This is a genomic window from Streptomyces sp. NPDC055189 (assembly GCF_053606765.1).
Window position 1 is genome coordinate 1 of record NZ_JBSGSG010000065.1, and the last position, 53,319, is coordinate 53,319.

Genomic DNA, 53,319 nt, shown 5'->3' on the forward strand with positions numbered 1-53,319 from the left:
GTGGTCCCCCGGGGGAACACCGCGCCCTTCCTCTCTTCGTACGTCGCTCAGGACTCGGTCCGGTACATCAGGTCCGTCTCGTGCGTGATGAACCCGAGCCGCTCGTACACGCTCACCGCGGCCTTGTTGTCCGCGTCCACGTACAGCATCGCCGTCGGCAGACCCGCCTGCGCCAGGTGGTTCAGGCCGATGGTCGTCAGGGCCTTGCCGAGGCCGCCGCCCTGCGCGCCCGACCGCACCCCGAGGACGTACACCTCGCCGAGGCCCTCGTCCGCGTGCACCTTGGTCCAGTGGAAGCCGACCAGCTCGCCGTCCTTCTCCGCGAGGAAGAAGCCCGCCGGGTCGAACCACGGCTCGGCCTTGCGGTCGTCCAGGTCGCGCTGGGTGAGGGAGCCCTGCTCGGGGTGGTGGGCGAAGGCGTCGGCGTTCACCGCGAGCCAGGCCGCGTCGTCCTGGCCGGGGACGAAGGCGCGTACGGAAACGCCTTCGGGCAGGACGGGCTCGGGCAGATCCAGGTCGCCCAACGATCGCCGCATCTGGCGCAGTTCGCGGAAGAGAGTGAGCCCGAGCACCTGGGCCAGGTGCCGCGCCGCCGAGTGCCCGCCGTGCGCCCAGATCCGCAGCCGGCGGCCGGACTCGCCGAGCAGCGCGGTGCCGAGCGCCCTGCCGTGCCCGCGACCCCGGTGCGCGGGGTGTACGACGAGCTCGGCGGCGGGAGCCTCGATGGGGTCGGTGTCCTCCAGCTGCGCGTACCCGATGAGCTCGCTGCCCACGGTGAGCAGCAGATGCCGCACCCCGTCCCGCGCCCCGCCGCGCAGCTGCAGCCGTCCCTGCTCGGACACGGCCTGCTGGCCGTCCGTGCGGGCGGCTTCCGTGATGAGCCCGAGCACGGCGTCGGCCTGGTCGGAGGTGAGGGCGGCGACCGTGTCGATCTGCCGCAGGGAGGCGGGAGGCTGCTGCTCGTCAGTCATGGAGTCGAGGGTACGGCGGCGACCGCTCGGGGAGCAGATGACGGTCGTGCTGACGGCTCGCGGGTGAGCACATCACTGACCTACCCCCGGCCCGCAGAGGAGCGCACCACGGCGTGTGCGCTCCTCGCGCCGCCGCCGGTCACCTTCGCTTCCGTACGCCGTAATCGATTTCCCGGCGGGGTCGGCAGTGACCCCGATGGCAACCACCTCGTAACCCGTAACCCCCTGTCGCGCTACGCGCGTTGACCTTAGGCTGCGCACGGAGTTTCACACCCTCAGTCGTCTCATACCTCTCCCAGGGGGACACGTGCCAGCCACACCTCAGCCACGTCGGCCAAGACGCCGCGCCACCCGGGTGCTCGCCGCCGCTGCCGGTCTCGCCACGCTCGGCGCGCTGGTCGCCGCGCTGCCCGCGAACGCGGGGCAGGACCATGCGGGCAAGGCGGGTGCGGCGGGCAAGAAGCGCACCGTCGACGTGCAGCTGCTGTCCTTCAACGACTTCCACGGCAATCTGCAGCCCCCGGCGGGATCGTCCGGCCAGGTCACGGAGGAGCAGCCCGACGGGACCGAGAAGAAGATCGACGCGGGCGGCGCCGAGTACCTCGCCACGTCGCTCCGTACCGCCCGCAAGGGCAACCCCTACAGCGTCACGGCGGCGGCCGGTGACCTCATAGGGGCGAGCCCGCTGCTCTCCGGCCTGTTCCACGACGAGCCGACCGTCGAGGCGATGAACAAGCTCGGCCTCGACGTCACCAGCGTCGGCAACCACGAGTTCGACGAGGGGGCCAAGGAGCTGGCCCGCATGCAGAAGGGTGGCTGTCACCCCAAGGACGGCTGCTTCGAGAAGGGCAAGAAGTTCAAGGGGGCGGACTACCCCTACCTCGCGGCCAACGTGACCGACGAGAAGACGGACAAGCCCGTCCTCAAGCCGTACTGGGTGTGGAAGCACAAGGGCGTCAAGGTCGGCTTCATCGGCGTGACGCTTGAGGGCACGCCCGACATCGTCTCCGCCGACGGCGTCAAGGGGCTCAAGTTCCACGACGAGATCGAGACGGTCAACAAGTACGCGAAGATCCTCGACAAGCAGGGCGTGAAGTCGATCGTCACGCTCATCCACGAGGGCGGCGTCCCCGCGTCGCAGACCTACAACTACAACTGTGACTCGCCGGGCGCGGGCGACGGCATCTCGGGCCCCATCACCACCATCGCCAAGGGCATCACGCCCAAGGTCGACGCCCTGGTCACCGGCCACACGCACAACGCGTACGTCTGCACCATCCCGGACCCCTCGGGCAAGCCCCGCATGGTCACCTCCGCCTCCTCCTTCGGGAAGCTCTACACGGACACGACGCTCACGTACGACCGCAAGACCAAGGACATCGTCCGTACGAGCGTGAAGTCCGCGAACCACGTGGTCAGCCGGGAGCAGGCGAAGGCCCCCGACATGACCTCGCTCATCTCCCGCTGGGACAAGCTGGCCGCGCCGGTCGCCAACAAGCCGGTCGGCTACATCTCCGCCGACATCCCCGGCCGTGGCGCCGGAGTCCCCGAAGCGCCGCTCGGCGACCTGATCGCGGACGCGCAGCTCGCGCACGGCAAGTCGCTCGACCCCGAGACGGATCTGGCGCTGATGAACCCCGGCGGCATCCGCTCCGACCTCGTCTTCAAGGCGAGCGGGAGTGAGGGCGACGGAGTCGTGACGTACGGCGAGGGCTTCACCGTGCAGCCGTTCAGCAACACCGTCAATCTGGTCGATCTGACCGGCGCGCAGCTGATCACCGGGCTCAAGCAGCAGGTCAGCGGGTCGAACGAGGCATCCCCGAAGATTCTGCAGATCTCGGACGGCCTGACGTACACGCTCGACATGACGAAGTCCGGCGCCGATCGTGTCGTGACGGACTCGATCAAGCTCGGCGGTTCGGCGATCGACCCGGCCGCCACGTACCGTGTGGCGATGAACTCCTTCCTGGCGGGCGGCGGCGACGGCTTCGCCGAGCTCGGCAAGGGCGCGAAGCCGCTGGTCGGCGGCGACGACCTGAAGGCGCTCAACGACTACCTGACGGCCAACTCCACGGCGGACAAGCCGATCGCGCCCCCGAAGGCGGACCGGATCACCATCGTGAAGTGACCATCATCGTGAAGTGACCGTCGTGAAGTGAACGACGCGTTAACAGCGCCACAGAGTAAGCGGCTGAAATCGGTCGTTACTGGGCGTAAGGCTTGGGGTGGGGTGTGAACGTATGGTGAAATCAGCTGATGCGTTCCCCCCACCGCATAGCCACGCTTCCGCCCGATCACAACCAGGCTCATCCGTCTGATGGTTGGCACGCCGAATCGGTTCCCCCAGAAGCAACTGCAGAGGCAACCGCAGCGCCGTACGAGGCGGTAGAGACCACCGCCCCGCTCAACCCGTACGACGAACTCGCCGCCCTCGCGACGCCGAACCCGCTGGAGCAGTTCCTCCACGAGACGGACGACGAGGATGAGGCGGGCAAGTCGGACGCCCCCTGGCAGCCGCCGAACCACCGCCGCGGCAACCGCGGCCGAGGCCGCCGCCGTACCCGGTTCGCCGGGCTGCCGCTCGCCGCGAAGGCCGTCGTCGCCCTCGTCGTACTCGCCGCCTTCCTCGCGCTCGGCGACCGCTGGGCCCTGCTCTACGCCGAGCACGAGGCCGCGGACAAGCTCAAGGACTCCATGCACCTGAGCGCGGCTCCCGAGGTCGACATCGAGGGCTTCCCCTTCCTGACCCAGGTCCTCGACAAGCGCGTGGACAAGGTCAAGGTCACCGTCCCGGACGTCGCCGCCGACCGGATCTCGCTCGCCCAGGTCTCCGCCACCGGCACCGACGTGAAGATCACCGGTGACGGGCCCACCGACATCAAGGGCGCCCTCATCAGCGAGATGAACGGCGAGGTGATGCTCTCCTTCGACGACCTCAACCGTGAACTGGGCGCATCGCAGGTCACCTTCAGCGGCCACGGCCACGACCAGGTGCTCGCGCGCGGCACGCTGCCCGTCGCCGGCCACGACCTGAAGCTGCGCGCCGACGCCCGCATCGAGCGCAACGGCGACCGCGGCATCTCCACCGACATCGGCAGGATGAGCCTGCAGATCGGCGACCTGGCCACCTACCGGCCCGGCACCCGCGAGTCCGAGGGCCTGCACCTCAGCAAGAGCTCGGCCGACCGCCTCGCCAAGGAGACGGCCAAGGCGAAGGCGCTGCTCTCCGTGCCGTCGATCGTCAAGCGGCTCGGCGTTTCGGACTCCGTGATCAGCGGCGCCCTGAAGAGCGACACCAAGCTGAACGAACTCGTCGGCTCCCCGCGCTTCATCAACGACGTGATGGGCCTCAACCTCATCGACGTCGCGATGGGCCACCCCGAGCTCCTGAAGAAGCTCGGCCTGGACCCGGCGCTGCTCAAGGGCCTCTCCCAGCTCACCCGCCCCGTACTCGCCGACCGCCTCACGCTCGCCTTCCAGCTGCCGAAGCTGCCGGGTGACGGGCACGTGTGGCTGAAGGACGTGAACGTGCAGAAGGACGGGATCCGGGTGCGGCTCACGGGGACCGGGCTGAGCATCGGCAAGTAGCGGGGTTACGCGGTGGGGTTACGCGGTGGTGGCGGGGGGCGGGGTCGGAGCCCCCGGCAGACGGACCGTCGCCACCGTTCCGCCGCCGTCGTCCTCGGCGGGCCACAGCGCCACCTCGCCGCCCGACTGGTGCACGGTGCGGGCCACGATCGACAGGCCGAGGCCCGATCCGGGGAGACTGCGGGCCGAGGGGGAACGCCAGAACCGGTCGAAGACGTGCGGGAGCTCGTCGGCGGGGATGCCGGGGCCGTGATCGCGTACGGTCAGTGCGCCGTCCTTCAGGGCCACCTCGACCGCGGAGCCGGGTGGCCCGAACTTCACCGCGTTGTCCAGGACGTTCACGATGGCCCGCTCCAGGGCCGCGGGCTCGGCGCGTACGTACCAGGGGGCGAGGTCCGCGGCGAACGTCAGCTCGGGGCCGCGGAGGCGCGCCCGCTCCAGGGCGGTCTCCACCACCTCGTGCAGGGCGATGACCTGCACTTTCCCGCCCATACCGCTGTCCGTACGCGAAAGCTCCTGCAAGTCGCCGATCAGCGAGGCGAGTTCGGTCATCTGTGCCGTGACGGAGGCGAGCAGGGCCTTGCGGTCGTCGGGCGGGATGGCCCGCCCGGTCTCCTCGCTGCGGGCGAGCAGCTCGATGTTCGTACGGAGCGAGGTGAGGGGGGTACGGAGCTCGTGCCCCGCGTCGGCGATGAGCTGCTGCTGGAGGTCGCGGGACGAGGCGAGCGATGCGGTCATGGAGTTGAAGGAGCGGGAGAGCCGGGCGATCTCGTCGTCGCCCTCCGCCGGGATGCGGAGGTCCAGATCCTCGGTACGGGCCACGTGCTCCACGGCCGCGGTGAGCTCATCGACCGGGCGAAGCCCGGTCCGGGCCACCCAGAGACCGGCGGCGCCTGCGCCTAGTACGCCGATGCCGGCCGCCGCGGCGAGCAGCAGCGCGAGCTTGTTCAGGGGGGTATTGACCTCGGAGAGCGGGCGGGACAGGGACACCGTGAGGTCGCCCTGCACCTGGGTCAGGACGCGTACCGACTCGCCGTCGTCGGTTTCGCCGTCGTGCAGGGTCTGCTCCCGCATCCCCTGCGCCACCTGCAGATCAGTTCCCTCCACCACGACGGGTGTGGAGCCGCGTCCCACGCAGCGCGTGCCGTCCAGCTGCACGACCTGCACGAAAACCGTCGTGGTGCCGGGCGCCGTCTTGTCGTTGGGGGAGCTGTGCGTGTCTCGGCAGGGGGAGATTGTGTCCGTGAGGTAGGGACCACCGACGTTGAGGCTGCGCAGGGAGTCGTCCATCTGGTCCCGCAGTTGCGAGCGGGTGAGGAGCCAGCACGACACCGCGACGGCCGCCACCGCCAGGGCCACCGCACACGCCACGAGCAGCGCGAGCCGCGAGCGCAACGGCATCGAACGGTACCGCTGGAAGAACCCGCTCACTCGGCGCCCCCGCCAGCCCCCGGCCGCAGCACATACCCCACACCCCGCACCGTATGAACGAGGCGCGGCTCGCCCCCCGCCTCCGTCTTGCGGCGCAGGTACATGACGTACACGTCGAGGGAGTTGGAGGACGGCTCGAAGTCGAAGCCCCAGACCGCCTTCAGGATCTGCTCCCGCGTGAGCACCTGGCGCGGGTGCGCGAGGAACATCTCAAGGAGGGTGAACTCCGTGCGGGTCAGCTCCACCGTGCGCGCCCCGCGAGTGACCTCACGTGTCGCGAGGTCCATCCGCAGGTCACCGAAGGCGAGCGTGTCGCCTTCCTCGGCCTGCCCCGCGGTGGCCGCGTACGAGCTGCGCCGCAGCAGGGCCCGGATGCGGGCGAAGAGCTCGTCGAGCTCGAACGGCTTGACCAGATAGTCGTCGGCGCCCGCGTCGAGCCCGGTGACCCGGTCACCGACGGTGTCGCGCGCGGTGAGCATCAGGATGGGCGTCAGGGAGCCGGTCGAACGCAGCCTGCGCGCGGCGGTGAGGCCGTCCATGCGGGGCATCTGGATGTCGAGGACGACGAGGTCGGGGCGGTAGGCCGCTGCTTTTTCGAGCGCGTCGGCGCCGTCGACGGCGACCTCCGTGCCGTACCCCTCGAAGGCGAGACTGCGCTGCAGCGCCTCCCGCACCGCGGGTTCGTCGTCGACGATCAGGATGCGCTGCTGCTGCTCGCCTTCGGCGGGGCTCATCGGCTTGTGACTTCCTTGAGTACGGGTCCGGGTACGCGCCCAAGCGCGGGTCGGACGGGGCCGGTATCAGCCTCGCACGCGCGCGCGGGGCTTGCGGCGTGCGGCGGGCCGGGACGCTGTCCGGGCCGTGGCGACCTCGGGGGCACGGGTCGCGGAGGCGCCGTGCAGTTCCCCGGCGACGGAGAGCGGGAGGCCGAGCCCCGCCGGATCGGTGTCGGGCAGGCTGCCCCACCCGATGGTGGCGGCGAGGGCGTGCCGGGCGCGGTTGACGGTGATCAGTGGTCCGGGCATGGCGGCCTCCAGGTGTTCCGGGTTCCGGGAGAGTGGTCGGGGTCAGTCGGTCGAGCCGGCCCGCAGGGTGTCGAGGTCGGCCTTGACCGTGTTTATCGGGATGGAGAAACCGAGGCCGACGCTGCCGGAGGAGCTCGACTGGGCGCTCTGCGAGGAGGAACTGGGCGAGTACATCGCGGAGTTGATGCCGATGATGTTGCCGTTCATGTCGATGAGCGCGCCGCCGGAGTTGCCCGGGTTGAGCGAGGCGTCCGTCTGCAGGGCCTTGTACGTGGTCTTCGACGACCCGGTGTCGCCGTTGAACTGCTCGCCGCCGTACTCGAACGGCCAGCCGCCGCCGCCCTGCTGTTGCTGCTGTCCCTGGTCCTCGTCCGTGGACACGGTGACGTCGCGGTCGAGGGCGGAGATGATGCCGCTGGTGACGGTGCCGGTCAGGCCCTCGGGGGAGCCGATCGCCACGACGTCGTCACCGATCTTGACGTTGTCGGAGTTGCCGAGGCTCGCGGCCTTGAGTCCGGAGGCGTCCTGGAGCTTGATCAGCGCCAGGTCCTTCTTGCTGTCGGTGCCGACGACCTTGGCGTCGTACGACTTCCCGTCGTTCGTCGTCACCTTGACCGACGTGGCGCCGGAGATCACGTGGTTGTTGGTGATGATCTCGCCGTCGCCCGTGATGATCACGCCGGAGCCGGTTGCCTCACCGGAGTCCGACTTCGCGCTGATCTCCACGATGCTCGGGCTGACCGCCTCGGCGACACCGGAGACGGTGCCCTTCTGGCTGGTGGGCACGACGTTCGTGTTGGTGGCGCTGCTCGACGTGCCGTCCTTGCCGGTCAGCTCCTGGAAGGCGTAGGCGGTGCCGCCGCCGACTGCCGCTGCCGCGATGGCTACGGCGGCGAGGAGGGCCAGGGGGCCCCGCGCCCGGCGCCGATGCTTGTGCGGCTCCTCCGGTGCGTAAGCGGGCGGGGGCGGGTACGCGCCCTGCGTACCGCCGTGGTGCACAGGCGCTGACGACTGCTGCTGGGGGTACTCGCCGCTGTTTGTCATGGGATCTAGGCTGCTGGGCGTTCATGAGAGGCGGCTGAGTACGCCCTGAGAACGCCAATAGAAGTGCGTATGCCCCATATAAAGCCGCCGCTTCGCGGCGAATCTTTCCCGCCCACCCACCCGATTACCCCGCATCTGCCCCACTGCTGGGCCCGCCATCGGTGGGTACCGGTGCAATAAGGGTCAGCTGCAGCCGCAGGACTGCCGCACCACAAGGCGCGACGGAAACAGCTTCAACCGTTCCCGGCGCGACCCGGCGACCCGGAGCCCGTCGTCCAGGACAAGATCCACCGCCGCCCGCGCCATCGCGGGTCTGTCCGACGCCACAGTCGTCAGCGGCGGGTCCGTGAGCCCCGCCTCCTTGACGTCGTCGAACCCGGCGACGGCCAACTGCCCCGGCACGTCGATACGAAGCTCCCGCGCGGCCCGCAGCACACCGATCGCCTGGTCATCGGTCGAGCAGAAGACGGCCGTCGGCCGATCGGGGCGGGCAAGGAGCTTCAGCGCCATCTGATACGCGTCGTAGCGGTTGTACGGAGCCTCGAAGAGCCGCCCCTCCACCGACCGTCCGGCCTCCTGCATGGCCCGCCGCCACCCCTCGACGTGGTCGGAGACGGGGTCGCCGACGGTCGGGGTCTCGGCGGTGCCGCCGACACACGCCACGTACTCATGGCCGTGTTCGAGGAGGTGCCGGGTGGCCAGCTGGGCGCCGCCGAGGTCGTCCGTGACGACGGCGACGTCGTCGATCGCCTCGGGCCGCTCGTGAAGGAGCACGACCCGCGCGTCCCACGCGTCGATCTCGGCGGCGGCCTGATCCGTCAGACCGTGGCTGACCAGGATGAGCCCGGAGACGCGCATGCCGAGGAACGCCCGCAGATAGTGGGCCTCGCGCTCGTCCACGTAGTCCGTGTTGCCGACGAGCACCATTTTTCCGCGTTCGGAGGCCGCCTGCTCCACGGCATGCGTCATCTCCGCGAAGAACGGCTGCCGGGCGTCCGGCACGATCATGCCTATGAGGTCGGTCCGCCGCGACGCCATGGCCTGGGCGACCCGGTCGGGCCGGTACCCCAGCTCTTTGATCGCGGCGAGTACACGCTCGCGCGTGGCCGGGGCAACCGGCCTAGGTCCGTTGTTGATGACGTAGCTGACGACGGCGGTGGAAGTACCCGCAAGTCGTGCAACGTCATCCCGAGTCACCTTGGCCACGCGCGGAGTCTACGCGGATGGAACTACCGCTGGGCAGGGCGTACGACAGCTTCCTTCGGCACGATCGCGGCGGGTGCCGTCTCCCGCTTCGGGATCTCCCGGTGCTCGCCCTCGGCCGGCGGAGTAGCCGCCTTCGCCTTCGCCTCGTCGGCCGCACGTTCGACCTTCTCCGGCGTCACGAAGCGATAGCCGACATTCCGGACGGTGCCGATGAGCGACTCGTGCTCGACACCGAGCTTCGCGCGAAGGCGTCGCACGTGTACGTCGACCGTGCGCGTTCCGCCGAAGTAGTCGTAGCCCCAGACCTCCTGCAGCAGCTGGGCCCGCGTGAAGACGCGCCCGGGGTGCTGCGCGAGGTACTTGATGAGCTCGAACTCCTTGAAGGTCAGGTCGAGGACCCGGCCCTTCAGCTTCGCGCTGTACGTCGCCTCGTCCACGGAGAGATCGCCGTTGCGGATCTCCATGGGGGAGTCGTCGGCGGTGATCGACTGCCGGCCCATCGCGAGCCGGAGGCGCGCCTCGACCTCGGCAGGACCTGCCGTGTCGAGAAGTACGTCGTCGATGCCCCAGTCGGCGGTGACGGCCGCGAGGCCGCCCTCCGTGACGACGAGGACCAGCGGACAGCCGGGTCCCGTGGAGCGGAGGAGCTGGCAGAGGCTGCGGACCTGAGGCAGGTCACGGCGGCCGTCGATCAGGATGACGTCGGCACCAGGGGTGTCGACGAGGGCCGGTCCCTCGGCGGGGGCGACCCGCACGTTGTGCAGCAGCAGGCCGAGAGCGGGAAGCACCTCCGTCGACGGCTGAAGGGCATTCGTGAGGAGCAGCAGAGAACTCATCGCCGCTCACCTGCCCGGTTCGTCTTGCGGTAGTGCACGGTTCGCTCGCCCATAACGTCGGTTCCTCCTCGGTCCCTGCGAGGACGTTTACGGCACTGCTTCGTACTGATCCTGCTGTTTCCTGCGGTGGAGGGCCCGCGCCCCGGACCCTCCACGTGCGGTCCTTCGGCTTCGTGGGCGAGTCCGCAATGTGAGACCGCCACGAGCCTCCTGAAAGCACGAAAGGACCCGGGGGCTTCGCTGCCCGGATCCTCTGCCAAGGAGAATAACCCACATGACTTCCGGTTCGGCAGGCCAAGCGGCGGGATCTTCTGTGCCACCGATCACGCGGACTCCGCCCCGCGTTCAACGCCGCGCAACGCTCCGTACACAGGACGGAGTCGCCGTCGAGGCGGCGTACGAGCCCGGTCCCGACCCGGCGTGCGAGCTCGCGATCGTGCTCGCGCACGGCTTCACGGGCGGCGTCGACCGGCCGCACGTACGCCGCGCGGCCGGTGTCTTCGCGCAGCGTGCGGCCGTGATCACGTTCTCTTTTCGGGGGCACGGGGCGTCCGGCGGGCTCTCCACGGTCGGCGACCGCGAGGTGCTCGATCTGGCGGCAGCGGTGGAGTGGGCGCGGTCCTTCGGCCATACGCGCGTGGTGACCGTGGGTTTCTCGATGGGCGGCTCCGTGGTGCTCCGGCACGCGGCCCTTGCCGGTGCCGCGCATGGGGGGCGCACGGAAGCGCGGGTTGACGCGGTGGTCGCCGTAAGCGCTCCTGCCCGTTGGTTCTACCGGGGGACGGCGCCGATGCGGCGGCTGCACTGGGTGGTGACGCGGCCCATGGGGCGTGTGGTGGGCCGGGTCGGCCTGCGCACCCGAATCCACCCGCACGAGTGGGACCCCGTCCCGCTCTCGCCGGTGGAATCGGTCCCGCTGATCGCGCCCACGCCGCTGCTCATCGTGCACGGGGACCGGGACCCGTACTTCCCGGTGGACCACCCCCGGATGCTGGCCGCCGCCGCGGCGGGCGGGGCCGAGCTCTGGCTTGAGGCGGGGATGGGGCACGCGGAGAACGCGGCGGACGACGCACTGCTCGGTCGGATCGCCGAGTGGGCCACGGCATCATGGACGTCGGCAAACGCCGAACGGTCGGCGTCCGTCGAAGGGTCGGCGTCCGTCGAAAGGTCGGCGTCCGCCGAAGGAGAGGAGCTGTGATGGTGAACGGCACCATTCGTTACTGGGCCGCGGCCAAAGCAGCCGCAGGCGTCGCGGAGGAGCCGTACGCTGCGACGACGCTCGCCGAGGCACTCGACGCGGCGCGCGAGCGACACCCCGGTGAGCTGGTCCGTGTACTGCAGCGATGCTCGTTCCTCATCGACGGCGACCCCGTGGGTACCCGCGGGCATGAGACGGTACGGCTGGCCGAGGGCGGCACGGTCGAGGTGCTCCCGCCGTTCGCAGGAGGGTGAGCAGCGATATGAGCGATCCGCGTTATGAGGGGTACGGGTACGGGGACTACGACCCCTACCGGCAGCAATATCCCCCTGAGCAGCAGCAGGCGCAGCAGCCTTACCGGCCCGAGCAGCAGCAGGTGCCGCAGCCGCAGCAGCAGTACGCCCAGCAGCAGTACCAGTACCCGCAGCAGCAGCCCTACCCGCCCGAGCAGCAGCAGGCGCCGCAGCCGCAGCCTCAGCCGCAGCAGCCGTACGCCCAGGACTCCTACACCCAGCAGTGGGAGGGGCAGACCTGGGACACGCAGGTTCAGCCCTCGCCCGTGGTGGACGTGACGGAGACCGCGTATCTGCCCCCGCAGGGGTACGGGGACTCCTACGACGCGTCCCCCGGCCGGCACGCCGAACCCGGCGGCTCCGGCGAGCATGGCCATGCCCAGCCGTCCCCCGCGGGCCGCGCGCCCATGGCCGGTGCGGAAGAACCGGACCCCGCCACCTACGGCCCCGCCACCACCACCGGCAACGCCCGCGTCACCGACGCCCAGCGCGCCCGTGCCGAGGGGCGGTCGCCGATCATAGAGCCGGGGATCCAGCCCGCCGCGCTGACCGCCGTCCTCGGACTGCTGCTCGCCGGGACCGCCGCCGTCGGGCAGTACGCACTCCTCGTACCGCTGATCCTGCTGCAGGCCGTCACCGCCGCCGGATGGTTCCGGCTCAACGGGATGTGGCCCGCACGGCAGGGCATCGCGCTCGCCTTCCTGGGCGGTGTCGTCGCCGACATCGCGCTGCTCGCCACCGGCAAGGAGAACGCGCCCGCCGCGATCCTCGGCACCCTGGGCGTCTGGGTGCTGCTCGTGCTCGTCCTGCAGCTGCGCAGCCGCGCCTCCGCCGACGAGCGGATGGCCGGTCTCATGGCGACCGTCGCCTCGTCCGCCCTCGCGATCATCGCGACCGGGCACCTCGCGGCATCGGACGACGCCGTGACGGTGGGCGGCATCGCCGTCGCGGTCGCCGTGATCGCCCGCGCGCTGCCCCTGCCGACGCCCGCATCCGTCGTCGTCGCGCTGCTCGCGGCCGCCGGCGCCGGAATCGCCGTCGGCGGCATGACGGACTTCGGCAGCAAGGGCGCGCTGCTCGGCCTCGGCGCCGGTGTCTGCGCACTGATCGGCCACCGGGTCGCCAGCTACGACTATCCGTCCCGCTTCGTGCACATGACGGCGGGCGTGGCACTGCCGCTCGCGGCGGCGGCCCCGGCCGTCTACCTCCTGGGACGGGCCATCGGCTGACCGGCGCGCGCTGATCGTCACAGCTGATCGACAGGTCCCCGGCCGGGCGCTCCCGCCGGGGACCTGTCCTTTAGGCTCACGGCAAACGACAGTTGTCGGGGGACAAGGTGGGGGAACACCGGACATGAAGCGCGCCGTACGAATACTTCTGATCCTCGTCGTCATCCTGGGGGGCCTGTTCGTGGCCGCCGACCGTCTGGCGGTCGGCTTCGCGGAGGACGAGGCGGCGGAGAAGCTGCGTACCAGCGAAGGGCTCAGCGAGACGCCCGACGTCTCCATCAAGGGCTTTCCCTTCCTGACCCAGGTCGCGGGGGGCACGCTCGACGACGTCGAGATCGGCATCGAGGACTACGACGCCACCTCCGGCTCCGACAAGATCCGCATCGCCGACCTGAACGCCCGGATGGAGGGCGTCGAGTTCTCCGGCGACTACAGCTCCGCCACCGCCGAGACGGCCACCGGCACGGCCCTGATCTCGTACGCCGAGCTGCTCAAGCAGGCGCAGGGCGAGCCGGTGGAGCTGCCGCTCGGCGCCACCGGCAAGGTGGTCGGGCTCTCGGACGGCGGCGGCAACAAGATCAAGGTCGAGGTCGAGGTCAGCAAGGGCGGCGCGAAGCTGCCGAAGCCGGTGCACGTCATGAGCTCGGTCAGGGTCGAGGGCGACACGATCAAGGTGAACGCCGACGAGATCCCGAAGAAGTTCGAGGTCATGGGCGTGTCCATTCCGCTCCCCGAGGGCATGGTCCGTGACGTGACCGACTTCGAGGAGAAGGTCACCGGGCTGCCGGGCGGCATCAAGATCGACGAGGTGGAGCCGGCCAAGGACGGCGTGGAGATCTCGGTCAAGGGCACGAACGTGAAGCTCGCGGGCTGAGGGCGGCCTCGGAACAGAGGCGTTCCGCAGTACGAGACAAAGCCGTCCGCGCGATGGATGTGGCAGAGGCGAAAACCGCCCCCCGCCCCCGCACGGACGGCTTCGCCGTTCAACCAACCCTTCACCGATCCCACATCGTGGATGATCGCGTCTCATAATCCGACACCCCGGTGACACGGCCGCCCTTGCGTCCTTACGATCGGACGCATGCAGCGACAGGCGGACCTCACGAAGCGGCGGGCAGTAGACCTGTGCCGCGTCGCCGCCATGCTCTGTCGCACCTTCTGAGCGGGAGCTCCGACTCCCGTATCCCCCGGCCCGTTGACCCTCGTCAGGGCCACCCCGTGCCGAGTACGCCGCGCCACCGCGCAATCACTTTTCGTACCCGGCACGTACCCCTCGCACAGCACCAAAGCCCCGCCGCAACTGCCCCGGAGGAGAAGAAGTATGAGCCGCAGCGACGTCCTGGTAGACGCCGACTGGGTCGAGGCCCACATCGACGACCCGAAGGTTGCCATCGTCGAGGTCGACGAAGACACCTCCGCGTACGACAAGAACCACATCAAGAACGCGATCCGCATCGACTGGACCGACGACCTCCAGGACCCGGTCCGCCGCGACTTCGTCGACCAGGAGGGCTTCGAGAAGCTCCTGTCCGGCAAGGGCATCGCGAACGACACCACCGTCGTCCTCTACGGCGGCAACAACAACTGGTTCGCGTCCTACGCCTTCTGGTACTTCAAGCTCTACGGCCACCAGGACGTGAAGCTCCTCGACGGCGGCCGCAAGAAGTGGGAGCTCGACTCCCGCGACCTGGTCGACGGCTCCGAGGTCCCGAGCCGCCCGGCCACCTCGTACAAGGCCAAGCCCCAGGACACCTCGATCCGCGCCTTCCGCGACGACGTCGTCTCCGCGATCGGCGCGCAGAACCTGGTCGACGTGCGCTCGCCCGACGAGTTCAGCGGCAAGCTGCTCGCCCCCGCGCACCTGCCGCAGGAGCAGTCGCAGCGTCCGGGCCACGTCCCGTCCGCGCGCAACATCCCGTGGTCGAAGAACGCCAACGACGACGGCACCTTCAAGTCGGACGACGAGCTCAAGGCCCTCTACGAGGACGAGCAGGTCGACCTGGCCAAGGACACCATCGCCTACTGCCGCATCGGTGAGCGTTCGGCCCTGACCTGGTTCGTCCTGCACGAGCTGCTCGGCCAGACCAACGTCAAGAACTACGACGGCTCCTGGACCGAGTACGGCTCCCTCGTCGGCGTGCCGATCGAGCTCGGCGCCAACAAGTAACCCTCTTCCCGACCCCCGCAGTGACCAGCTAAGGACGAACGCATATGTGTGGAGCGAAGGCCGGCGGACCCGACGCCTCGACGATCAAGCCCGGCGAGACCACCATCCAGGGCCAGGTGACCCGCGACGGCGAGCCCGTCAGCGGCTACGTGCGCCTGCTCGACTCGACCGGCGAGTTCACCGCCGAGGTCCCGACCTCGGCAACCGGCCAGTTCCGCTTCTACGCGGCCGAGGGCACGTGGACCCTGCGCGCCCTGATCCCGGGCGGCACGGCCGACCGCACGGTCGTGGCCCAGACGGGCGGCCTGGCGGAGGTCGCGATCGCCGTCTGACGACTGCGACCGCGGATCACTGACGGCTGAAGGGCCGCACCCCAGGGGGTTGGACGCCACTAATACGGGGTGCGGTCCTTCGGCTATCCGCAGTGGTTGGGGCTAGCGGCGGTGTTTGCCGTCCAGTTCGTCCCACCATTCGTCGGACTTCGCGTCGCCCGACGGGTCGTCCCACCAGCGGTCCTCCGGGCCCCGGCGGTTCGCCACGATGGCTGCCAGGGGCGGGATCACCATCGCCACGACGCACATGCCGACGGCGACGGGAATGGACCAGAGCCGCACGACGCCCCACGCCAGGACGAAGAGGGCGATGCACGTGCCCATCATGGCGAAGTACGCATGGCGTCGTCGCGCGAACATATTTCCAGCGTACGGCTGCGGGCGGGCGCCGTCAGTATCAGTAGACGAGTGCCTGGGTGCCGTCCGTCATCGCTTCCTGCACGAATACCTGCGCGCCCGCGATCCGTACTCCGTCGAGCACGTCCTTCTCGGTGATCTCGCGGCGCGCCGCGCACTGTGTGCAGAGGGTGATCGTGCCCGCGGCCAGGATCGAGTCGATCAGGTCGGGGAGCGGTGCCGCGTGCGGCAGGTCGAACTCCGCCGCGCGGCCCGGCAGCGCGAACCACGCCGACTCGCCGGTCAGCCAGAGGGAGACCTCGACACCGCTGGCCACGGCCACCGCCGCCACCGTGAACGCCTGCGAGCAGCGCTCGGGGGCGTCGGCCCCTGCGGTCACCTTGATCACGAGCTTCTTCGCCATGGCGGCATCGTATGGCCATCCACGCGGTCACTCGTAAGGCCACCTCGCAGCGAGCGGCGGGGCGCGCACGACTACAGTGGGAGCGGCTCTGATACCTGCCCCGATAGCTCACCGAGGAGCACCCCGTGCTTGAGGCCTTCTTCTCCGCCCTGCTGGTTCTGGTCTGCGTCGGCGTTCTCGCCTTCGCCGGACTGTCCGTGAAGAAGCTGTACCAGGGTCAGCGCTGAGCCCCGTACGTCCCGTACGCCACCTAGAGATCGCCTGAGCATCCCATGATCGAGATTCCGTCCGACCTGCACCCCGACCTCGTGCCCCTCGTGTGGCTCCTCGGCAACTGGGCCGGCGCGGGAGTCACCGACTTCCCCGGCGCCGAGAAGGCGAACTTCGGCCAGGAAGTGTCCTTCTCCCACGACGGGCGGGACTTCATCGAGTACCACTCGCACACGTGGGTGCTCGACGCCGAGGGCAACAAGGTCAAGCCGCTGGAGTCCGAGTCGGGCTTCTGGCGCATCGACAAGGACCGCAAGGTCGAGACCGTGATGGTCCGCGACGACGGCGTCGTCGAGGTCTGGTACGGCGAGCTCGCCGACCAGAAGCCGCAGATCGACATCGTCACGGACGCGGTCGCCCGTACGGCGGCCTCTGGCCCGTACACCGGCGGCAAGCGTCTGTACGGGTACGTGAAGGGCGACCTGATGTGGGTCGGCGAGAAGCAGACCCCCGAGGTGCCGCTGCGTCCGTACATGTCGGCGCAGCTGAAGAAGGTCGTATCGCCCGAGGACGTCGCCGAGATGGCGAGGAACCTGGGCGACCTGCCGGACGACGGCATCGCCTTCTTCAAGTAGGCCGTTTCCCCCACTGGCCTAGACTGCCTGTGTGGCGAGCACCGACTTCGACTGGAAGAGCGACCTGCGACAGCGCGGCTACCGGCTGACGCCGCAGCGTCAGCTCGTACTCGAAGCCGTCGACACCCTTGAGCACGCGACCCCCGACGACATCCTCTGCGAAGTGCGGAAGACGGCGTCGGGGGTCAACATTTCCACGGTGTACCGCACCCTTGAGCTCCTGGAGGAGCTCGGTCTGGTCAGCCATGCCCATCTGGGGCACGGTGCGCCGACGTACCACCTCGCGGACCGCCACCACCACATCCACCTGGTGTGCAGGGACTGCACGAACGTCATCGAGGCGGATGTCTCGGTGGCGGCGGACTTCACCGCGAAGCTGCGGGACACGTTCGGCTTCGACACGGATCTGAAGCACTTCGCGATCTTCGGGCGGTGCGAGGACTGCTCCCGCAAGGCCGCCGGGGACAGTAAGGGCAGCGAGGAATAAGAACGCCCGCTACCGGGTCGTAGTGTGGGTGAACATGAAGAGCCCCCTCCTGTCCCTGCCCGGCGCCGTCCCCGCCGAGGGTGTGGACGAAGGCGTCGCCGCCCACTACGGCGATCTGTTCCGTGAGCAGCGCGCGCTCGCGGACGGAAGCGGTTTCGTCGACCTCTCGCACCGCGGCGTCGTCACCGTCTCAGGACCCGACCGGCTGAGCTGGCTGCACCTGCTGCTCACGCAGCACGTGACGGAGCTGCCCGTCGGCCAGGCCACCGAGGCGCTGATCCTCTCCGCGAACGGTCACATCGAGCACGCCCTCTATCTCGTCGACGACGGCGAGACGGTGTGGGCGCACGTCGAGCCCGGCACGCAGGACGCCCTTGTCGCGTACCTGGAGAGCATGAAGTTCTTCAACCGGGTCGAAGTCGCCGACCGTACGGACGAGTTCGCGGTCGTGCATCTGCCGGCCGGTTCGATCGCCCCGGTCCCGGACGGCGTCGTCGTACGCGAGACGGCCCACGGCCGTGACCTGTTCCTGCCGCGTACGTCCCTTGAGGCGTACGCCGAGGAGAACGGCCCGGCGGTCGGCATCCTCGCCTATGAGGCGCTGCGCGTGGAGGAGCACCGGCCGCGGCTCGGCTTCGAGACGGACCACCGCACGATCCCGCACGAGCTGGGCTGGATCGGCACGGCGGTGCATCTGCAGAAGGGCTGCTACCGCGGCCAGGAGACGGTCGCCCGCGTCCAGAACCTGGGCAAGCCCCCGCGCCGCCTGGTCTTCCTCCACCTGGACGGCAGCGAGGTGCACCTGCCGGTTGCCGGTACGGAGCTGCGCCTCGCCTCGGAGGGCGAGGAGGGCCGGAAGCTGGGCTTCATCACCACTGCGGTACGCCACCACGAGCTGGGCCCGATCGCGCTCGCCCTGGTGAAGCGGAACGTGCCGCTGGACGCGGGGCTGCTCGCGGGGTCGGTGGCGGCTTCGCAGGAGGTCGTGGTCGAGCCGTAGCCTTGGCGGCTGGCCTTTGGCGGTGTTCTGGCCGCCGCTTCGCGGCGATTTTTCCCGCCCACCCGCCCGATTACTCCGGGTAATCGGGCGGGCGGGAGACCTCCGCCGCGAAGAGGCGGTTCAGTCTCTGGCCCGTCACATCTCCAGCAGCACGGTGAACGGCCCGTCGTTCGTCAGCGACACCCGCATCTGTGCGCCAAAGCGGCCGCAGGCCACCGTCGCGCCGAGCGACCGCAGTTGGGCGACCACCTCGTCCACCAGGGGCTCCGCCACATCGCCGGGCGCGGCCGCGTTCCAGGTAGGCCTGCGGCCCTTCCTCGCGTCGCCGTACAGCGTGAACTGGCTGATGACCAGCAGGGGCGCGTCGATGTCGGAGCAGGACTTCTCGTCGGCCAGCATCCGAACGGACCACAGCTTGCGGGCCAGTTGGGCCGCTTTCTCCTTGGTGTCCTCGTGGGTCACGCCGACCAGGACGCACAGCCCCTCGCCGGTGATCTCGCCGACCGTCTCGGCACCGTCCTGGCCCTCGACGACGACGCTCGCTCCGTCCACTCTCTGCACCACAGCACGCATATGGCCCATCATGCCTGCTCCGTACGGTCGCGATGGCGCCGGATGCGCCGCCCGTGAGGCTGTCCTGAACCCCCCATCTGGGGCCGATTGGGGGCACTCGCTCACATAGCGGCCACTCGGGGTGGCACCATGCTCACACGCGGTGTACCGCGCCGGTCGAGGGGACGGTAGAGCCACATGAGCACACCAAGTACGGGGCAGCCGCCCGGATCTGTGTCGCTGACCCACATGAGCGCCGCGCGGCGTACGAACGGTACGAACGTGCCGCGTCCGCCCGTGCAGCGCACGGGCAGCACCGGGCTGCTCGCCGAGCAGCCCGAGCGCGACCTGGCCGCGCTGCTCCTGCGGGAGCTGCGGGAGCTGCGCAGGGACGCCCAGCAGAACGAGGCGGACCTGAGCTACGTCCGGCGCCTCCTGCAGGGGCGGATCGACATCCTGCGGGCCGAGGTCGCCCGCCGCAGGGACCCGGCGGCGCCGGGTCCTGAGGGGCCGCTGGTGCTCCGGCTCTCCGAGATCCTCACGGACGGCCCCGCCCGGCACCGCTCGTCGGCCCGCCATGTGACGCTGGGCACGCCGCACAGCGCGGAGTACGGCCTGCTTGCCACGGAGATGCTCGCCGAGGTCGCGCTCTCCGACCTGGACGCCCGTACGGACGACGAGCTGCACACGGCCATGGGGCGCCTCACCCGCTACGAACAGCAGGTTTCCCGGCGCCGCCAGCAGCTGCAGCGTACGGCGGACGATTGCAGCGCGGAGATCGCCCGCAGGTACCGTGAAGGCGAAGCACAAGTGGACGACCTGCTCGCGTGACCCGGTGACCCCGGCCGGCGCGGGGGGCGCTCACGCCACCCCCGCCCCGGAAGGCCGAAGATGACCTCGACGTCCGCCGAGTCCGTGTCCACCCCCGCCATATCCCCGGTCCTCGCCGAGGTCGTACGTTCGGGCTTCGTCGAGGGCCGTCACAGGGGAAGCCTGGTGCTGCTCGCGGCGGACGGCAGCGTGGAGCTGGCCATGGGAGACGTGAGTGCCCCCGTCTTCCCGAGGTCGGCCAACAAGCCGATGCAGGCGGCGGCGGTGCTGCGGGCGGGGCTCGACCTGGCGGGCGAGCGCCTGGCGCTGACGGCGGCGAGCCACTCCGGGGAGATGTTCCACCGGGACCTCGTACAGAAGATGCTGGCCGAGCGCGGCCTGACGGCGGCGGATCTGCAGTGCCCGCCGGACCTCCCGCTGGATGCGGTCGAGGCCGAGTCATATTTGGCAGCGGGTGCCGTTCGTGACCGGGTAACGATGAACTGCTCGGGGAAGCACACGTCGATGCTCGCGGTGTGCGAGCTCAACGGCTGGCCCAAGGACTCCTACCTGGACCCGCAGCACCCCCTCCAGCAGCTGATCCTGCAAGTGGTCGAGGAAGCGGCGGGGGAGCGGGTGGCGGCCGTCGGCACGGACGGCTGCGGGGCGCCCCTGATGGCGATCTCGCTGACGGGCCTGGCCCGCGCCTTCCGTCACTTCGTCCTGGCCCCCGAGGGCTCGGCGGAACGCAGGGTCGCGGACGCGATGCGGGCCCACCCGGAGTACGTGGCCGGCACGCGCAGGCCCGACACGTGGCTGATGCGGGAGATCCCCGGCGCCCTCTCCAAGATGGGCGCGGAGGCGGTCCAGGCGTTCGCGCTGCCGGACGGCCGTGCGCTGGCCTTCAAGGTGGACGACGGCGGGCTGCGGGCGCTGGGCCCGGTCCTCGCGCGGGTGCTGCAGCTGGCGGGCGTGGAGGCGGAGATACTCACCCGCGTCGGGCGCTCGCCGCTGCTCGGCGGCGCTTTTGAGGTGGGGGAGATCCGGGCGGCGTTCTGATCCGTGGTCCCGGGGCTCCGGGGGGCTCGTCCGCACCCCCGGAGCCCCGGAGCGGTAAGGCTGACCGGGCTCCCGGCTCCCCTCCGGATGGGAACCCGGTCAACCAGCTCTGTCAGCCCGACTGGGCCAGGAGCAGGATGAGGATCGCTGCTCCGATTCCGCTGATCTTGGTGCTCTTGGCCTTGATGCCCACCGTCAGCAGGACGAAGGCGACGATGCCCATCGGTCCGTACTTCCACTGGACGAGCTGCTCGAATCCGATGGCGAGGGCGGCGATGGCGATGGCGATGAGCGGCATGACGTTCCCCCTTTCGCGGGCGAGGGCCGGGCCCTCGTCCCCTCAGGTCGGTGGCCGTCCGATGGACAACGGCTGGCGGCCAACCCCTCGGGGTTCCTGCCAGGCTGCCTAAGTTGGCTACCAACTTCACCTGAGTTATCTCCGCAGTGGCTCGATTTATAACCACCTTCCGAGCAACTTCCGAGCAACTCCCCAAAGATGGCGCGAAGTTGTACGGTTTGGTTGTGAGCCCGGAACCTGCGCCCGTGAACGGGATGAAGAGGCCGCACAGGTCTCACCATGAGGTGGCCGACGAGCTGCGCGACCGGATCAGGTCCGGGACGCTGCGGCCGGGTCAACGCATGCCCACGCAGGCCGAGTTGGCGGACGAGTTCGGCGTCGAGCGCGGTGCCATACGTGAGGCGTTGCGCACGCTGCAGGGCGAGAACCTGCTGGCCAATGTGTCCAAGGGGAGCCCTGCCACGGTCGCCGAGACCCCGAAGCAGGGGTTGTCCGGCCCCGTCGGTGTCACGCCGCAGCCCACCATGGTCGGCCTCGCGCCGCGCATCGCCGCCGCGTTCGAGGCTCCGGACGTGGAGATCGACGCCCTCTGCCTCACCTCCGTCTCGCTCACGATGGCGATCGGCGAACCGCTCCGCCAGATTCACGCGGGGCTGCGAAATCCGGCCAAAGTCACCGTCCGGGTGCTGCTGCCGAGCCGCAGCATCGACCTCGCCTTTCCCACGCCGGTGGACAGCGGGGGCGACGAGGGGGGCCACGTGCACCGGCGCTGGCTGGACCAGCGCAACGCGCAGGGGCAGGTCCTTCGCCACAACCTCCTCGCGCTGCGGGGCTCGCACGGCATCGACGTACAGGTCTCGTTCCGTGCGCTGCCGTTCACGCCGCCGGTGAAGTTGTACCTGCTCAACGGCTCCGAGGCGCTCTTCGCGTACTACACGCTCACCAGGCAGAGCGAGGAGATCGACCACGAGTACCTGGAGATGTACGACGCCCAGGGCGCGCAGTCGATGCTCTTCCCCTTCCGGCAGGGCGACGGGCTGCGGGACACGACGTTCGTGGAGCAGTCCCAGCTGTGGTTCGACGCGCTCTGGGACACGATCAGCCAGGACCTGGAGCTGGCCCACGGCTAGACCAGATCCTGGCTGGCTCGGATCCTGGACGGATCAGATCGCGGCCGGATCAGATCGCGGGGCCGGTCATCATCAGCGCGAGAACGACCGCGCCGATGGAGCTGCAGGTGTGGCTCTTCACCCGGATTCCGACGGCCAGCAACAGCAGCCCGATCAGGCCCGTGATCCCGTACTGCCAGTGCGCGAACTGCTCGAAGGTGAGGGCGAGCACGGTCGCGAGGAGGGTGAGGACGTCCATGATGGTTCCCCCTTCTGCCACCTCGGATGAGTTGGCAACCAACTTCACTTAAGTTGTCCCCACTTGGTCACTCGGCATAAACAACTTCACGACAACTGCCCTGAGATGGCATGGAGTTGTATCGTCTTGTCGTGACCCAGGAGAACGTTGCAGTGAATGGCAGCAGAGACGGCAGAAAGCTCACTCCCCAGCACATCGCGGACCAACTCCGCGACCGCATCCGCTCCGGCGACCTCAGGCCCGGCGACCGGCTCCCCACGCAGGCGGTGCTCGCGGAGGAATTCGGCGTGGAGCGGGGGGCGGTGCGCCAGGCGCTGAAGACGCTGCAGGGCGACGGACTGCTGGCCAATGTCAGCAAGGGCAGCCCGCCGCGCATCGCGGCGGAACCACAGGAGCCGACTGCGGCGAGCGCGGAGCCGCAGGCGTCGATGGTCGGCCTCGCGCCACGCCTCGCGTCGGCGTTCTCGCAGCCACGGGTGCGGATAGACGTGGTGTCGTACACGGCGGAGACGCTGATGATCGCGCTGGGGGAGCCGGTGCGTCTCATCCACGAGGGGCGCATCCGCCCCGAATCCATCGACGTACGCATCCTGCTGCCCAGCAGCGACATCACGCTCGCCTTCCCCCAGCCGACCGGGGGCCAGGACGACGGGGGCCGGGTCCACCAGCGCTGGCTGGCGCAGCGCAACGCCCAGGGCCAGGTCCTGCGCCACAATCTGCGGGCCCTGCGCGTCTCGCACGGCATCGACGTCGACGTGTCGTTCCGCGCGCTGCCGTTCACGCCGCCGGTGAAGCTGTACCTCCTGAACGAGCGGGAGGCGCTGCTCGCCTACTACACGATCGAGCGCAGCATGCTGGACTTCGGCAGCGCGGAGATGGAAGCGTTCGACGCGTCCGGACTGAAGTCGCCCCTGTTCTCCTTCGAGAAGGACACGGCCCCGAGGGACACCGCGTTCGTCGAGGAGTCCCAGAAATGGTTCGACGCACTCTGGGCAACCATCGCGACGGAGCTGACACTCTCTTAGTGACTTCTGATACGACGCAGACTGAGCGGATGGCAGAAGAGACCGAAAAACTGCGGCAACTGATCGGTCGGGCCCGCTACGTACTCTTCGACTTCGACGGACCCATCTGCCGGCTGTTCGCCAGGCACTCGGCGGAGCGGATCGCTGCCGATCAGGTGCGGTGGCTGGAGGGGCGGGGGCTGCGGGGGTTGCTGACCACGGAGGAGCGGGCGCAGCCCGACCCCCATGCCGTCCTGCGCGCGGTCGACCGCAGGCAACCCGGCAGCGATCTGGTGGCCAAGCTCGAGGAACGGCTGACCCAGCAGGAGCTGAAAGCAGTGGCCTCCGCGTGGCCCACCCCGTACGCGGACCCGCTGATCATGACGTGGCACGCCACGGGCTCCCGCCTCGCCGTGACCACGAACAACTCACCCCTGGCAGCGACCAGTTACCTGGAAAGCCGTGGCCTGAGCCACTGCTTCGCCCCGCACGTCTACGGCCGCACCCAGGACCTCCACCTCCTCAAGCCACACCCGCACTGCCTCAACCGCGCCCTCGGCGCGATGGGCGCGGACCCCTCGGCGGCCCTGATGATCGGCGACACCCCCACGGACTTCGCGGCGGCCGAGCAGGCAGGAGTGGGCTTCTTGGGCTACGCGCGCAACGAGGAAAAGGCGAAGCGGCTTAAGGATGCGGGGGCGGCTTGCGTGGTGCATTCGCTGGAACCGCTGCTGAAGGTGGTGCGCGGCCGGGTCTGAACCGCCCGGTTCATCTCCTGCTGGAAACATCCCGCGAACCCGTGAGCCGTGAGCCGTGAGCGGCGGTGCAGGTCGGAAGATCGTCGAACGTCACGCCCCCAAGGAGTGGCGCCTACCTCGTTGAGCCCATGACTCGGCTCCTCGCGTCGTTCGCCCCCTCCTGCGCCACTAAGGTGTGCATCACTTTCGCCTTCCTCGCGTGACTATCCAGGAGCAGCCCGTGGGCATGACTCTGCCCGGTCGTCCTTCCCTGGTGTCCGCCGAGAGGCGAAGAGCTCCCGCCGCCTACGACGCCTTCGTCGCGCACGCCTTGCAGCACGGGAAGACGAGCCGGGGCCACCACAACCGGAACTACGTGCTTCCGCTGACGGAATCGATGGCCCAGCTGGTCGACCGTTATCCCGGGCGGCCCGTCACCGTGCGGATGCGCCGGAAGGATGCGCTGCCGGTCGTCATCCGCACCTGGCAGGACGAGTCGGAGATCCTGCGGGCGATCAAGGGCGTACTGCCCCACGTGCCGGAGTGCCTGGCCAAGTGGGGCAACTCGGCGGTGCACAGCTATGTGGACGGCGTGCCGTTCTCCAGCGTCTGCCAGAACGGCAAACCGGTCGACTCCCTGCTGATCAAGGCGCTGGCCGAGCTCCTCGCGCAGATGACCCAGGTGCGCAGGGAGGCGCTGCCCCCGCTGCCGGCGGACTGGCCCCGTATAGACAAGGGCGGGCCGTCATTCCTGCGGACGCTCGCGCACCTCGCGGAATACCAGATCCGACAGCCCAATTGGGCGCAGTTCGGTGGGCTGTTCGCGGCCCTCGGCATTCCCGAGGACGCTCTGCTCAGAATGGCCGAGCGCGTGCCCGGCATGGCCCGCCGCCCCTACAGCCTGCTCCACACGGATCTGCACCGCGACAACGTGATCTTCTCCTACGGCGGTGATCCGCCGCTGATCTGCGTGGACTGGGAACTCGCCACCTACGGCGATCCGCTGCACGACCTGGCCACGCACCTCGTCCGTATGCAGTACCCGGAAGAACAGTGGGATGAGGTGATCGAGGCCTGGGCGGAGGTCATGGAGCGGCTCAGACCCAGGGCGGTCAACGGCCTGTCTCAGGACCTGCACCATTACGTGGCCTTCGAGCGCGCCCAATCCGTCTACCCGGACGTCATGCGCGCCGCCAAGTCGCTGGGCGTCTCGCCGGACCAGAAAGGCCTGGACGCGGCGACCCGCGAGGTGCGTAATGCGCTGGAGGCGGCGGCCGTTCCGCTGCAACTGCCGGGCGTGCCGGACGAGGAGGAGATCCAGCGGGTTCTGTTCCGCTGGCGGGCCGCCCGGTTCGGGGGGCAGGCCGAGGGCGTCCGGCAGGAGACCCGTATCTCCTGGGAGCCGGACCAGCGTGTGCCGGAGCACCCCGCGTTTCCCGGATCCGCCGTGCTCGACGCGCTGGTCGCGGAGGGAGCGGCGCCGGCCTCCAAGGTCTTCAAAGGAACGGCGCACCTCAACACCGTGGTCCGGGTGGACGGCATCGGATTCCCGGTCGTGGTCCGGCGCAAGCTGACCTCGGCCGAGCGCCGGGAGCGCAGCATCCTCAGCGAGCACGCCGTGCTGCGAGTCATCGAGGATTCGGGCGAGCCGGTGCGGGCGCCTCGCGTACTGGCACTCGGCACCAGCGACTTGAAGGACCAGTTCGCCATCCATTCCTACGAGGGGCGAGGCACCGGAGACCTGCCGCCGGACCACCCCGTGGACGGGCTGCGTCCCGGCGAGGCGGACCATCTGGTCGACCAGTTGGCCGCGTTGGCCCGCATCGACCACAAGCAGCTCGATCCCACCGCCGGTGAGACCGACTTCTACCGCTGGCTCTGCGACGAACTGGTCCGGCTGGTCATGGCCCTGCCCAAGGAGTCACAGAAGCTGGCCAGGGAGCTGGGTCTGCCGGGCGGCTACCGGCTGCTCGAGCTGTTGGTACGGCACCGACTCACACCGCGCCGGCCGTCGTTGCTGCACGGGGACCTCAACCCCTGGAACCTGGTGCGCCACGACGGGCGGAGCGGAATCACCGTCATCGACTGGGAGATGGCGATGATCGGTGACCCGCTGTACGACCTGGTCCGCCACATGCATCTCACGCCCGTCCGCCCCGAGATCAGACAGCGCATGTTCGACCGGTGGGTCGGCTGCCTGCCGCAGGAGTGCACGACGGGGTGGGAGGACGACTGGCAGGTCTACCGCTGGATCGAAGTGATCCGTTCCGCCTACGTGGATCTGGACCGGCTGGTCACCGGCACCGGCCTGGACGCCCCCAACGTGCAGCGCGCCGTGGACTCGTACGCGATGACCTTGGCGGCGGCAATGGCTTCTTTGGGACTACGGCCCAACCCGACGGCCAACCCGTACCTTGCCCGGGCGCTTCCGCACGGTCAGCATGGAGTGCTGAGGGCGATGTCGTAGAGGCATGCTCGGGGGAGGTCTCGTGACGGGAACGGTGAACGGGGCACCAGGCGGTGGAGTGAGCGAATGGCTTCGCAGATACCGGGCCCGGTACGAGTCGGCGGCCACGCGTGCCCTGTTGCTCGGCATCTTTGTGACCGGGCTGACCGCACAGTTTGTGAAGCCGGTCGGGGACGCCCTGGAGGGGCAGGCGTTTCTCGGGGGCGCGCTGCTCAGCCTGATCGGCTACGTCCTCTACAACGCGGTCCAGGAGCTCGCCGTCTCGGCCAGGCCGCCCGACCGCGGCCTGGTCAACTCCCGTGATCTGGGAGGCCTCGTGGGCGAGGCGTTCCACTCCCGGAAGGTGGAGATCTGCTTCCTCGGTTATACGGGAGAGACGCTCTACAACGAGCTGTATCACCGGCTGGAGAGTCTCCAGGAGGACCCCGGCCCGACAAAGCGGGTGTCGATCAGGATGCTGGTACCGGACTTCGGCCGTGAGATGGCGGTGCCGTCGCGTGTCGGCGTCGACGGGATGCCGGTCGACTACCCCGAGTTCCGGGCCCGCCTCGAGGCCAAGTGCCGGGAGTACGACCAGATCCTCTCCCGGCTCGCGGACCGGCTGACCGCGGGCGGCAGGGTGGTGGTGCAGTGCGAGTACCGGCTGTACAACGGGGACCCGCGGGACAAGGTGTGCATCTTCAACAAGGAACTGGTGCTGTGCGGCCTCTACGACGTGGTCGCCACCATGTCTCTGCGGGACCCCGACTGCGAGGTCTACGACCCCAAGGGATACAACACCGACCTTGCCGTCCGCTCCCGCAAGGAAGGCACCGCCGCCGCGGAGACGGCGGTCGCGACGCAGATCAGTCACTTCGAGGGAGTGTGGCGGCTTGCCGCAACGCCTCCGTGGCGTCAGTGATCCGCTCCTTGCCCCTCACTCCGTCCGCCTCCTGAACAGCACCCCCGAAGCCCCCGCCGACGCGGCGAGGATTCCCGCGCACCAGGCCAGTGCCACCCACGGTGTCGAGCCCACCGGCTGGTTCAGGAGCAGGCCGCGGAGGGATTCGATGACCTGGGTCACCGGCTGGTGGTCGGCGAAGGGGCGTAGCCAGGGGGGCATGTCGGAGGTCTGGACGAAGGCGCTGCTCGGGTAGGGCAGGAAGCTCACGAAGAACGTGAAGCCGCCCGCCGCTTCCGGGGACTTGGCGAGCAGGCCCACCGTCGCCGAGAGCCAGGACAGGGCCAGGATGAAGGCCAGGAGGACGGCCGTCGCCGCGAGCCAGGCCGCGGGCGTCGCCGACGGGCGGAAGCCGATCGCGAAGGCCAGGGCCAGGACCAGCGTCGTGGCGATGAGGTTGCGGGCCACCGAGGCGATGACGTGGCCCGTCAGGATCTGGGTGCCGCCGATGTCGAGCGAGCGGAAGCGGTCGATGATGCCGCCCTTGAGGTCCTCCGTCACCGCTATCGCCGTGTTGGCCGAGCCGAATCCGGCGCAGAGCAGGAGCACGCCGGGCACCACGTACATGACGTACGACTTGGCGTCGGTCTTGATCGCGCCGCCGAAGAAGTAGACGAAGATCAGGAGGAGCATCACCGGGAGCGCCATGGACGTGATCAGGGCGTCGACGTTGCGGCGGCTGATGCGGATCGACCGGCCGGTCATGATCAGGGCTTCAGACATGGGTCAGTCCCATCGAAGGGCCGGCAGGGCTTGTGAGCGTCAGGAAGACGTCGTCCAGCGTCGCCGTGCGGAGGGTGAACGTCGCCAACCGGGATCGGTCCGGGTCCAGTTCGTCGAGCAGGTTCCGTACGTCGGCCGCCGTGCCGTCCGTCGGGAAGCCGAGCGTCAGCGTCTCGGGGGAGTGGTGCGTGGCCCGCGGGGAGAGGTGGAGGTAGGCCTCGCGGGTGGTGATCGTCGCTTCCAGGCGGTGGCCCCCGACCTGCGCCTTGAGGGTCGACGCCGATCCCTCCGCCACGATGACTCCCTCGTGCAGTACCGCGATGCGGTCCGCCAGTTGGTCCGCCTCCTCCAGGTACTGCGTGGTCAGGAAGACGGTCGTGCCCTCCGCGGTGAGGTCGCGCACCACCTCCCACATCTCCTGGCGGCTGCGCGGGTCCAGGCCCGTCGTCGGCTCGTCCAGGAAGATGACCTCGGGGTCGCCCACCAGGCCCGCCGCCAGGTCGACACGGCGGCGCATGCCTCCCGAGTACGTGCGGACCAGGCGGTCGCCCGCTTCCGTCAGGCCGAAGCGGGTCAGTAGTTCCGCGGCCCGTGCGCCGGCCCCGGCGCGCGGCAGGCCCGCGAGTCTCGCCATCATGCGGAGGTTCTCCGCGCCGGTCTGCGTCTCGTCGACCGCCGCGAACTGGCCGGTGAGGCTGATCGCCCGGCGGACCTCGCGCCGCCCCGTGCGGACGTCGTGGCCCGCCACCCGCGCCGTACCCGCGTCGGGCGCGGTGAGCGTGGTGAGGATGCGGACGGCCGTCGTCTTGCCCGCGCCGTTCGGGCCGAGGAGCGCGAAGACGGTGCCGGGCGGGACGTGGAGGTCGATGCCGCGCAGGACGGGCACCGCGCGGTCGCCGGTGCCGTAGGTCTTGGTGAGGGCCGTGGCCTCGATGGCGGCCTCGATGGCGGCCGGGGCTTGGGTGGGTGGCATGGGTGGGTTCCCGTCGTCACTCGTCATTACTCGGCATCACTTGGCAGTACTCAGCATTACGTAGTAACTGCGTAACCCTTACGCATTACTGTGTAAGGGTTACGCAGAACTACGATGTGCGTCAAGAGGGGGTCGGATCGGAAGCATGGAGGCGGCGGCTTATGGCGGCGGATGACGGGGCGGAAGATCGGGGGACCGGGCTCTCCGCGAGCCTCGAAACCGCCTGGGGCCTGCGCGAACGCCCCTCGAAGGGACCGAAGCCGGGGCTGAGCCTCGACCGGATCGTGGACGCGGGCATCGCCGTCGCGGCGGCGGAGGGGATCGGCGCGGTCTCCATGGGGCGGGTCGCCAAGTCGCTCGGCGCCTCGCCGATGTCCCTCTACCGGTACGTCGCCTCCAGGGACGAGCTGTACGTACTGATGCAGGACGCCGCTACGGGGGCGCCGCCGGAGATGCCCGCCGATGTGACGGGGTGGCGCGCGCGGCTGGAGTGGTGGGCGCGGGCCCAGCGCGAGGTCTTCCGGCGCAATCTGTGGCTCGTGCGGATCCCTGTCAGCGGGCCGCCCGCGACGCCCCGCCAGTTGGAGTGGATGGAGCAGGGCCTCGCGGCGCTCGACGAGAGCGGCCTGGAAGAGGGCTGGAAGCTGTCCGTCCTGATGCTCGTCGGCGGCTTCGTGCGCAATGAGGTGATGCTCATGGCCGACCTGGACGCGGGCATGCGGGCCGGTGGCCAAGAGCCTGACGAGGTGATGCGGCAGTACGCCCGCACCGTCGACGCGCTCACCTCGATGACCCCGGAACGCTTCCCCTCGTTGCGTCGGCTGCTCGATGTGGGCGTACTGGATGTCGCGGACGCCGAGGACACGGAGTTCGAGTTCGGGCTCGGGCGGGTGCTCGACGGGGTGGCCGTGCTGGTGGAGGGGGCGGGGAGCGGCGCGTAGGGCTCGGAGGTGCGGTGCGGTCAGGCGACCCGCTGGGCGGCCCTCACGCGTATCGCTCCAGCCCTGACCGCAACTGCCCGAACGCCCGGTTCGCCGCCACCACCGCGTCCGGCCACGCCGCCTCCGCGCTCTCGCCCGCGTCGATCCGGCGCCAGTTCTCCATGGCGAGGATGCGCTGTACGGCGATGATCTGGCCGGCGGCGAGGCGGGCGGCCAGGCGGGCGGCGGTCTTGTCCTCCTGCGGTGCTCCGTCCGCCGCCTGGCCCAATGCCTCGCCCAGTGCGCTCTCCGACCGCTCCTGATACCCGTACAGCCGCGCCACCAGCGACGGCGTCCCGTACAGGAGTCGGTGGAAGGCGAGTACGTGGACGTTGTCGCACAGGCCGGTCACCGGGTCCCGGCGCTCCAGGCCGTCGAGGAAGTGGCGCTGCAGGGCGTCCAGGGGTGAGCGTTTCGCGGGGCGGGCGGTGACCACTCGTGCCGCCTCGTCCATGTGGTCGGCGAACCGGTGGAGTACGAGGTCTTCCTTGGCCGGGAAGTACCGGAACAGGGTCGGCTTGGAGATCTGGGCGGCTGCCGACACCTCCGCGACCGAGACCTTCTCGAAGCCCTTTTCCAGGAAGAGCGTGATCGCCGCCTCGGAGATCGCCTGGTACATCCGCTGCTTCTTGCGCTCGCGCAGGCCCACTTCTTCGTCCGTCGTCATGGGGACAGTCTAACGGGCGGTGATACTCGGTAACGAATTTAACTCGGTTACATTATTCTGGGCGGCATGACGCCACCCGACGAAGCCCTCGCCCAAGAACGCCGCTTCCACGACACCTGCCGCACCGCCCTCACCGGCATGGTCGACGGCGCGGAGGAGCAGGTTGTCAGAGGAGCGGACGTCTCCGCGTCCGGTGCCGACGCCGAAGTCCTCGGCTACCAGTTCCGCAGCCACGCCAAAGCGATGCGCGAACTCCCCGAGGCCCCGCTCTTCTTCGGCCGCCTCGACTTCGCCGCCGACGGCCCCGAAGCCGCCGAAGCCGGTGATCACCGCGGGCAGAGCTACCACATCGGCCGTCTGCGCATCACCGAACACCCCTCGGCCCCGCCCCTCGTCGTCGACTGGCGCGCCCCCGTCTCCCGCGCCTTCTACCAGGCCGGGACCCGCGCCCCCCAAGGCGTCGCCGTCCGCCGCCGCTTCGGCTGGGCGCCCGGCAGCAAGGGCGACTCCGCCGACCTCACCGGCCTGGAGGACGAGCCGCTGGCCGCGCAGCCGACACAGCCCGCGCCGAACCCCCTTCCCGCGCCGAACCCCCCGCCCGCGCAGAGCAGCCGCATCCTCGCCGGAGAGATCGAGCGCCCCCGCGTCGGCCCCATGCGTGACATCGCGGCCACCATCCAGCCCGAGCAGGACGACCTCGTCCGCGGCGAACTCACCGCGTCCGTCTGCGTCCAGGGCGCCCCCGGCACCGGCAAGACCGCCGTCGGCCTGCACCGCGCCGCGTACCTCCTCTACACCCACCCTCAGCGCGTACAGCGCGCCGGACTCCTCATCCTCGGCCCCAACCGCACCTTCCTCCGCTACATCGCCGAGGTGCTCCCCTCCCTCGGCGAGACCGGCGTGCGGCAGTCCACCGTCGCCGACGAGATCGCCAGGCCCACGGCTCCCGTGCGGGCCCGCGACGACGACACCGCCGCGAGCGTCAAGCACGACGCCCGCATGGCGCAGGTGCTCCGCCGTGCGCTCTACTCCCGCGTCGCGACGCCCACCGACTCCATCGCGGTGCCGGACGGCTCGTACACCTGGCGGGTCGCGCTCGACGACCTGGAGCGGATCATCGCGGACGTGCGCGCGGAGGAACCGCCGTACGACGTCGGGCGCGAGCGCGTGCGCACCCGTGCCGTCCGGCACATCCAGGACCAGGCCGAACGCCGCGCGGGCCCCGTGAACAACAAGTGGCTGCAGAAGATCTCCCGCGCCCGCTCCGTCTCGGCCTTCGCCGACGCGGCCTGGCCCAAGGTCAAGCCCGAGGAAGTGCTCGCCGCCCTGCTCGCGGACCCCGAAGCACTCGCCGCAGCGGCCGACGGCATCCTCGACGCCGCCGAGCAGCGGGTGATCCGCTGGACCAGGCCGCCGCGTTCGTACAAGTCGGCGAAGTGGTCAGCGGCCGATCTCGTGCTGCTCGACGAGATCGCCGGGCTGCTCGAACGGCCCGGGGGCTACGGCCACATCGTGGTCGACGAGGCCCAGGACCTCTCGCCGATGGAGGCCCGCGTGATCGCCCGCCGCGCGGACTTCGGCTCGCTCACCGTCCTGGGCGACCTCGCCCAGGGCACCACCCCGTGGGCCGCCCGCGGCTGGCCGGAGCTCCTCGCCCACCTCGGCAAACCCGACGCCTCCGTCACCCCGCTGACCATCGGTTTCCGCGTCCCGAAGGTGATCGTGGGGCTCGCCAACCGGGTCCTGGCCTCGCTCGACGTCGACGTACCGCCTGCCCGGTCGCTGCGTGCGGACGGTGAGTTGCGGGTCCGGGAGGTGCGGGACGTGGGCGCCGCCACCGTCGACGCGGTGCGCGCCGGTCTTGCCCGCGAGGGCTCGGTCGGGGTGATCGCCGCCGACGCCGATGTCGCGTGCCTGCGCGAGGTCCTCGCCGCGGCGGGCATCGAGAGCGCGGGCCCGGACGACCTTGGTGCGCGCGTGACGGTGCTGCCGGCCTCCATGGCGAAGGGCCTGGAGTACGACCATGTCGTGGCCGTCGAGCCCGCGGCGATCGCGGAGGCGGAACAGCGCGGGCCCAGCCGCCTCTACGTCGTCCTGACCAGGGCGGTGTCCCGGCTCGACGTGCTGCACAGCAGGCCGCTGCCGTGGGAGTCTCGAACGGCACCCCGACGTCATGGACGGTGACTCCTCATGAACCCGCACTCCGACACCCTCGCCCCGGACGAGGAAGGCGACCGCAGCGTCCTTCGGATGGAGCGCCGCCTCGCGCACCCGCCCGCCAGGGTCTGGGCCGCGATCACCCGGCCGGAGCAGCTCGCCCGGTGGTTCCCCTCCGAGGTGACGCTCGAACTGCGGCCCGGCGGCGCGATGGGCTTCCACTTCCCCGGCGACGAGGGCCCCGGCATGACCGGCGAGGTCACCGACGCCGATGAGCCGCGCCTCTTCGCCTTCAGCTGGGGCGAGGACCATCTGCGCTGGGAGATCACCCCGGACGGCCCCGACGGCCCTGACGGACGCGGCTCGCTGCTCACCCTCGTCCACACCTTCGGCGACCGCTTCGGCGCCCCGAGCTTCGCCGCGGGCTGGCAGCTGTGCATCTCGGCGCTCGGCCAGTTCCTGGACGGCGGACAGGCCGAGGTGAGCCGGGACGCGGGCGAGCTGCACGAGGCGTATCTGGAGCAGTTCGACCTCGGCCACGGCGAGGTGACCGACGACGGCATCCGGTTCGAGCGGCAGCTCGTGCGGCCCGCGGGCGCGGTGTGGGCCGTGCTCTGCGCGGGCGAGGTGCCGTTGGCGGGCGACACCGCCCCGGACGGATTCCTTGCGGACGGCGTCTCCGCGGGTCCGGTCACCGTGCTGCGGGAGCCGGTGGAGCTCGCGTACGCCGTGCATCCCAAGGGCGAGGTGCGCTGGGAGCTGGGCGAGGGCACGGGCTACGGCACCCGGCTCGTGCTCACGCAGACCGGCCCCTTCGACGGCCCGGCGGCCACGGACGAGGCGCTCGCCGCCTGGCATGCACGCATCGAACGCCTCGCGGGCCAGCTTCTGGAGGGCGACAGGCCCTAGGAGCTCAGTCGTCGAGCACGGCCTCCATGACCGCCTTCGCGATCGGCGCTCCGAGCTTTCCGCCGGCGATCTCGGAGCGCGGGATGTTCATGTCCTTCGGGTCGACGAACACCGCGACGGCGACGGGCGAGGAGCCGTCGTCATTCTTGGCGTAGGAGACGAACCACGCGTACGGACGCTCGTCGTTGACGTTCGAGCCGTGCTGGGCGGTGCCGGTCTTGCCGCCGACCGTGACGCCGTCGATCTGCGCCTTGTTCGCCGTGCCCTCCTCGACGGTGTTCTCCATCATTTCCTGCACCTTGCCCGCGGTGTCCTCCGAGACGGCCTGGTTGAGCTCCTGCGGGCTGCCCTTCTCGATCGTCGAGAGGTCGGGGCCGCGCAGCTCCTCGACCAGGTAGGGCTTCATCACCTTGCCGTCGTTGGCGATGCCCGCCGCGACCATCGCCATCTGCATCGGCGTACTGGTCAGGCTGCCCTGGCCCATGCCGGTCAGTGCGGTCTGCGGCTTGTCCAGGTCCTTCGGGTAGCTGCTGGCGGACGTGCGGACGGGGACGAACTGCTCCTTGTTGAAGCCGAACTTCTCCGCCGTCTCGCGCATGTCGTCGTCGCCGACCTTGAGGGCGGCGTCGAGGAAGACGTTGTTGCAGGACCACTGCATGCCGACCTTCAGGGACGCCTTGTCGCAGGGGGCGCCGGGCACGTCGTTGCCGATCGTGGTCGAGCTGAGCGGCAGTTTGTAGGGGGCCTTGGCGCCGGTCTTCTCGTCGATGTCGTCGATCACGCCGTGTTCGAGGGCGGCCGCCGCGGTGAGGACCTTGAAGGTGGAGCCGGGCGGATAGATCTCGCGGAGCGCCCGGTTGGAGAGCGGCTTGTCCTTGTTCTTGCGGAGCTTGGTGAACTCCCTGCTCTCCTTCTGCGAGATCCCGGCGAAGACGGAGGGGTCGTACGAGGGGGTGCTCGCCATGGCGAGCACCTTCCCGGAGCGCGGGTCGAGCGCGACGACCGCGCCCCGGGCGTCGAGGTCCACCAGGCCTTGGTAGGCCGCCTTCTGGGCTTTCGCATTGATGGTCGTGACGACGTCGCCGCCCCGGCGCTTCTCGCCGGTCAGCATGTCCAGGGTGCGCTTGATGAAGAGGCGGTCGTCGTCGCCGCTGAGCACGTCGTTCTCGACGCCCTCCAGGAAGGTCGCGCCCTGGGCCTGCGAGAAGTAGCCGGTGACCGGTGCGTACATGGGGCCTTCCTTGAAGACCCGCTGGTACTTGAAGTCGGTGCCGCTGACCGCCTTCGAGCCGGTGATCGGCTTGCCTCCGACGATGATGTCGCCGCGGGGGTGCGAGAAGGCCTCGATCTGCACGCGGCGGTTCTTCTCGTCCTTCGCGAGGGTCTCACCCTGGGCGAACTGCACCCAGGTCGCGCGCAGCAGCAGGGCGAGCGTGAGTATTCCGCAGAAGACGGCTACGCGGCGCAGCGGCCTGTTCATTCGGTCCCCCAAGACCCGTTACACCAGGACATGACGAAGCTTCATCATGCGCACGTATTTACGGATCTCGGCCATGTTGTTGCCGAATGGTCACATGCGGGCACCGTCCCGTGGCGTTTCGCGAAGGGTTTCGATCACGCTCGCGTAGCTGTCGGAACCGTGACCGGCGGCGCTCGCCCGCTCCATGGTGGCCTTCAGGAGTTCCGGCAGCGCGTTGTCGACGCCCCGGCCGGCCGCCGCGTGGATGAGGTGGCCGATCGCCGCGATCTGTACGTCGACGGTGGCGTCGTCGCCCGGATAGCGCCCGGCGTCCACCTGGGGTGCGTAGGTGTTGATGAACCCGGCGACCGCGTTCGTCAGCCAGCGGACGGCGACGTCCGAGAAGGCGGTGGCCTTGGTCCGATCCGCGGCCTCGGTCGGGCCGGCGGTCTTCGCCGCGTCGTCCGCGCCGACCACGGCCGTGCCGTGCAGCCAGCCGGTGAACGTGGACCACATCAGGCCGAGCAGGGCCACGTCGTAGAGCGAGGCGCTGCCGGGTTCCGTGCCCAGGTACAGCGGGTCGCCCAGTGCGGCGAGGGCGGGGCGGTGCGTCTCGAACACCTCGGCCGAGCCGCTGTAGAGGAACATCATCTCCGGGTTCCCGACCCCCGGCGGCGTGGTCATGATCGCCCCGTCCAGGTACCCGAGGCCCAGCGAACGGGCCCGGTTCTCGGCTTCGGCGGCCTGCTCGGGGGCGCCGGACGTGAGGTTGACCAGGGCCTTGCCCGTGGAGGGGCCCGCGGCGTCCATGACGGCGTACAAGGCGTCGTAGTCCAGCACGCAGGCGATGATCAACGGGCTCGCGGCGACGGCCTCTTCGGGGGTCGCGGCGATTACGGCGCCCCGGTCGGCGAAGGGCTTGGCCTTGGCGGCGGAACGGTTCCAGACGGTGGTGGGGTGGCCGTGCTCCAGGAGGGTGGCGGCGAGGGCGGAGCCCATGTTGCCGAGGCCGATGACGGTGACGGGGGTCTTCTCTGTGCTGCTCATGACCCACACGCTCGCAGCGGGCGGCGGCGCCGGACAGTGACAGGAATGACGGCGGCCACCAAATTCCTGCCACGTGCCGGAGCGGCTTAGTCTCACCGTATGAGCGCTGGTTCCGTGGCCCTGGTCGTGACCGAGGAGATAGCGATCCCGTCGTGGGATCTGTACGAACTGAGCATCCCCTGCACGGTGTTCGGAAAGCCGCAGCCGGATCTGGCGGAGCACTGGTACGACCTCCGGCTGTGCAGCGCGGCGTACGAGGCCGGGGGAGAGGCGGCCGGGGGAGAGGCCGCCGGGGACGCGGCCTTCGGCATGGCGGTGCGTACCCCGTACGGCCTGGACGACATCGTCGGGGCGGACACGGTCATTGTCACGTCCGTGCCGGACGCCTGCGTCGAGGAGGGCCGCCCGCTGCCGGACGGTCTGGCCGACGCCCTGCGCCGCGCGTACGACGCGGGGGCCCGCATGGTCTCCCTGTGCACCGGCGCCTTCGCGCTCGCGGACGCGGGGCTGCTCGACGGCCGCCGGGCCACCGCGCACTGGATGCACACGGCTCAACTCGCCGCCCGCTACCCGAAGGTGGAGGTCGACGACTCCGTCCTGTACGTGGACGACGGCGATGTCCTGACCAGCGCGGGCGTCAGCGCTGGCCTCGACCTGTGCCTGCATCTGGTCCGCCGCGACCTGGGCGCGCACGTCGCCAACCAGCTGGCCCGCCGCATGGTCGTGCCCGCCCACCGGCCGGGCGGGCAGGCCCAGTTCATCGACCTCTCCGTGCCCGCGACCGACGACGAGGGCCTCGGCCCCGTACTCGACTGGGCGCGCGCCCGCCTCGACCGTCCCCTGACGGTCGACGACCTGGCCCGCCGGGCGGCGATGAGCCCGCGCACCCTCTACCGTCGCCTCCAGGCCGCCACCGGCACGACCCCGCTCCAGTGGCTCCTGAACCAGCGCCTCGCCCGCGCCCAGAGCCTCCTCGAATCGACGGCCGCCCCGATCGACAAGATCGCCGAACTGAGCGGCCTCGGCACGGCGAACAACCTCCGCCACCACTTCCTCAAGCAGGTGGGGGTGTCACCGGGGGACTACCGGCGGGCGTTCGGGGCGGGCGTGGGAGCGGGCGTGGGTCCCCGGGCGTAGGACCAGCGCCCCATGTGCGCGTACGGGGGTGCTGCTTAGGCTCGGCGTTCATGCGGAACACGGAGATCACTCGACGCGAAGGCCCCGAGCGCAGGCGCGAGACGCTGGAGCGCCTCGACCGGGAGTGGGACATCTGGCTGTCGACGGCTCACCCGGAGCACGGCCCGCACCAGGTGCCCCTGTGGTTCTGGTGGGACGGCCGGGCGGTGTGGCTGTGCACGGGCGAAACCACCGTGACGGCCCGCAACGTCCGTACGGAGCCACGGGTACGCCTCGCGCTGCCGGACACCTCCGACGTGGTGCTGCTGCAGGGCACGGCGGAGTGCTTCCCGGCCGCCGACGTCCCGCAGGACGCCGGGGACGGGTTCGCCGCCAAATTCGGCTGGGATCCGCGCAAGGAGGAGGCCCCCTTCTGCTACCTGCGCGTGACGCCGCGAATGGTGCGGGCCTGGCGCGGCGAGACCGAACAGCACGGCAGGGTGCTCATGCGGGAGGGGGCGTGGGTGGTGTGATTGGGGGCAGGGGCGCCGTGGCCGCCTGCCCTACTGCTACTGCTTGCGCGGCTGGTTGAACCGCAGCATGTTGCCGGACGGGTCGCGGAAGGCGCAGTCGCGGACGCCGTACGGCTGGTCCATCGGCTCCTGGAGCACCTCGCCGCCGGCGGCACGGATCCGCTCGAAGGTGGCGTCGACATCGGTGCTCCGGAAGATGACGCCGCGCAGCATGCCCTTGGCGAGCAGTTCCGCGGCGGCCTGCCGGTCGGCGTCCGATGCGTTCGGGTCGGCGAGCGGCGGTTCGAGGACGATCTCGACGTCCGGCTGCGACGGCGAGGCGACGGTCACCCATCGCATGCCCTCGAAACCGACGTCGTTGCGCACTTCGAGGCCGAGCACGTCGCGGTAGAAGGCGAGCGCCTTGTCGTGGTCGTCGACGGCGATGAAGCACTGGGAGAGGTTGATTTCCATGCGTACGACGCTACGTACCGGCGTCGGGTTTCGCTTCTCCGTTCCTGACCGGCCTGGTACGGGTTTTCGCTACGCAGGCCGGAATGGCGGCGCCGTGCTCGTGGTCGCGGGCCCGGTACGCGCTCGGGCTCTCGCCGACCAGTTCGGTGAACCGTGAGCTGAAGGAGCCGAGCGACGTACAGCCCACCGCCATGCAGACCTCCGTCACCGACAGGTCGCCACGGCGCAGCAGGGCCTTGGCCCGCTCGATCCGGCGGGTCATGAGATAGCTGTACGGCGTCTCTCCGTAGGCGGCACGGAAGCTGCGCGAGAAGTGGCCCGGCGACATGAGGGCGGCCCGGGCGAGAGCCGGGACGTCCAGGGGCTCCGCGTAGTCGCGGTCCATCCGGTCGCGGGCCTTGCGGAGCCGGACGAGGTCGGAGAGAGACGGAGACGCAGCCACGCTGGACACGTTACCCGGGGCGCGAGCCCGGCGCCCGCCCGATCCGGTCCCGCACAGCGGGACTTGGCCTGTGGTCGGTCACGTGATCAGTGGCGTAGCGCACTATTGCAAGCAGCCGCTTGCAATAGTTAGCACCGAGCAGGCAGTATCGACGCATGGCATCACTCAACGTCGGCAATCTCGGTGAGTATCTGCGTGAGCAGAGGCGCAACGCGCAGCTCTCGCTCAGGCAGCTCGCCGACGCCGCCGGGGTGTCCAATCCGTATCTGAGCCAGATCGAGCGCGGCCTGCGCAAGCCCAGTGCCGACGTGCTGCAACAGGTGGCCAAGGCGCTGCGGATCTCCGCCGAGACGCTGTATGTCCGGGCCGGGATCCTCGACGAGAAGGAGCGGGACGAGCTGGAGACGCGCGCCGTCATCCTCGCCGACCCCTCCATCAACGAGCGGCAGAAGCAGGTCCTGTTGCAGATCTACGAGTCGTTCAGAAAAGAGAACGGCTTCGAGGTCTCCGGGTACTCGGACCAGGACGTCGATGACGACGTGGATGCCACCGCTGACGGCCCCCGCACGGCCGACGGCAGTGATGCCGACCCCAAGGACCATCCCTCAAGCTGACGCGAATCCGGGAGGACCAGCACCATGGCCATCAAGGACGACCTGCGCAACACCCTCACCGACACCACCCCCGCCTACTTCGTCGTCGGCACCGCCGATCTGGCGTTCCAGCAGGCGAAGAAGGTGCCGGGCGCCATCGAGCAGCTGATCGCCGAGGCGCCGGCCCGTTTCGACGCCGTGCGCAACACCGACACGAAGGCCGTCCAGGACAAGGCCGTCGCCCGCGCCAAGGAGGCGCAGACGACCATCCAGGCCCGGGTCTCCGAGCTGCTCGGCACGCTCGACACCGACCTGAAGAAGCTGAGCGAGAGCGCTCAGGGCTTCGCCCTCAGCTCGGTCGGCGTGGCCGCCGAGTACGCCGTGAAGGCCCGCGAGAAGTACGAAGAGGTCGCCGAGCACGGCGAGCAGGCCGTGAAGACCTGGCGCGGCGAGGCCGCCGAGGAGATCAACGAGCTCGCCGTGGCCGTCGAGCCGGACGCGGACGAGAAGCCCGCTGACGAGAAGCCGGCGGCTGCCGCGTCGGAGACCTCCGAGCCGAAGGCCGCCGCGGCCCCGGCGAAGAAGCCCGCCGCCAAGAAGACCCCGGCCGCGCGCAAGCCGGCGGCGAAGAAGACCACGCCGCCCGCCAAGTAGGTCGCGGCAGGACGCTTGTCATGCAGACGGGCTGTACGGGCCGGGCACTCTTGAAGTGCCCGGCCCGTTCTCCGGGTAGCGGGTACGGTGTGCGCGTACTCAAGAGCCGAGACTGGTGGTGGACGTAGTGCTGATGCAGGGGTTCGCGAACTTCATGTGGCTGCTGTCGTTGGCGCTGATCGTTTTCAGCGGCTTCGCGCTCGTCGACGCGGCCGTCCGGCGTGAGGACGCCTATCGCGCCGCCGACAAGAAGACCAAGCCGTTCTGGCTGATCATTCTCGGGCTCGCCTTCATCGTGAACCTGATCTTCAACATCCTGTCGTTCCTGCCGATCATCGGGCTCATCGCGACCATCGTGTACATGGTCGACGTACGCCCCGCGCTCCGGCAGGTCACCGGCGGGGGCGGGGGCCGCAGGGGCGGCTCCAGCAGCGATGGTCCGTACGGGCCGTACAACGGCGGCCGCTAGGCCCCGTAGGGGCCTTGAGGGGCGCGGGGAACTGCGCGCCCAGCCCCCACCGGCCCGCGGACGAATCACGACGTCACCGCGGCTCCGGCGCAACGCCTAACGGTCGCGGTCGAGCAGCAGCACGGCCACATCATCGGTCAGATCGCCGCCGTTGAGCTCCCGCGCCTCATTCACCGCCGCTTCGAGCAGCTCGTCGCCGCGCAGGCCCGCGGCGATCTGGCGGCGGAGCATCGCCACCATGCCGTCCTGCCCCAGACGCTGGTTGCCCTGGCCGATGCGGCCCTCTATCAGGCCGTCCGTGTAGAGCATCAGGCTCCACTTGCCGCCGAGCTCCACCTGGCGGCGCGGCCAGCGGGCGTTCGGCAGGAGTCCGAGCGCGGGGCCGTTGTTCTCGTACGGCAGCAGCTCGGCGAGGCGGCCGTCGCGGGCGATCAGCGGTGACGGGTGGCCCGCGAGGCAGAGTCCGGCGCGGCGGCCGTCCGGTGCGATGTCGACCGTGCAGAGCGTCGCGAAGATCTCGTCGTCGGCGCGCTCGTGCTCCAGGACCTTCTGCAGCGTGCCGAGCAGCTCGTCGCCGCACAGGCCCGCGAAGGTCAGCGCCCGCCAGGCGATGCGCAGCTCCACGCCGAGCGCGGCCTCGTCAGGGCCGTGGCCGCAGACGTCGCCGATCATGACGTGTACGGAGCCGTCGGGGGTGCGCACGGTGTCGTAGAAGTCGCCGCCGAGCAGCGCCCGCGAACGCCCGGGGCGGTAGCGCGCGGCGAACCGCAGCGGTGAGCCGTCGAGCAGCGGCGTCGGAAGGAGCCCGCGTTCGAGGCGGGCGTTCTCCTGCGCCCGCAGGCGCGACTCCGTCAGCTGGCGCTGGGCGGCGTCCGCGCGCTTGCGCTCCACGGCGTACCGGATGGCGCGGCTCAGGAGCCGTCCGTCCAGCTCGTCACGGAAGAGATAGTCCTGGGCGCCGACCCGCACGGCCTCCGCGCCGCCCTCGGTGTCGCCGCTCGCGGTGAGCGCGAGCACGGCGTGCCGGGGCGCGAGGCGCAGGACGTGCTTGAGCGTGGCGAGCTCGTCCTCTTCCTCCTCGGGGGTGGCGGCGGGGATCGCCAGGGTCAGGTCGAGCAGGATGCAGTGCACGTCGTCGGTGAGCAGCCGCTCGGCCTCGGTGAGGTTGCGGGCGGTGCGGACCCTGATGGGCTTGCCCGCGGAGTCGAGCATCTGCGGGACGCTCAGGGACCCCACCGGGTCGTCCTCGATCACCAGGAGGCTGAGTCCCGGTCCGCTCGACTGCTGGTTCGCGTCCCTGGACACGGGCGTGCGTACGGGCTCCACCGAGGTGGGCTCGACGGAGGTGGGCTCCACGGAAGCGGGATCCACGGAGGTGGGCACGGCTTCGGGCGCCGGCAGGGGTGCGGGCGCGGGTGCGGGTGTCGTCGGCAGAGCGTGAGCCTGACCGCCTTCCGCGGCCGGGATCGCTCTCTGCCGCGGTATGGGTACGGGCATGGCTTCGGTTTCCTTCCCTCCCCCCGAGGGCACGGTGGGTCGACGGTCGAACGCTCCACCGACGGGGACCATAGCGGTAGGCGCGGCCCGATTGGAATGGCACACGGCAAACAGCCACCGTCATATGCCGCGACAAGGACCGCAATTGGGCACGTCAGGTTCCTACCGGGATGACGAACATCACGCCTGGAGGGTTGAGAGGCGGTCCGAGGGGTGCGGTGGGTCACATGACGTACGGCACAGGGCCGCCCGCCCTGTGCCGTACCGCTGCTCGTGCTGCCTTCCGCGGGGTCCCGTGGAGCCCGGAACCCCTACTTGTCGGGCCGCACGACCCCGAGGATCTGCATCGATCCCGCTCCCGCGACGGTGACGTCGCGTCCCGGCCGCGGTGCGTGCACGATCGCGCCGTCGCCCACGTACATCCCGACATGGCTGGCGTCGGCGTGATAAATGATCAGGTCGCCGGGGCGCATGTTCTTGATGTCGATGTGCGGAAGCTGCTTCCACTGCTCCTGGGACGTACGCGGAATTCCCTTGCCGGCGGCGGCCCAGGCCTTGGAGGTGAGGCCGGAGCAGTCGTACGAGGACGGGCCCTCGGCGCCCCAGACGTACGGCTTGCCGATCTGGGCGGTGGCGAACTCGATGGCCTTCTTGCCCGGCCCGCTCGCTTTGCCCTTGATGTCCTCCAGGACACCCGAACTCACCCAGGCCGACTGCTTCTTGAGCTGGGCTTCTTCCTCAAGCTTCCGGAGCCGCTCGAGCTCCTTCTTCTCGAGCTTGGACTCCATCTCCTCGGCGGCGGCGATCTTCTTCTTGATCTTCTTCTTCGACGCGGCCTTCGCCTTGCGGTTGGCTTCCAGCTTCTTCCACTGGGCGGTGGCGTCCTTGGCGTATATCCGCAGGTCTTCCTGGGTCCGCTCCAGCTCGGTCAGCATGCCCTTGGTGGCCTTGTGGCCCTGCCGCATCCGCCCGGCGCTCTCCAGGAACATCTGGGGGTCTTCGCTCAGCATCAGCCGGGCCTCGGAGGAGACCCCGCCGCTGCGGTACTGCTCGCGGGCGGCGGCGCCCGCGCGGGACTTGAGCTTGTCCAGCTTCTGCTGGCCCTTGGTGATGGAGCGGGCGAGCTTCACGATCTGCTTGGACTGCTTCTCGCTCTTCTCCTCCGCCGCGTTGTAGGCGTCCGTGGCGACGCCCGCGTCGTGGTAGAGCTTCTCTATCTCTTTGCGCAGGTCCTCAAGGGACTTGGTCTTGCCGGGCGTTGGCTTCGCCGGGCTCGCGTAGGCCACGGCGGGTGTGCTCAGCACCGCTGCCGCGCAGATCAGCGCCAGGCCAGCCACAGTCGAACTCCGCTTGCCGGTCACGTCCGCCTCCCCCAAGAGCTGATTTACCGTCAGTAACATACGGTTGCCTCGGGGATGGTGCCATGCCGACGCGCAATCCGACAGAGCGCGACAGCAACTCCGATCCCCACCCGCCCCATGTGACGAACGGCACCGGTAGATCGTTCCCTCCCCGGCGCGTCGCACGCGGAGTTCACCCGCCCCCACCTCGCGAATTCACCCGTAGGCACCCCGCGATTTCACCCTCACCACCCGCGGGCCGCGCTCCCCGCGCCCTGTGGACCGCTCTGCCCGCACCCCGCGAACCGAGCTCCCCGCACCCCGCGATCTCACCCCTGGCGCGGCGCCAGCGCCTCCCACCGCACCGTCACTTCGCCCTGCCGCCACCGCGCTTCCCTGCCGAGCACGGGCCAGTCCGCGGCCAGTTCCCGCACCGTCCTGATCCAGCGCTGCCGGGCGCCGTACGAGGCGTAGGGCGCGGCGGCGGCCCAGGCCCGGTCGAAGTCGCGCAGGAACGCGTGCACAGGCTCGCCCGGCACGTTCCGGTGGATCAGCGCCTTGGGCAGGCGCTCGGCGAGGTCGGAGGGCCGGTCCAGGGAGCCGAGGCGGGTCGCGAAGGTCACCGTGCGCGGGCCATCGGGACCGAGCGCGACCCAGACGTGCCGCCGCCCGATCTCGTCGCACGTCCCCTCGACGAGCAGCCCGCCGGGAGCGAGCCGCCCGCACAGCCGCTCCCACACGGCGGCGACCTGCTCCTCGTCGTACTGCCGGAGCACGTTCGCCGCGCGGATCAGCGCGGGCCTGCCCGGCAGCGGGATCTCGAAGCCGCCGTGCCGGAAGGAGAGCCCTTCCCTCTCGTACGGCTTCGCGGCCGCGACCCGCGCCGGATCGATCTCGACGCCCACCACGCGCACGCGCGGAGCCGCGGCCCGGAGCCGGACGAGCAATTCGGCTGCCGTCCAGGGGGCGGCTCCGTAACCGAGGTCGACGGCGACGGGATCGGCGCAGCGGCGCAGCTCGGCGCCGTGCGTGGCGGCGATCCAGCGGTCCATGCGGCGCAGCCGGTTGGGGTTGGTGGTCCCGCGCGTCACCGTTCCCACGGGGCGGGAAGGGGTGCGGGAGGCCATGGTCAGAGGGTATGCGCCGCAGCGGCGGGGGTACTCGTCGAGCCCGGTGATGCCGTTGCCGAGGTTGCCGGCGAGGTCATTGGCGAGGTCATTGGTTGAGACGCAACCGGTAATGATTTGGCAAAGAGGAAATGGAGTTGCGCCTTCCGATGTTCACCCCCTGGAGGACCGTGCACGCCCTCCATCAAGTCATGCCCGCTTAGTCATGCCCGCGCGCACACCAGGAGGACCGCCACGTGAGCCAGTACGTGACCAGGCTCGGCCGTCGCTCGCCGGCAGCGCCCAGCAGGCTCCGGCTCCCGGGCGGGAACCGCCGCCCGCGCCGCGTCGCCATGCTCAGCGTGCACACGTCCCCGCTGCACCAGCCCGGCACGGGCGACGCGGGCGGCATGAACGTCTACATCGTGGAGCTGGCCAAGCGCCTCGCGGCGATCAACATCGAGGTCGAGATCTTCACGCGCTCGACTACCGGTGCGCTGCCGCCCGCCGTCGAACTCGCCCCCGGCGTTCTCGTGCGCCACGTGGACGCGGGTCCGTACGAGGGCCTGGCGAAGGAAGAGCTGCCCGCCCAGCTCTGCGCCTTCACGCACGGCGTGATGCAGGCATGGGCGGGCCACCGCCCCGGCTACTACGACCTGGTCCACTCGCACTACTGGCTCAGCGGCCACGTCGGCTGGCTGGCCGCCGAGCGCTGGGGCGTGCCCCTCGTGCACGCCATGCACACGATGGCGAAGGTCAAGAACGCCGCCCTCGCGGCGGGCGACACCCCGGAGCCCGCGGCGCGCGTGATCGGCGAGACGCAGATCGTGCGGGCCGCCGATCGTCTGATCGCCAACACCTCCGAAGAGGCCGACGAGCTCGTACGCCACTACGAGGCGGACGCGGGCAAGGTCGCCGTCGTCCACCCCGGCGTGAACCTCGACCGCTTCCGCCCCGCCGACGGCCGCGCGGCGGCCCGGCAGCGCCTCGGCCTCCCGCAGAACGCCCTCGTCCCGCTCTTCGCGGGCCGCATCCAGCCCCTGAAGGCACCGGACGTGCTGCTCCGCGCGGTGGCGGAGCTCCTCGACCGATGTCCCCGGCTCCGCTCGAACATCGTCGTCCCCGTGGTGGGCGGCCCGAGCGGCAGCGGCCTCGCGAAGCCGGAGGGGCTGCAGAAGCTCGCCGCCAGGCTGGGCATCGCGGACGTGGTCCGCTTCCAGCCGCCGGTGGGCCAGGAGCAGCTCGCGGACTGGTTCCGGGCGGCCTCGGTCCTGGTGATGCCCTCGTACAGCGAGTCCTTCGGCCTGGTGGCCATCGAGGCCCAGGCGGCGGGCACCCCGGTCCTCGCGGCGTCGGTGGGCGGTCTGCCGGTCGCCGTGCGCGACGGGGTGACGGGCTTCCTGATCGACGGCCACGAGCCGGCCCACTACGCGCGCGTGCTGCGCGATTTCGCCGAGACCCCGCACCTCGTGGACCAGATGGGCGAGGCGGCGGCCCAGCATGCGCAATCCTTCGGCTGGGACACGGCCGCGTCCGCCACGGCGGACGTGTACACGGCGGCGGTGCACGAGCACAGGCGTCGCGTACGCTCGCATCATGGCTGATCAGGCTGACGACGCCGCGACTTCGATCATCGAGCGGACGCTGGACGATGCGGAACTGCAGTGGGAGAGCCCCGAGAGCGGCTCCTACGTGGTGACGCTGCCGGGCACCCGCAAGCTGTCGACGACGCTCTCCCTCAGGGTCGGCAAGCACGCCCTCTCCCTGACGGCGTTCGTGATCCGCCACCCCGACGAGAACGACGCCGCGGTCCACCGCTGGCTCCTGGAGCGCAACCTCCGTCTGTACGGGGTGAGTTACGCGATCGACTCCCTCGGCGACATCTACCTCACCGCCAAGCTCCCGCTCTCGGCGGTCACCCCGGACGAGCTGGACCGCCTGCTCGGCTCGGTCCTGGAGAACGCGGACGGCTCCTTCAACACGCTCCTTGAGTTGGGATTCGCGTCGGCGATCCGCAAGGAGTACGCGTGGCGGGTGTCGCGCGGGGAGTCCACGCGGAACCTGGATGCGTTCACACATCTGACCCAGCCGCAGGGCTAGTCCCGCAGGCCAAGAGTCCCCGTACGACATCTTCCCCGTACAGGGAGCTCGTGGCATGCTCGCGCCCATCGCAGACATGAATGGCGTTCACATCCATGGATTGAGGCGGCGGGCATGGGCATGGAGCTTCCCAGCAGACGGGGCGTACTCGGCGGGGCGATAGCGGTGGCGGCGGCAGCAGTCGCGACCGGCGGGGCGGCGTGGGCGAGCCCCGGCGAAACCCCCGCCCTGTGGCGGGAGTTCGCGGCAACCCCGTACACGCACCCCCAGATCCCCTACGTGGCCCGCGCGGGCGCCCTCGCCGGAGCCCGTCACCTCCCGCGCCGCAAGGTGGTCGCGAACGTACGGGACTACGGAGCGAGGCCGGACGGCACGACGGACGCGGCCCCCGCGATCAACCGTGCGCTGGCGGAAGCGGGCGCGAGGGGAGGCGGCACGGTCGTCGTCCCGCCCGGCGAGTACCGCATCGACGACGTCATCCGCATAGCCCACGACAACGTGGTCCTCAGGGGCGCGGGCAGCAACCGCACCACCCTCCACGCGACGAAGAACCTCACGGAACTGATCGGCCCGTACGGCTCGCGCTACGGCGGCGACAAGTCCAGCTGGTCCTGGGCCGGCGGCCTCATCTGGCTCTGCCCGCAGGCCCGTTACGAGTCGCTGACGGCGGCGATCAAGGCCAAGGCGTGGCCTTTCGAGGGTTGGACGGGCAACAAGCGGGACGAGTGGGAGACGTTGAGCACCGTCGCCCCCGCGAGGCGAGGCGACCGCACCTTGCGGGTGGGGGACACCTCCCGCCTCCACAAGGGCGACCTCGTACTGCTGCGCCTGGCCGACGACGCGGACCACACGCTCCTGGAGCACATGGCGGGCGGGGGAGAGGGCCCGGCGGCATACGTCTGGGACGACAAGACAAAGCTCACGTCATACGTCCCGTACGAGTGGCCGGTACGGATCACTTCAGTAAAGAAGAGCACGGTCACGCTCGAACGCCCCCTCCCCTTGGACGTACGGGAGGAGTGGGACCCGCGCCTGACGACGCACGCGAAAGCACTGACGGGAGCGGGAGTCGAGGCCCTCACGCTGGAGGCGGTGGAGACCCCGCAATCCCCGCACCTGCTGGACAAGGGGTACAACGGGGTCACGTTCCAGTGCGCGTACGACTGCTGGGCGGACGACATCGTGGTGCGCCACGTGGACAACGGCTTCGGCCTGGTGAGCGCGTCGGCCTGCACTGTGCGCCGCACGCGCGTGGCGGGCAGGGGAGCGCACCACCCGTACTTCTGCCGCGAGGGCTCGCACGACAACCTCGTGGAGGACTTCAGGATCGACGAGCGCACGGGCCCGGCGCCTTCCGGCACCCAACTTCACGGCATCAACGTGGAGGGCCTGTCCTCCTACAACGTCTGGTCGCGAGGCGTGATGGAGATGGGCACGTTCGACAGCCACAGGGGGATGCCCTTCGCGAACGTGCGCACGGACATCACGATCAACAACAACGGCCGCCACGGCGGAGACGCGAGCGCGGGCCCGCTCTTCGGTGCCCGCTTCACCCACTGGAACATCCGGGTCACCAACCAGCGTGCGGGCCTGACGAAGATCGACGGACTGGCTCCGTACAGCGCCACGGTAGGCATCAACGAGGTCCGAGAGTTCGACCAGATCGACGTACCGGACTTCTCCGGAGACCTGCACTCCCGTATCGAGCTCTACGGGACCACTGGCGTGGTGCGGCCACGGAATCTGTACGAGGCGCAGAGAGGTCTCGGGCTGCGGCTGAACGAGTAGGTGAGAACAGGAGGAGACCCCCGGATCGCACGCACCGGGGGTCTCCTGGCATATCCATCCGGCACAGGCTGATCCAGCCAAGATGCACGGTATGTCGCCAACCGTGGGTAACTGCGTGACTGCACCACGTGGTTCGAGCTACATAGGAGGACAGGGAAGCGGGGGCTTTGGTGCGTGGTGGGGGGTTGCCAAGTGGTGCTGACGATCGATCTCGCGGTCCTGCTGGCCGTCATCATCTTCTTGCTGTGGCGCAGACGCCCTCTGGCCCGGAGCCGATTCAACACGGGCATGACCATGGCCGTGGTCCTGGTATTCGGGGTGCTCATCGCCCCGACCGCCTTCGGGCACGGAATCGTGGACGCCGTGGGTGACGTCGCGCAGGGCATCTCGAACGTGGGCACTACTCCCTGACCGTTCGGGCGCCGGGCGCGGCGAGCTCAGGCGGTGACCGGGTCTCCCACGGCCCCGCCCGTGGCCACGCGGACCGCGGATGCCAGGCGTTCCGGGGTGTCCGCGAACTCGGCGGGGTCGGCGCCGTCGAGGAGGGCCGCGCCGATGTACTCGTTGAGTATGCGGACGGCGGCGGAGGCCGCCGCGGCGTGCAGGCGTACCTGGAGGTCTTCGGCCGGGAGCCCGAGGCGCTTCGCGATGATTTCGGCCATCTCGCGCTCCACCTGGTCGCAGGCCATCAACCAGGCGGTACGCAGCGGCGGTTCCGTATCGGCGAGGCGGATCATCCGCACCGCGAGCGCGTTGTCGGCGAGCTCGACGGCGTCGGCCTCGCGGCGGAACCGGCTCGCCTCCGTCCTGAAGTGCTCCTCGAGCGAGAGGTCCGCGGGCCAGCCGCGCAGCGTGCGCATCTCCCATTCGACGCCTCGCGTCACGATGGGTTCGGCGCAGCTCTCCTTGCTGCGGAAGTGGCGCCAGATGGTGCGGGTGGACAGGCCCACCGCCCCGGCGATCTGGTCGCCGCTGGTGGCGTCGACGCCCTGCTCCCAGAACAGGCGGGACGCCTCCCGGGAGATCTCCAGGCGCAGCCGTTCACGGCGCTGCTCCTTCATTTCCTGCCTCCGCTCGCGTTCCGCGTTCCGCGTTCATGCCGTACGTCCGGGGGCGGTCAGGCGCCCTTGGCGGGCAGCAGGCCGATCTCCGCAAGGCGCTTGTTCGAACGCCGGGCGGCCCAGGCGACCACGAGGAGGGCCAGGGCGAGCAGCGGGAAGCCCATGGCGATCTTGGCGAAGCCGAGCGAACCGACCTGGTCGGTCGCGTAGAAGTACTGCTGGACGGCGAAACGGGCGCCGAAGACGGTGGCGAGGACCAGAGTGGCGACGTCGTAGTAGAGCCGCGAGCGCTTGTCCGCGCGCCAGATGTTGCCCTTGCCGGTGGCCACGTTCCAGATCACGCCGGCCAGCGGCCACCGCACCAGGACGGAGAGGAGGAAGAGGACGGCGCCGGCCAGGCTCGCCCAGATTCCGATGAGGAAGTAGTCCTTGGCGGAGCCGGTGAACCAGACGATGCCGGCGGCGATCGCGACGCCGAACACGCCGCCGATCGCGGGCTGCACCGACTCCTTGCGCACCAGCCGCTCGATGCCGATGGCCACCGCGACGGCGACGGCGGCGATGAGCGACGCCTTGATCCCGCGGAAGTTGTGGGTGATGACGAAGGCAAGGACGGGCAGGGCCGAGTACACGACTCCCTTGGTGCCGCCCGCCTGATCGAGGACCGAGGGCCGCTGCGGGGCCGCCGCCTGCCCTGCCTGCGCCGCCTGCCCCAACTGCAGGGTCTGTCCTTCCTGCCCCGCCTGCACTGCCTGTCCCGCCTGCACTGCCTGCGCGTCGGACTTCGTCTCCAGGAAGCTCAAGTTCTTGCTCTTCATGGTGGTCGGTTCTCCCGATTCGTCTGGTGGCGAGGCGATGCCCGGTGCATCACTTGATGACATCGTGTCACTAAGTGACGCACCTGGCTACCCCCAACCACGGCACCCGGACAGCAAAAAGCCCCCTACCGGCGAAGAATTCGCAGGTAGAGGGCTTAAAGCGGTGGGCTGACCCGGGCTTACTTCTTCTTGCCCTGGTTCTTGACCGCCTCGATCGCAGCCTTCGCCGCATCGGGGTCGAGGTACGTGCCCCCGGCCTTCACGGGCTTGAAGTCCGCGTCCAGTTCGTACGCCAGCGGGATGCCCGTCGGGATGTTCAGGCCCGCGATGTCCTCGTCCGAGATGCCGTCCAGGTGCTTGACCAGGGCGCGCAGCGAGTTGCCGTGGGCCGCGACCAGGACCGTCTTGCCGGTCAGGAGGTCGGGGACGATGCCGTCGAACCAGTACGGGAGCATGCGGACGACGACGTCCTTGAGGCACTCCGTCTGGGGGCGCAGCTCGGGCGGGAGCGTCGCGTAGCGCGGGTCCTCGAACTGCGAGTACTCCGCGTCGCGGTCGAGCGCCGGCGGCGGGGTGTCGTACGAGCGGCGCCAGAGCATGAACTGCTCCTCGCCGAACTCGGCGAGCGTCTGCGCCTTGTCCTTGCCCTGGAGCGCGCCGTAGTGCCGCTCGTTCAGGCGCCAGCTGCGGTGGACCGGGATCCAGTGGCGGTCGGCCGCTTCGAGGGACAGCTGCGCGGTGCGGATCGCGCGCTTCTGGAGTGACGTGTGGACCACGTCGGGCAGCAGGCCGGCGTCCTTGAGCAGCTCACCGCCGCGGACCGCCTCCTTCTCGCCCTTCTCGTTGAGATTGACGTCCACCCAGCCGGTGAACAGGTTCTTCGCGTTCCACTCGCTCTCGCCGTGACGGAGGAGGATCAGCTTGTACGGTGCGTCGGCCATGCCCCTGAGCGTAATCGAACCGCCGGGTGCCCCGCGCGTCCGCCCGTAGCCCGGACAGCGGGGCGAGGGGAGGGGCGGCGGCGGGGCGGGGAGCCGGGCGTCAGTTGACGGGTTCTGCTAATCCAGTGGCTCTTCCCGGCCTGCTGGTCGTAATGTTCGGTCGTCGCTAGAGACGCTTACATTTCTGCTTGATCCAGTGGGGGAATCCGCATGCCACTCGCCGCCCTGAGACGTGCCGCCAAGGAGTCCGTCTCCGGTCTTCCCCGCGAGTTCTGGTGGCTGTGGACCAGCACCCTCGTCAACCGCCTCGGCGCCTTCGTCGCCACCTTCATGGCGCTCTACCTCACCCTCGACCGCGGCTACTCCGCCACCTACGCCGGTCTCGTCGCCGCGCTGCACGGCCTCGGCGGCGTCGTCTCCTCGCTCGGCGCGGGCGTGATGACCGACCGGCTCGGGCGGCGGCCCACCCTGCTCATCGCCCAGGCCTCCACCGCCCTGAGCGTCGTGCTGCTCGGCTTCATGAAGGACCCCCTGGCCATCGCCGCCGTCGCCTTCCTCGTCGGCATGGCGAGCAACGCGTCCCGGCCCGCCGTCCAGGCGATGATGGCCGACATCGTCCGCCCCGAGGACCGGGTGCGGGCCTTCTCGCTCAACTACTGGGCCATCAACCTCGGGTTCGCGATCTCGTCCGCCGGAGCCGGTTTCATCGCCGAGTTCAGCTATCTCGCCGGGTTCCTCATCGAAGCCGTGATGACCATGGTCTGCGCCGTCGTCGTCTTCGCGAAGCTGCCGGAGTCACGGCCCGTGCGGACCGCCCTGGAGAAGGAGTCGGAGCCGGACGTCGGGCTCGGGACTGTTCTGCGTGACGGGCGCTTCATGGGCGTGGTGGGGCTTTCGTTCCTCGTCGCGCTGATCTTCATGCAGGGCTCCGTGGGGCTGCCCGTCGCGATGGGCGAGGCCGGGTTCACGCCCGCCGACTACGGGATGGCCATCGCCGTCAACGGCGTACTGATCGTCGCCCTGCAGATCCCGGTCACCCGCTTCATCGAACACCGGGATCCGCAGCGACTGTTGGTCGTCTCCGCGCTGCTCGCCGGTTACGGCTTCGGCCTCACCGCCTTCGCCGGGTCCATCGGCGTATTCGCCCTCACCGTGTGCGTATGGACCCTGGCCGAGATCGTCAACGCCCCCACGCAGACCGGCCTCGTCGTACGCCTCTCGCCGACTCACGGCAGGGGCCGCTACCAGGGCATGTACACCCTGTCCTGGGCCGTCGCCGCGCTCGTGGCCCCGCTGATGTCCGGCTTCGTCATCGACCGCTTCGGCGCCCAGTGGCTCTGGGGCACCTGCGCGGTCATCGGAACGGTCGCCGCTCTCGGCTACTGGTCGCTTATGCGGGGGCTGCCCGCGGAGGAGGTAACGGTGGGCGCGGTTGCCGTGCCGGTCGCTCCCACCCCCGGCGCTCCCGCCCCCGGCGAGCCCGCCGATCTCCCCGCCCGCGCGTAGCGACCGCCGCCGCTCCCCGCCCAGCAACACCCGCGCGCGTGTGCGCCGTTGGTGCGCCCCTCCCCAGTGGGCATGGAACGGGCATCAGGCAGTACGCCATCGAGGAGGAGACCCATGGCCGAGTCCCGCATCAGCGAAACCGTCCCCGAGCAGCCGGTCGATACGCCCGGCCTGCCCGCGCTCGTGCTCCTCGGCGCCTGCGGCTGCGGCTCGGGCTGCAGCTGCGGCTGCCAGTCGGGCGGAACGTGCCAGTGCGGCGGCGGCTGCGGCTGACACGCCACAGAGCCACCGAGCACAAAGGGGTGGGCCCGCACAGTCAGTGCGGGCCCACCCCTTATAC

At 70.0% G+C, this 53,319-nt stretch carries 58 protein-coding genes; 33 read left to right on the forward strand and 25 right to left on the reverse strand.

Annotated features, from left to right (window positions below; translation table 11 throughout):
- Positions 1 to 47: 47 nt before the first annotated feature.
- Entirely contained in the window at positions 48 to 971 is a 924-nt protein-coding gene (gene mshD / locus ACWFR3_RS33340; RefSeq protein ID WP_453738414.1) for a mycothiol synthase, read from the reverse strand.
- A gap of 307 nt (positions 972 to 1,278) precedes the next feature.
- On the opposite strand from mshD, the gene ACWFR3_RS33345 reads away from it, so the two are divergent.
- A complete protein-coding gene (locus tag ACWFR3_RS33345; RefSeq protein WP_453738415.1) occupies positions 1,279 to 3,099 on the forward strand; it encodes a bifunctional metallophosphatase/5'-nucleotidase in 1,821 nt (606 codons plus the stop codon).
- A 128-nt stretch (positions 3,100 to 3,227) separates the two neighbouring features.
- The gene (locus ACWFR3_RS33350; RefSeq protein WP_453738416.1) at positions 3,228 to 4,559 is read left to right on the forward strand and encodes an LmeA family phospholipid-binding protein; all 1,332 of its coding nucleotides are present in this window, start codon (positions 3,228 to 3,230) and stop codon (positions 4,557 to 4,559) included.
- 18 nt (positions 4,560 to 4,577) lie between these two features.
- On the opposite strand, the gene ACWFR3_RS33355 is transcribed toward ACWFR3_RS33350, so the two are convergent.
- From ACWFR3_RS33355 to ACWFR3_RS33380, 6 genes are all read right to left on the reverse strand, one after another.
- On the reverse strand, positions 4,578 to 5,990 hold the full coding sequence (locus ACWFR3_RS33355; protein WP_453738417.1) for a sensor histidine kinase: 1,413 nt from the start codon (positions 5,988 to 5,990) through the stop codon (positions 4,578 to 4,580).
- Positions 5,987 to 6,724: a response regulator transcription factor gene (locus ACWFR3_RS33360; RefSeq protein ID WP_453738418.1), complete on the reverse strand. Its 738-nt coding sequence runs from the start codon at positions 6,722 to 6,724 to the stop codon at positions 5,987 to 5,989. Before ACWFR3_RS33360 ends, ACWFR3_RS33355 begins: the two co-directional genes overlap by 4 nt.
- Positions 6,725 to 6,790: 66 nt before the next feature.
- Positions 6,791 to 7,015, reverse strand: a complete 225-nt coding sequence (locus ACWFR3_RS33365; protein ID WP_453738419.1) for a hypothetical protein — start codon at positions 7,013 to 7,015, stop codon at positions 6,791 to 6,793.
- A gap of 42 nt (positions 7,016 to 7,057) precedes the next feature.
- Entirely contained in the window at positions 7,058 to 8,059 is a 1,002-nt protein-coding gene (locus ACWFR3_RS33370; RefSeq protein ID WP_453738420.1) for a S1C family serine protease, read from the reverse strand.
- 183 nt (positions 8,060 to 8,242) lie between these two features.
- Complete coding sequence (locus ACWFR3_RS33375; RefSeq protein WP_453738421.1) at positions 8,243 to 9,265, reverse strand: LacI family DNA-binding transcriptional regulator; 1,023 nt, start codon at positions 9,263 to 9,265, stop codon at positions 8,243 to 8,245.
- 23 nt (positions 9,266 to 9,288) lie between these two features.
- Complete coding sequence (locus ACWFR3_RS33380; RefSeq protein ID WP_453738422.1) at positions 9,289 to 10,101, reverse strand: response regulator transcription factor; 813 nt, start codon at positions 10,099 to 10,101, stop codon at positions 9,289 to 9,291.
- Between the two features lie 274 nt (positions 10,102 to 10,375).
- Between ACWFR3_RS33380 and ACWFR3_RS33385 the strand changes: the two genes are divergently transcribed.
- The 7 genes from ACWFR3_RS33385 (at position 10,376) to ACWFR3_RS33415 (ending at position 15,320) form a co-directional block, all read left to right on the forward strand.
- Complete coding sequence (locus tag ACWFR3_RS33385) at positions 10,376 to 11,299, forward strand: alpha/beta hydrolase (protein WP_453738423.1); 924 nt, start codon at positions 10,376 to 10,378, stop codon at positions 11,297 to 11,299.
- The gene (locus ACWFR3_RS33390) at positions 11,299 to 11,553 is read left to right on the forward strand and encodes a MoaD/ThiS family protein (RefSeq protein WP_249589116.1); all 255 of its coding nucleotides are present in this window, start codon (positions 11,299 to 11,301) and stop codon (positions 11,551 to 11,553) included. The genes ACWFR3_RS33385 and ACWFR3_RS33390 overlap by 1 nt, the downstream gene beginning before the upstream one ends.
- Before the next feature lie 8 nt (positions 11,554 to 11,561).
- Positions 11,562 to 12,821, forward strand: coding sequence for a hypothetical protein (locus ACWFR3_RS33395; RefSeq protein ID WP_453738424.1), 1,260 nt, complete (start codon positions 11,562 to 11,564; stop codon positions 12,819 to 12,821).
- Between the two features lie 124 nt (positions 12,822 to 12,945).
- Positions 12,946 to 13,695 (forward strand): LmeA family phospholipid-binding protein, encoded by a 750-nt coding sequence (locus ACWFR3_RS33400; RefSeq protein WP_453738425.1) that lies wholly within the window; start codon positions 12,946 to 12,948, stop codon positions 13,693 to 13,695.
- Between the two features lie 207 nt (positions 13,696 to 13,902).
- Positions 13,903 to 13,983: a putative leader peptide gene (locus ACWFR3_RS33405; RefSeq protein ID WP_351007875.1), complete on the forward strand. Its 81-nt coding sequence runs from the start codon at positions 13,903 to 13,905 to the stop codon at positions 13,981 to 13,983.
- Between the two features lie 159 nt (positions 13,984 to 14,142).
- Positions 14,143 to 14,988 (forward strand): sulfurtransferase, encoded by an 846-nt coding sequence (locus tag ACWFR3_RS33410; RefSeq protein WP_383324783.1) that lies wholly within the window; start codon positions 14,143 to 14,145, stop codon positions 14,986 to 14,988.
- Between the two features lie 44 nt (positions 14,989 to 15,032).
- Complete coding sequence (locus ACWFR3_RS33415; protein WP_160505842.1) at positions 15,033 to 15,320, forward strand: DUF1416 domain-containing protein; 288 nt, start codon at positions 15,033 to 15,035, stop codon at positions 15,318 to 15,320.
- A gap of 102 nt (positions 15,321 to 15,422) precedes the next feature.
- Here the strand turns inward: ACWFR3_RS33415 and ACWFR3_RS33420 are convergent, their stop codons facing one another.
- Both ACWFR3_RS33420 and ACWFR3_RS33425 read right to left on the reverse strand, forming a co-directional pair.
- The gene (locus ACWFR3_RS33420; RefSeq protein ID WP_453738426.1) at positions 15,423 to 15,680 is read right to left on the reverse strand and encodes a DUF3099 domain-containing protein; all 258 of its coding nucleotides are present in this window, start codon (positions 15,678 to 15,680) and stop codon (positions 15,423 to 15,425) included.
- 37 nt (positions 15,681 to 15,717) lie between these two features.
- Positions 15,718 to 16,080, reverse strand: a complete 363-nt coding sequence (locus tag ACWFR3_RS33425) for a DsrE family protein (RefSeq protein WP_453738427.1) — start codon at positions 16,078 to 16,080, stop codon at positions 15,718 to 15,720.
- 272 nt (positions 16,081 to 16,352) lie between these two features.
- Between ACWFR3_RS33425 and ACWFR3_RS33430 the strand changes: the two genes are divergently transcribed.
- From ACWFR3_RS33430 to ygfZ, 3 genes are read left to right on the forward strand one after another with little or no spacing between them, the layout of a single operon-like run.
- Positions 16,353 to 16,925 (forward strand): FABP family protein, encoded by a 573-nt coding sequence (locus ACWFR3_RS33430; protein ID WP_361200562.1) that lies wholly within the window; start codon positions 16,353 to 16,355, stop codon positions 16,923 to 16,925.
- A gap of 31 nt (positions 16,926 to 16,956) precedes the next feature.
- A complete protein-coding gene (locus tag ACWFR3_RS33435) occupies positions 16,957 to 17,412 on the forward strand; it encodes a Fur family transcriptional regulator (RefSeq protein ID WP_453738428.1) in 456 nt (151 codons plus the stop codon).
- 34 nt (positions 17,413 to 17,446) lie between these two features.
- The gene (gene ygfZ / locus ACWFR3_RS33440; RefSeq protein ID WP_453738429.1) at positions 17,447 to 18,412 is read left to right on the forward strand and encodes a CAF17-like 4Fe-4S cluster assembly/insertion protein YgfZ; all 966 of its coding nucleotides are present in this window, start codon (positions 17,447 to 17,449) and stop codon (positions 18,410 to 18,412) included.
- Positions 18,413 to 18,547: 135 nt separating this feature from the next.
- Here ygfZ and dtd read toward each other — a convergent pair whose 3' ends face one another.
- A complete protein-coding gene (gene dtd, locus ACWFR3_RS33445; protein WP_453738430.1) occupies positions 18,548 to 18,985 on the reverse strand; it encodes a D-aminoacyl-tRNA deacylase in 438 nt (145 codons plus the stop codon).
- A 177-nt stretch (positions 18,986 to 19,162) separates the two neighbouring features.
- On the opposite strand from dtd, the gene ACWFR3_RS33450 reads away from it, so the two are divergent.
- Complete coding sequence (locus tag ACWFR3_RS33450; RefSeq protein WP_453738431.1) at positions 19,163 to 19,795, forward strand: RsiG family protein; 633 nt, start codon at positions 19,163 to 19,165, stop codon at positions 19,793 to 19,795.
- Positions 19,796 to 19,855: 60 nt separating this feature from the next.
- Positions 19,856 to 20,833, forward strand: a complete 978-nt coding sequence (locus ACWFR3_RS33455) for an asparaginase (RefSeq protein ID WP_453738432.1) — start codon at positions 19,856 to 19,858, stop codon at positions 20,831 to 20,833.
- Between the two features lie 112 nt (positions 20,834 to 20,945).
- Here ACWFR3_RS33455 and ACWFR3_RS33460 read toward each other — a convergent pair whose 3' ends face one another.
- On the reverse strand, positions 20,946 to 21,131 hold the full coding sequence (locus tag ACWFR3_RS33460) for a hypothetical protein (protein ID WP_453738433.1): 186 nt from the start codon (positions 21,129 to 21,131) through the stop codon (positions 20,946 to 20,948).
- 254 nt (positions 21,132 to 21,385) lie between these two features.
- Between ACWFR3_RS33460 and ACWFR3_RS33465 the strand changes: the two genes are divergently transcribed.
- Positions 21,386 to 22,261 (forward strand): FadR/GntR family transcriptional regulator, encoded by an 876-nt coding sequence (locus ACWFR3_RS33465; protein ID WP_453738465.1) that lies wholly within the window; start codon positions 21,386 to 21,388, stop codon positions 22,259 to 22,261.
- A gap of 49 nt (positions 22,262 to 22,310) precedes the next feature.
- Here ACWFR3_RS33465 and ACWFR3_RS33470 read toward each other — a convergent pair whose 3' ends face one another.
- Positions 22,311 to 22,499, reverse strand: a complete 189-nt coding sequence (locus ACWFR3_RS33470) for a hypothetical protein (protein WP_453738434.1) — start codon at positions 22,497 to 22,499, stop codon at positions 22,311 to 22,313.
- 110 nt (positions 22,500 to 22,609) lie between these two features.
- On the opposite strand from ACWFR3_RS33470, the gene ACWFR3_RS33475 reads away from it, so the two are divergent.
- The 4 genes from ACWFR3_RS33475 (at position 22,610) to ACWFR3_RS33490 (ending at position 27,608) form a co-directional block, all read left to right on the forward strand.
- The gene (locus ACWFR3_RS33475) at positions 22,610 to 23,524 is read left to right on the forward strand and encodes a GntR family transcriptional regulator (RefSeq protein ID WP_453738435.1); all 915 of its coding nucleotides are present in this window, start codon (positions 22,610 to 22,612) and stop codon (positions 23,522 to 23,524) included.
- The gene (locus tag ACWFR3_RS33480; RefSeq protein ID WP_453738436.1) at positions 23,473 to 24,261 is read left to right on the forward strand and encodes an HAD family hydrolase; all 789 of its coding nucleotides are present in this window, start codon (positions 23,473 to 23,475) and stop codon (positions 24,259 to 24,261) included. Before ACWFR3_RS33475 ends, ACWFR3_RS33480 begins: the two co-directional genes overlap by 52 nt.
- Positions 24,262 to 24,487: 226 nt before the next feature.
- Entirely contained in the window at positions 24,488 to 26,707 is a 2,220-nt protein-coding gene (locus tag ACWFR3_RS33485; RefSeq protein WP_453738437.1) for a phosphotransferase, read from the forward strand.
- Positions 26,708 to 26,765: 58 nt separating this feature from the next.
- Complete coding sequence (locus ACWFR3_RS33490) at positions 26,766 to 27,608, forward strand: hypothetical protein (RefSeq protein ID WP_453738438.1); 843 nt, start codon at positions 26,766 to 26,768, stop codon at positions 27,606 to 27,608.
- 15 nt (positions 27,609 to 27,623) lie between these two features.
- Here the strand turns inward: ACWFR3_RS33490 and ACWFR3_RS33495 are convergent, their stop codons facing one another.
- A complete protein-coding gene (locus tag ACWFR3_RS33495; protein ID WP_453738439.1) occupies positions 27,624 to 28,370 on the reverse strand; it encodes an ABC transporter permease in 747 nt (248 codons plus the stop codon).
- Positions 28,363 to 29,343, reverse strand: a complete 981-nt coding sequence (locus ACWFR3_RS33500) for an ATP-binding cassette domain-containing protein (protein ID WP_453738440.1) — start codon at positions 29,341 to 29,343, stop codon at positions 28,363 to 28,365. The genes ACWFR3_RS33495 and ACWFR3_RS33500 overlap by 8 nt, the downstream gene beginning before the upstream one ends.
- Positions 29,344 to 29,504: 161 nt before the next feature.
- Here ACWFR3_RS33500 and ACWFR3_RS33505 point away from each other — a divergent pair, with 161 nt between their 5' ends.
- Entirely contained in the window at positions 29,505 to 30,284 is a 780-nt protein-coding gene (locus ACWFR3_RS33505; protein ID WP_453738441.1) for a TetR/AcrR family transcriptional regulator, read from the forward strand.
- Positions 30,285 to 30,327: 43 nt separating this feature from the next.
- On the opposite strand, the gene ACWFR3_RS33510 is transcribed toward ACWFR3_RS33505, so the two are convergent.
- Positions 30,328 to 30,990, reverse strand: a complete 663-nt coding sequence (locus ACWFR3_RS33510) for a TetR/AcrR family transcriptional regulator (protein ID WP_453738442.1) — start codon at positions 30,988 to 30,990, stop codon at positions 30,328 to 30,330.
- 66 nt (positions 30,991 to 31,056) lie between these two features.
- Here ACWFR3_RS33510 and ACWFR3_RS33515 point away from each other — a divergent pair, with 66 nt between their 5' ends.
- Positions 31,057 to 33,174, forward strand: coding sequence for a HelD family protein (locus ACWFR3_RS33515; protein WP_453738443.1), 2,118 nt, complete (start codon positions 31,057 to 31,059; stop codon positions 33,172 to 33,174).
- A gap of 6 nt (positions 33,175 to 33,180) precedes the next feature.
- Complete coding sequence (locus tag ACWFR3_RS33520) at positions 33,181 to 34,056, forward strand: SRPBCC family protein (protein ID WP_453738444.1); 876 nt, start codon at positions 33,181 to 33,183, stop codon at positions 34,054 to 34,056.
- 4 nt (positions 34,057 to 34,060) lie between these two features.
- Here ACWFR3_RS33520 and ACWFR3_RS33525 read toward each other — a convergent pair whose 3' ends face one another.
- Together ACWFR3_RS33525 and ACWFR3_RS33530 are read right to left on the reverse strand one after the other, a co-directional pair.
- A complete protein-coding gene (locus ACWFR3_RS33525; protein ID WP_453738445.1) occupies positions 34,061 to 35,536 on the reverse strand; it encodes a peptidoglycan D,D-transpeptidase FtsI family protein in 1,476 nt (491 codons plus the stop codon).
- A gap of 90 nt (positions 35,537 to 35,626) precedes the next feature.
- A complete protein-coding gene (locus ACWFR3_RS33530) occupies positions 35,627 to 36,562 on the reverse strand; it encodes an NAD(P)-dependent oxidoreductase (protein WP_453738446.1) in 936 nt (311 codons plus the stop codon).
- A 120-nt stretch (positions 36,563 to 36,682) separates the two neighbouring features.
- Here ACWFR3_RS33530 and ACWFR3_RS33535 point away from each other — a divergent pair, with 120 nt between their 5' ends.
- Positions 36,683 to 37,699 (forward strand): GlxA family transcriptional regulator, encoded by a 1,017-nt coding sequence (locus tag ACWFR3_RS33535; RefSeq protein ID WP_453738466.1) that lies wholly within the window; start codon positions 36,683 to 36,685, stop codon positions 37,697 to 37,699.
- A 50-nt stretch (positions 37,700 to 37,749) separates the two neighbouring features.
- The gene (locus ACWFR3_RS33540) at positions 37,750 to 38,211 is read left to right on the forward strand and encodes a pyridoxamine 5'-phosphate oxidase family protein (protein WP_453738447.1); all 462 of its coding nucleotides are present in this window, start codon (positions 37,750 to 37,752) and stop codon (positions 38,209 to 38,211) included.
- Positions 38,212 to 38,247: 36 nt separating this feature from the next.
- Here ACWFR3_RS33540 and ACWFR3_RS33545 read toward each other — a convergent pair whose 3' ends face one another.
- Together ACWFR3_RS33545 and ACWFR3_RS33550 are read right to left on the reverse strand one after the other, a co-directional pair.
- Positions 38,248 to 38,664 carry a VOC family protein gene (locus tag ACWFR3_RS33545; protein WP_453738448.1) on the reverse strand — a complete coding sequence of 139 codons (417 nt, stop codon included), beginning with the start codon at positions 38,662 to 38,664 and terminating at the stop codon, positions 38,248 to 38,250.
- Between the two features lie 10 nt (positions 38,665 to 38,674).
- Positions 38,675 to 39,049, reverse strand: coding sequence for a helix-turn-helix transcriptional regulator (locus ACWFR3_RS33550; protein ID WP_453738467.1), 375 nt, complete (start codon positions 39,047 to 39,049; stop codon positions 38,675 to 38,677).
- Positions 39,050 to 39,261: 212 nt separating this feature from the next.
- Between ACWFR3_RS33550 and ACWFR3_RS33555 the strand changes: the two genes are divergently transcribed.
- The 3 genes from ACWFR3_RS33555 to ACWFR3_RS33565 all read left to right on the forward strand — a co-directional run bounded on the left by ACWFR3_RS33555 (position 39,262) and on the right by ACWFR3_RS33565 (position 40,822).
- Entirely contained in the window at positions 39,262 to 39,720 is a 459-nt protein-coding gene (locus ACWFR3_RS33555; RefSeq protein ID WP_453738449.1) for a helix-turn-helix domain-containing protein, read from the forward strand.
- A 24-nt stretch (positions 39,721 to 39,744) separates the two neighbouring features.
- On the forward strand, positions 39,745 to 40,353 hold the full coding sequence (locus ACWFR3_RS33560; protein WP_453738450.1) for a hypothetical protein: 609 nt from the start codon (positions 39,745 to 39,747) through the stop codon (positions 40,351 to 40,353).
- 115 nt (positions 40,354 to 40,468) lie between these two features.
- On the forward strand, positions 40,469 to 40,822 hold the full coding sequence (locus ACWFR3_RS33565) for a DUF2516 family protein (RefSeq protein ID WP_453738451.1): 354 nt from the start codon (positions 40,469 to 40,471) through the stop codon (positions 40,820 to 40,822).
- 96 nt (positions 40,823 to 40,918) lie between these two features.
- Here ACWFR3_RS33565 and ACWFR3_RS33570 read toward each other — a convergent pair whose 3' ends face one another.
- The 3 genes from ACWFR3_RS33570 to ACWFR3_RS33580 all read right to left on the reverse strand — a co-directional run bounded on the left by ACWFR3_RS33570 (position 40,919) and on the right by ACWFR3_RS33580 (position 44,786).
- On the reverse strand, positions 40,919 to 42,391 hold the full coding sequence (locus ACWFR3_RS33570; protein ID WP_453738452.1) for a PP2C family protein-serine/threonine phosphatase: 1,473 nt from the start codon (positions 42,389 to 42,391) through the stop codon (positions 40,919 to 40,921).
- Positions 42,392 to 42,630: 239 nt separating this feature from the next.
- Positions 42,631 to 43,719: an NlpC/P60 family protein gene (locus tag ACWFR3_RS33575; protein WP_453738453.1), complete on the reverse strand. Its 1,089-nt coding sequence runs from the start codon at positions 43,717 to 43,719 to the stop codon at positions 42,631 to 42,633.
- Positions 43,720 to 43,988: 269 nt separating this feature from the next.
- On the reverse strand, positions 43,989 to 44,786 hold the full coding sequence (locus ACWFR3_RS33580) for a class I SAM-dependent methyltransferase (protein WP_453738454.1): 798 nt from the start codon (positions 44,784 to 44,786) through the stop codon (positions 43,989 to 43,991).
- Positions 44,787 to 45,022: 236 nt separating this feature from the next.
- Between ACWFR3_RS33580 and mshA the strand changes: the two genes are divergently transcribed.
- The 4 genes from mshA (at position 45,023) to ACWFR3_RS33600 (ending at position 49,064) form a co-directional block, all read left to right on the forward strand.
- Positions 45,023 to 46,369: a D-inositol-3-phosphate glycosyltransferase gene (mshA, locus tag ACWFR3_RS33585; protein WP_453738455.1), complete on the forward strand. Its 1,347-nt coding sequence runs from the start codon at positions 45,023 to 45,025 to the stop codon at positions 46,367 to 46,369.
- Positions 46,362 to 46,865: a YbjN domain-containing protein gene (locus ACWFR3_RS33590; protein ID WP_453738456.1), complete on the forward strand. Its 504-nt coding sequence runs from the start codon at positions 46,362 to 46,364 to the stop codon at positions 46,863 to 46,865. The genes mshA and ACWFR3_RS33590 overlap by 8 nt, the downstream gene beginning before the upstream one ends.
- 114 nt (positions 46,866 to 46,979) lie before the next feature.
- Positions 46,980 to 48,653 carry a glycoside hydrolase family 55 protein gene (locus ACWFR3_RS33595; RefSeq protein ID WP_453738457.1) on the forward strand — a complete coding sequence of 558 codons (1,674 nt, stop codon included), beginning with the start codon at positions 46,980 to 46,982 and terminating at the stop codon, positions 48,651 to 48,653.
- 192 nt (positions 48,654 to 48,845) lie between these two features.
- Positions 48,846 to 49,064, forward strand: coding sequence for a hypothetical protein (locus ACWFR3_RS33600; protein ID WP_453738458.1), 219 nt, complete (start codon positions 48,846 to 48,848; stop codon positions 49,062 to 49,064).
- Positions 49,065 to 49,090: 26 nt separating this feature from the next.
- Here ACWFR3_RS33600 and ACWFR3_RS33605 read toward each other — a convergent pair whose 3' ends face one another.
- The 3 genes from ACWFR3_RS33605 to ACWFR3_RS33615 all read right to left on the reverse strand — a co-directional run bounded on the left by ACWFR3_RS33605 (position 49,091) and on the right by ACWFR3_RS33615 (position 51,473).
- The gene (locus ACWFR3_RS33605; protein WP_453738459.1) at positions 49,091 to 49,714 is read right to left on the reverse strand and encodes a TetR/AcrR family transcriptional regulator; all 624 of its coding nucleotides are present in this window, start codon (positions 49,712 to 49,714) and stop codon (positions 49,091 to 49,093) included.
- A 56-nt stretch (positions 49,715 to 49,770) separates the two neighbouring features.
- Positions 49,771 to 50,532, reverse strand: coding sequence for a DUF3159 domain-containing protein (locus tag ACWFR3_RS33610; protein WP_453738460.1), 762 nt, complete (start codon positions 50,530 to 50,532; stop codon positions 49,771 to 49,773).
- Between the two features lie 179 nt (positions 50,533 to 50,711).
- The gene (locus ACWFR3_RS33615; protein ID WP_453738461.1) at positions 50,712 to 51,473 is read right to left on the reverse strand and encodes a phosphoglyceromutase; all 762 of its coding nucleotides are present in this window, start codon (positions 51,471 to 51,473) and stop codon (positions 50,712 to 50,714) included.
- 210 nt (positions 51,474 to 51,683) lie between these two features.
- On the opposite strand from ACWFR3_RS33615, the gene ACWFR3_RS33620 reads away from it, so the two are divergent.
- Both ACWFR3_RS33620 and ACWFR3_RS33625 read left to right on the forward strand, forming a co-directional pair.
- Positions 51,684 to 52,979 (forward strand): MDR family MFS transporter, encoded by a 1,296-nt coding sequence (locus tag ACWFR3_RS33620; RefSeq protein ID WP_453738462.1) that lies wholly within the window; start codon positions 51,684 to 51,686, stop codon positions 52,977 to 52,979.
- Between the two features lie 114 nt (positions 52,980 to 53,093).
- Complete coding sequence (locus ACWFR3_RS33625) at positions 53,094 to 53,252, forward strand: hypothetical protein (RefSeq protein WP_453738463.1); 159 nt, start codon at positions 53,094 to 53,096, stop codon at positions 53,250 to 53,252.
- The last annotated feature ends 67 nt before the right edge of the window (positions 53,253 to 53,319 follow it).

Excerpts from the sequence above, each read along its gene's own strand:
- ACWFR3_RS33575 (WP_453738453.1), bottom strand. The coding sequence starts at position 43,719 with ATGTTACTGACGGTAAATCAGCTCTTGGGGGAGGCGGACGTGACCGGC.
- ACWFR3_RS33410 (WP_383324783.1), top strand. The coding sequence starts at position 14,143 with ATGAGCCGCAGCGACGTCCTGGTAGACGCCGACTGGGTCGAGGCCCAC.
- ACWFR3_RS33465 (WP_453738465.1), top strand. The coding sequence starts at position 21,386 with ATGAAGAGGCCGCACAGGTCTCACCATGAGGTGGCCGACGAGCTGCGC.
- ACWFR3_RS33430 (WP_361200562.1), top strand. The coding sequence starts at position 16,353 with ATGATCGAGATTCCGTCCGACCTGCACCCCGACCTCGTGCCCCTCGTG.
- ACWFR3_RS33610 (WP_453738460.1), bottom strand. The coding sequence starts at position 50,532 with ATGAAGAGCAAGAACTTGAGCTTCCTGGAGACGAAGTCCGACGCGCAG.
- ACWFR3_RS33550 (WP_453738467.1), bottom strand. The coding sequence starts at position 39,049 with ATGGACCGCGACTACGCGGAGCCCCTGGACGTCCCGGCTCTCGCCCGG.
- ACWFR3_RS33625 (WP_453738463.1), top strand. The coding sequence starts at position 53,094 with ATGGCCGAGTCCCGCATCAGCGAAACCGTCCCCGAGCAGCCGGTCGAT.
- ACWFR3_RS33555 (WP_453738449.1), top strand. The coding sequence starts at position 39,262 with ATGGCATCACTCAACGTCGGCAATCTCGGTGAGTATCTGCGTGAGCAG.
- ACWFR3_RS33520 (WP_453738444.1), top strand. The coding sequence starts at position 33,181 with ATGAACCCGCACTCCGACACCCTCGCCCCGGACGAGGAAGGCGACCGC.
- ACWFR3_RS33505 (WP_453738441.1), top strand. The coding sequence starts at position 29,505 with ATGGCGGCGGATGACGGGGCGGAAGATCGGGGGACCGGGCTCTCCGCG.
- ACWFR3_RS33615 (WP_453738461.1), bottom strand. The coding sequence starts at position 51,473 with ATGGCCGACGCACCGTACAAGCTGATCCTCCTCCGTCACGGCGAGAGC.
- ACWFR3_RS33595 (WP_453738457.1), top strand. The coding sequence starts at position 46,980 with ATGGGCATGGAGCTTCCCAGCAGACGGGGCGTACTCGGCGGGGCGATA.
- ACWFR3_RS33450 (WP_453738431.1), top strand. The coding sequence starts at position 19,163 with ATGAGCACACCAAGTACGGGGCAGCCGCCCGGATCTGTGTCGCTGACC.
- ACWFR3_RS33460 (WP_453738433.1), bottom strand. The coding sequence starts at position 21,131 with ATGCCGCTCATCGCCATCGCCATCGCCGCCCTCGCCATCGGATTCGAG.
- ACWFR3_RS33395 (WP_453738424.1), top strand. The coding sequence starts at position 11,562 with ATGAGCGATCCGCGTTATGAGGGGTACGGGTACGGGGACTACGACCCC.
- ACWFR3_RS33495 (WP_453738439.1), bottom strand. The coding sequence starts at position 28,370 with ATGTCTGAAGCCCTGATCATGACCGGCCGGTCGATCCGCATCAGCCGC.
- ACWFR3_RS33570 (WP_453738452.1), bottom strand. The coding sequence starts at position 42,391 with ATGGTCCCCGTCGGTGGAGCGTTCGACCGTCGACCCACCGTGCCCTCG.
- ACWFR3_RS33420 (WP_453738426.1), bottom strand. The coding sequence starts at position 15,680 with ATGTTCGCGCGACGACGCCATGCGTACTTCGCCATGATGGGCACGTGC.
- ACWFR3_RS33380 (WP_453738422.1), bottom strand. The coding sequence starts at position 10,101 with ATGAGTTCTCTGCTGCTCCTCACGAATGCCCTTCAGCCGTCGACGGAG.
- ACWFR3_RS33530 (WP_453738446.1), bottom strand. The coding sequence starts at position 36,562 with ATGAGCAGCACAGAGAAGACCCCCGTCACCGTCATCGGCCTCGGCAAC.
- ACWFR3_RS33500 (WP_453738440.1), bottom strand. The coding sequence starts at position 29,343 with ATGCCACCCACCCAAGCCCCGGCCGCCATCGAGGCCGCCATCGAGGCC.
- ACWFR3_RS33405 (WP_351007875.1), top strand. The coding sequence starts at position 13,903 with ATGCAGCGACAGGCGGACCTCACGAAGCGGCGGGCAGTAGACCTGTGC.
- ACWFR3_RS33545 (WP_453738448.1), bottom strand. The coding sequence starts at position 38,664 with ATGGAAATCAACCTCTCCCAGTGCTTCATCGCCGTCGACGACCACGAC.
- ACWFR3_RS33390 (WP_249589116.1), top strand. The coding sequence starts at position 11,299 with ATGGTGAACGGCACCATTCGTTACTGGGCCGCGGCCAAAGCAGCCGCA.
- ACWFR3_RS33580 (WP_453738454.1), bottom strand. The coding sequence starts at position 44,786 with ATGGCCTCCCGCACCCCTTCCCGCCCCGTGGGAACGGTGACGCGCGGG.
- ACWFR3_RS33360 (WP_453738418.1), bottom strand. The coding sequence starts at position 6,724 with ATGAGCCCCGCCGAAGGCGAGCAGCAGCAGCGCATCCTGATCGTCGAC.
- ACWFR3_RS33400 (WP_453738425.1), top strand. The coding sequence starts at position 12,946 with ATGAAGCGCGCCGTACGAATACTTCTGATCCTCGTCGTCATCCTGGGG.
- ACWFR3_RS33350 (WP_453738416.1), top strand. The coding sequence starts at position 3,228 with ATGCGTTCCCCCCACCGCATAGCCACGCTTCCGCCCGATCACAACCAG.
- ACWFR3_RS33525 (WP_453738445.1), bottom strand. The coding sequence starts at position 35,536 with ATGAACAGGCCGCTGCGCCGCGTAGCCGTCTTCTGCGGAATACTCACG.
- ACWFR3_RS33365 (WP_453738419.1), bottom strand. The coding sequence starts at position 7,015 with ATGCCCGGACCACTGATCACCGTCAACCGCGCCCGGCACGCCCTCGCC.
- mshD (WP_453738414.1), bottom strand. The coding sequence starts at position 971 with ATGACTGACGAGCAGCAGCCTCCCGCCTCCCTGCGGCAGATCGACACG.
- ACWFR3_RS33510 (WP_453738442.1), bottom strand. The coding sequence starts at position 30,990 with ATGACGACGGACGAAGAAGTGGGCCTGCGCGAGCGCAAGAAGCAGCGG.
- ACWFR3_RS33515 (WP_453738443.1), top strand. The coding sequence starts at position 31,057 with ATGACGCCACCCGACGAAGCCCTCGCCCAAGAACGCCGCTTCCACGAC.
- ACWFR3_RS33540 (WP_453738447.1), top strand. The coding sequence starts at position 37,750 with ATGCGGAACACGGAGATCACTCGACGCGAAGGCCCCGAGCGCAGGCGC.
- ACWFR3_RS33560 (WP_453738450.1), top strand. The coding sequence starts at position 39,745 with ATGGCCATCAAGGACGACCTGCGCAACACCCTCACCGACACCACCCCC.
- dtd (WP_453738430.1), bottom strand. The coding sequence starts at position 18,985 with ATGCGTGCTGTGGTGCAGAGAGTGGACGGAGCGAGCGTCGTCGTCGAG.
- ACWFR3_RS33425 (WP_453738427.1), bottom strand. The coding sequence starts at position 16,080 with ATGGCGAAGAAGCTCGTGATCAAGGTGACCGCAGGGGCCGACGCCCCC.
- ACWFR3_RS33475 (WP_453738435.1), top strand. The coding sequence starts at position 22,610 with ATGGAGTTGTATCGTCTTGTCGTGACCCAGGAGAACGTTGCAGTGAAT.
- ACWFR3_RS33455 (WP_453738432.1), top strand. The coding sequence starts at position 19,856 with ATGACCTCGACGTCCGCCGAGTCCGTGTCCACCCCCGCCATATCCCCG.
- ACWFR3_RS33605 (WP_453738459.1), bottom strand. The coding sequence starts at position 49,714 with ATGAAGGAGCAGCGCCGTGAACGGCTGCGCCTGGAGATCTCCCGGGAG.
- ACWFR3_RS33370 (WP_453738420.1), bottom strand. The coding sequence starts at position 8,059 with ATGACAAACAGCGGCGAGTACCCCCAGCAGCAGTCGTCAGCGCCTGTG.
- ACWFR3_RS33485 (WP_453738437.1), top strand. The coding sequence starts at position 24,488 with ATGACTCTGCCCGGTCGTCCTTCCCTGGTGTCCGCCGAGAGGCGAAGA.
- ygfZ (WP_453738429.1), top strand. The coding sequence starts at position 17,447 with ATGAAGAGCCCCCTCCTGTCCCTGCCCGGCGCCGTCCCCGCCGAGGGT.
- ACWFR3_RS33480 (WP_453738436.1), top strand. The coding sequence starts at position 23,473 with ATGGTTCGACGCACTCTGGGCAACCATCGCGACGGAGCTGACACTCTC.
- ACWFR3_RS33470 (WP_453738434.1), bottom strand. The coding sequence starts at position 22,499 with ATGGACGTCCTCACCCTCCTCGCGACCGTGCTCGCCCTCACCTTCGAG.
- ACWFR3_RS33620 (WP_453738462.1), top strand. The coding sequence starts at position 51,684 with ATGCCACTCGCCGCCCTGAGACGTGCCGCCAAGGAGTCCGTCTCCGGT.
- ACWFR3_RS33415 (WP_160505842.1), top strand. The coding sequence starts at position 15,033 with ATGTGTGGAGCGAAGGCCGGCGGACCCGACGCCTCGACGATCAAGCCC.
- ACWFR3_RS33385 (WP_453738423.1), top strand. The coding sequence starts at position 10,376 with ATGACTTCCGGTTCGGCAGGCCAAGCGGCGGGATCTTCTGTGCCACCG.
- ACWFR3_RS33590 (WP_453738456.1), top strand. The coding sequence starts at position 46,362 with ATGGCTGATCAGGCTGACGACGCCGCGACTTCGATCATCGAGCGGACG.